We start from the raw sequence: 57,671 nt of genomic DNA, 5'->3' as shown, positions 1-57,671 counted from the left end.
ACATGGGTCGTTGAAATGGCAAGACAAATGGGATCAGTCCCAGGAGCTGGACCATATGAAGTTAACTTAACTCCTGGTTCGACATATGATGTTGCATTTGCAGTTTGGCAGGGGTATCTTGGAGAAAATGCATTTATTAAATCAATATCAACATTTGTTCCTTTAGTAATAAGCAATTCATCTCCTACATCATCTACAACTTCTCCAACAACAACTCCAGTTAATACCACATTACTATATACAGAAGTTTCGGCTATAGTGATAATAGTTGTAGCTTCAGCAATCTTATACTTTGCACTCAAAAAGGGGTGAATTAAAATAAGACTAGACTTTTATTTATTACCCCTAAAAAATTATAATTCAAGAATAAGAGGTGAATTATATGGTAAAAAAGGATGATGAAAAAATAGATATAGGCAAAAGGAACTTTTTAAAATTCTTGCTTGCAGCAGGCACAGTAGTAGCAGTAGGTGGCGCATTAGAACCTGTTTTCAAATATGCTCTAAGTTATGAGCAAGAAGGCCTCACAAGTTTTCCAAAGATTAAAGTAGCAAATATTAACGATTTACAAGTTAATTCACCTATAACTTTTAATTATCCACTAGAAAATGAACCAAATTATTTGGTTAAGCTTGGTCAACCAGCTCAAGGAGGAATAGGACCAAACAGCGATATAGTTGCTTTCAGTGCTATATGCGAACACATGGGTTGTATTTATCATTTCGAAACATCCCTTTCACCTTATGGCGGTCCAAATGTACCTGGAGGACATTGTCCATGCCATGGAAGTCTTTATGATTATCTAGAAAAGGCAAAGGTTGTAGGTGGACCGGCACCATGCCCAGTCCCAATGGTCCAACTTGTTTTGGACAGTTCGACTGGAGATATTTATGCAGTAGGCATGAACCCCCCAACAATTTACGATCATGGCACACCTTGTGGAACTGATGTTAGTGCAGACTTAACTGGAGGAACTCCAGTTAGTGGGTGAAAGAGAAAATGCAAAAAGATAAACAAGGATTTTGGGATAAAGTGTTTGAGAGGTTTGGAATAAAAAATATAGACGAAATACTTAGGCCAATACCAGAATTCTCTTTTAGACCTGATTATTGGTTAGGCGCTCTCTTAGTTGTAGGATTTGTAATGCAAGGCATTACGGGATTTTTATTGCTACTAAATTATGTACCTACAACAGCAAACGCTTATAGCTCAACATTTGATATAATCAATAAATTACCTTTTGGAAGCCTTTTGCTAAATTTCCATTTATATGATGCATATGCAATAATATTTTTGGCATTTGTCCATATGTTCAGAAACTTTTGGCAAGGAACATATAAAAAACCAAGAGAAGGAATGTGGATTGTAGGAGTTATATTAGGCCTTATAACTCTAGGTTTTGGCTTTACAGGCTATTTATTACCATGGACTGTTCTTTCTAAATCCGCAACAGATGTAGGTATAGGACTTTTAAGTTATTTACCATCATGGATGACTTCATGGCTACATACTTTATTGGTGGGAAATGGAACTGATGCAGAAGAGTTGCAAAGATTTTTTGACATACACGTAATACTTCTTCCAATCCTTCTAGTAGTATTCTTAGGACTTAAATTGTTCATGTTTGAAGCTCACGGAATGAGCAAACCCCCAAAAAAAGGTGCAGTCACCGAAGAAAAAAATGATAGAAGCGGAATATCATGGTGGCCAAGGGGAGTTGAATATTTACTAGCTTTATCATTATTTTATATATCTGTAATAGTTATAATAGCAAGCGTTTTCCCGATACCTTTAGGACCTCAATATTCTCCGCAAGCTGCTGCCCAATATACTCCAGAACCGGATTGGTATTTCTTGTGGATGTATCAAATAATAAAACAATCCATATTTGGAGGAAGTAATATTGTTTACGGAATCTATTTGATAGGTTTATTATTTTTGATCTTATTAATAGTACCATTTATTGATAGAAGCCCTATGAGACATCCGTCTGACAGGCCAATTATATTTACACTTGGAATGATGGTTGTATCTACATTAGCTTTCTTTACAATATGGGCATACTTAACTCCTGGTTTAACAATTCCGTTTATACAAACAGTTGAATTTCTATTGCCAATGTATGCTATAGAGGCATTGGTAGCCTATTTCGCGACAAAATCTAAAAAGACAAAAATTTTAGGTAAAAATGTAACACAGCCAAATAAGCCTAATTCCACAGTAGCGATAATTGCATTATTCTTGACAATAGCCGGCGGAGCCTTATCAATAAGTTTAATATTTGAAAGGAACGTTATGTGGGGAGCTACGCTTTTACTTGGTTTCACTTTTATGATAATAGAAATAATGAGAAGGAGCCGTATGGAGGTGCAATAAATGAAAACTAATACTAGGATTGCATTAATATACATAGGATTTTTATTATTAATTGTATCTATAGCAGTAAGCATCTTTGGCATAGTTATTTCTCCATCAGTCCCTACAAGCAGCGATCCTTATGGATACAGATTTGATGGAATATTTTTAGGAATGATCCTATTAACTCTTGCAATAATGTTTGCATTTTATTACAAATATGAGGAAATAGCTCATGAAACCTTATCTAAATAAGATCAATATAATATTTTTTTCTATTATAATTGTAGCTTATTTATTACAATTAATATCAATACAAATTTTTGTAAGACTTGAGCCTTACTTTATGGGAGCATTTAAAGTGCCATATATTATTAATGAAGCATTAGCAAAGATTGCTTACATATCTAGGGTTTTAATTGAACTGATAGTGGTATTGGCTGCTATCTACTTCATATTTATGAAAGAAAAACTGATATCTATTTTTTCAATATTTTATGTACTTTTTATGATAATACCTGCAATCATTATATCGTTTTCACAAAGTATTTATTTAAGTTATATAACAAGCCCTTTGGGATTATTATTTATTTCTATATCAGTTCTAATTCCTCCATTAATGATGCTACTTTCCATTTATAACTACAGAAACTACGTTCAACTATTATTAAAAACTTTATTTGGTTTATCCATGTTACTATCTTCTTTGTTTTTTGTATTAACCTTTTTATCTAATATGCTGTTTATATATCCGCCAATAAATTTATACCCATTATCTCTATACCTTTTTTCTATAGGATTTTTTGTACTTGCTTACTTCGAAATTAAAAACTCTGGTAAATATAAAATTTTAATAGCATCTATAATATCTATTTTGATTGTGTTTCCCTTAACATATTATTCTTTAACTAATACCTTATTTAAATATGTATTCAATATGTCAATGCAAACATCTTTATGAATAGCTGTTCCATTACCTTGGTTTAGTCCATTATCTTTTATAATAATTTTATCCCTTTTCTTAGGACTTTTCAACATCAAGAAAGACATTAATTTGTTTTTTATACCAATATCTCTTTTAGGCGTATTTACAAGCGCTTATCTAATGACAGACACCATGTATATAATGTTAATTTATTTATTTACAACAATGTTTCTAATATCTTCATTAAACGAAAAATAAGATAAAAAAGAAGGATCGCTATGTACACGCTCTAACATTTTTTAACATTTTATCAGCATCTTCACCAATTATTTCTTTAATTTCTTTTATTTTTTCATTTGCCTTTTCTTTGTTTTCAATCAAAAAATAATATTCTGCTTGAGTTGCTATAACTGCTGCAGCCTGATCTTTAAATCCATACTTTAAAAATATACTTTTTGCTTCCTCTAAATACTTTAAAACGTCATTAGTATTATTACTTTCTATCAATATTTTAGATCTAAACAATAATGCATATGCTTTAGATTCTTCATCTATATTTTCAAGTTTTTTAATAAAACTGTTTGCCTCATTAAATCTTTTTGTTGCTATAAATGCATTGATTAAATTAATGTAAGTTGCTTTTAATAACATAGGATTATCTCCATTCTTTAATATCTGCCAAGATTTGAGAAGAGAATTTATGGCTAATGCAAATTTACCTAAATTTATCATTATTGCTCCTTGATTAATTAATGATTTAACAAGCAACAATCTTGATTCTTCATTTACTTCCTTCATATTTAAAATATAATTAGATGCCTCAATAAATTTATTTGCAGCTTGAATTAACAGACCTCGATTCATAAGTGAAATGCCGTCTTCAAATAATTTTTTGCTTAAATCTAATTCACTACTCATGAATTTTCCTCCGTTTTTTTATCTTTTTCTGTTTTTAATCCTTCTTTTAGTTCCTTTTCAACTTCCATTTGACCTTTCTTAAATTCGCCAACAGCTCTTCCAAGAGCTCTGGCAATTTCTGGTATTTTAGTGGCACCCCCAAATAATATAGCTATAACAACTATAACTATTATCCAATTTATCAAGCTATCTAACATGTTTTACACCTTCCTAGACTATATCTACATTTAGAAGAGTTAAATGTTTATAAATTTTTGTAAAAGGAATTCCATTTCAATTTATAACTTACTTTATTACATCTGAAAAGTTAGGTTTTTATTATTTGTAAGCATTGTTTATTAATTAGCTTTAAAGCATAGAAAAGGAGTATAAAATAGTAACAAGTTAAATTGTACAGCAGTATTATTAAACTTAAGAACTTAGATAATCCTGGGAGATCTATGCAAAACAATCAATCAAGTTCAATATTAAAAGAATACTCAAAATATGTAAATGAATTAATAAGAAGGCTTTTAATCCCTTTTATATTATTTATAGTTCTGCTATTATTTATAATGTTTTTTAAATTTAATCGTATAGATTTCAAAGGATTATATATTTATTATCCTTATCCTTCATTAGTAAATAGCACAAGCGTTTATATTTTTAAAAAAATTAGAGAATTCATGCTGCCAAAAGGTATGATTTTAATATCTATAAACGCTTTTGATCCTTTAATAAGTAGTTTATATACTTCTTCTCTAATATCTTCAATTTTAAGCTCACCATTATGGATATATGAAATATATGCATTTCTTTTTCCAGCACTGACTCCAAAAGAAAGAAGTGCAATAAAGAAGTTTATTGTTCCATCAATTATTCTATTTCTAACAGGGGCATTGTTTGCTTATTTCATTGTATTGCCAGCTTTATTCAAATTCATGTATTACCTTAACCTGGGTGAAGGCGTAGTACCTAGCTTAAGCATAAGAGCTTTTATGTCGACAGTTTTATCATTCGTTATTATGCTAGGCTTATCATTCGAATACCCTATAGTTATTGTTGCCCTAACATATATCGGGTTTGCTGATTATAAAACGTGGTTAAAATATTGGAGATACGCGGTTGCTCTATCTTTTATAATAGCGTTAATTATATCACCTGGAGCGACAGGAGGCATAATAGAAACTATAATAGGACTTACGTTAAGTGGATTATATTTTCTAGGAGTATTAATCTCCAAATATATTAAAAGATAGTTTTTTATTAAATCAAAACATTATAAAAAGCTTTACCTATAAAAAATCCTGAGTTATCTAATTACGAGAGTACTCTTAGCAAGTTCTTCTGCAGCTTTTTCATTTAAACCGCTATCGCCCAAAATCGTATATCTCTCAGGTCTAATACTCACGGCTTTTGTTAGTGCTTTTAATATTTCATCTTCTGTTACACCTAATTCTTTAGCATTAGTAGGAGCTCCAACAGTTTTTAATAACTCCCTAATTTTTTTCCAATCTTTTCCATACAAATATGACATCATTATTGTACCGACGCCAACGGCTTCTCCATGTAATGGTGGATTCTTACTTACCATTTCTAATGCATGCGCGAAAAGATGTTCTGACCCACTAGCAGGTCTAGAGCTTCCTGCAATACACATAGCAACTCCACTGCTAACCAATGCTTCAGATAGAACTCTTATTCCCTCCTTATTCCCGAGACCTATTTCTTTGGAATATATGCTCACATGTTTAGCACTCATTAATGCTAAGCTTGCTGCGTATTCTCCATAATATTCCCCTTTTAATTTGTGGGCTAAACGCCAATCTAATACGGACGTATATTTTCCTATCAAATCACCGAATCCTGCAGCATTATGCCTTTTTGGGGCATCCATTATAACATTTATATCTATTAATATTAACTTTGGCGGTTTAGCTGGTTTAGAATGGAATCTGTCAAAACCTCTTAAAGTGACAAAAGGACTAGTTATACCATCGTGACTCGCTGCTGTTGGAACGCTTATAAAGTTTTTATCAAGGCTCATGGCAACATATTTTGTTAAATCTATACTTCTCCCACCACCTAAACCTAATAATATGTCAAAATTATCCTTCGAGACCTCATCAGATAACGATTTAGCATAATCAACGGTTGGTGCACTAGTTATCATATATGATACTGAAAATCCTTTATCTTCAAGACTTTCCTTAACTTTGCTATAATATTTTCTATAAACGTTTGGCCCTGTGAAAATTAAAACAGATTTTCCTTTATTAAATAGCTCAAATACTTGGTTTCCAATATTATCTAAAACATTTTCTCCGATAATAATTCTTTGAGGCAAATCTATTGGATGACCACTAATCATTCCTTTAACCCAAAGAATAAATATAGCACAGAAATAAAAAATAGATTAGAAAATTAGGTCTAATCGCTGCTAGATTCTTTACCAGATTCTTCTTCTGATGATTTACCGCTGGGTCCTTTTCCTCCAGCTCCCCCGCTCTTTTTAGCTGCAATCATGTCGTCTATCCTCAATATCAGGCTTGCAGCATCCGTTCCTGCCTTTAATGCATTAGCCTTAACTCTCATTGGTTCAATAACTCCTTTATTCCACATATCTACTATGTTTCCTGTTTCTATATCAATTCCATACCATTTCTTTGAATCATCTGAATGAGCGCTTCTTAATTTCATTAATATATCTATTGGATCATGACCGGCATTAAATGCTATAGTTTGTGGTAATGCTTCTAATGACTTTATAAATGATTCAACAGCTATTTGTGTTTTACCTGGTACGCCTTTAGACCATTCTCTTAACTCTTTTGCTATTTCTTCTTCAACAGCTCCTCCTCCAGCAACTATTTTATTATCAACTACAGCATCAGCTACAGCACTTAATGCATCATGAATTGCTCTATCAGCTTCTTCAACTAATCTTTCAAATCCACCGCGTATTAATATTGTTACGCTCTTTGGATTCTTTGCACCCTCTACAAATATCATCTTGTCTTCTCCTATTTTCTTCTCTTCAACATTTTCTGCAAACCCTAAATCTTCTGGCTTTAAATCATCTAGGTTAGTAACTATTCTTGCACCAGTTGCTTTAGCAAGCTTTTCTATGTCACTTCTCTTTACTCTCCTAGCTGCTAATATCCCTTTCTTTGCCAAGAAATGTTGAGCAACATCATCAATACCTTTTTGTGTTATTACAACGTTAGCTCCAGTTGCAGCTATTTTCTCAACTTTTTCTGATAACATTTTTTCTTGTTTATCCAATAGTTTCTTCATCGATTCAGGCGATGATAAGCTAATTTCCATATCTAATTCAGGTTTCTCAATTTCCAATGATGCATCTAATAACGCTATTTTTGCATTTTTAACACGCTTTGGCATATCTGGATGAACGACTTCTTTATCAATAACTATACCATAAATTAATTGTGTATCTAGTAAACTACCTCCATATTTTTTAACTATTTGTATGTTGTTTATATCTGCAACATACTTGTTTCCTCTTTGTTCTGTAATTGCCCTAACAGCTTCTACCGCTATGTTAGCAAAGTGCTCTCTGGCTTCAGAAACCGCTTTACTGTTTAAACTTGTCTTAGCAACTAACAACAATTTTTCTTTATCATCTAAGCTAACAGGTTCAGATATCTTTTCTAATATTTCAATAGCTTTTTGTAATGCCTGCTTATAACCATTAATAATTATTGTTGGATGTATATTCTTTTCTAATAGGTTTTCTGCTTCCTTTAAAAGTTCTCCTGCAAAAATAACAGAAGTTTTAGTTCCATCTCCAGCTTCTTCATCTTGACCTTTGGCTACTTGAACTAGCATTTTACCAGCTGGGTGCTGTAAATCCATCTTATCTAAAATTGTAGCACCGTCATTTGTAATTGTTACATCTCCTAGACTATCAACAAGCATTTTATCCATTCCTTTAGGACCATAAGTTGTCTTTAAAATTTCTGAAATAGCCCTTGCTGCCATTAAGTTATTTCTAACAGCTTCCTTACCATAAGATCTCTCAGTACCTTCTTTTAATATTATAACAGGTACTCCCATGTTTTCAATAGGCATCGACATATACTTTCACCCTATCTAATCAACTGCCGAGATTCTTATGTGAGCGAGCTTCTATATAAACTTTTCTATAGTAGGTAACATAAAAAGTATTGTAAATGCTATTTTCTTTTAAGTTTTCATAATTAAAAAAGTTATTTTAAAAATTTAACAATAAATTAATAAATTAAAAACAAATAATAATAAACTTTACTTTTGTGTCTTAATAAATAAGAAATAAAATTGGTTTAAGAAATGAGGCATATTTTATTGAGAAAAATTACTAATTGTTAACCCCCCAGTTAACAATTAATTTATTATTAAAACAAAATATATTTTATTTATAGATCTTATCACATATTTATATACAAAAGATATAAATTATTTATACTTAAGGTGTCTTTTCCTGATATTCCAGAAAAACTTACCATCCTTTTTATTAACACTTTTTTATAAAGTCTCTTTTTTTATGATAAGTACGAGATCAAATTGAAAAAAGATTTTATTAGCAAACTAAAAGAAGGATTTAAAATTGAGGATTATGAGATAAGATCAGGCAAAATTTTGAATGGTAGATTTAAAGAGGAAAAGAATCTATTATTGATATTTAAATATAATAAAGAAGAAATTAGTTTACTAAAAATGAAAATATTTCTAGGAAGGCCACCTTACTATAAACCTTGGGTGAAAGTTTTTGATATACCAAATAAAATAAAAGTTGAAGGACTCTATATAGATTTTTATGATAGCAAAATGGAAAGTAAAATATTAGAATTTCTATCTGAAAATTTAGAGCCTGGCGATAAGCTGTTCGTTGAATATACAAATGATGAAAAAACTTTAAAAGAATTAAGCTTAGGTATAATACCTGTTTTAACGCGGCTTGGTTTTAAGTTATTTAATTTAGGATTTTTTTGGTTAAAGGATTGGTATTATCCAGAGGGATTTATGGAAGGCGGACCAAAAATACAGGCAGAAAAAGTTGATTCAAGCACAGAAATAAATAAACAACTAAATTCTATATACAATGAAATTATTAGTTTCAAATACAAACAAATCAATAAAGAATTGCAATGCAGAATCGAGTTAATTCTAAAATATATAGAGAAAAACCTCCATTAGTTTTTAAATTACAGGCCTTTAGCTAATATTAAAAGATTAGATTTTACTCCAGAAATTTACCTCAAGCCTTTCCATAAAAGTATTTTCCTCAATTAATTTTATCCTATTATAATTGAACTTTTTAAGGCATTTATTTTGATCGAACCTTGATAAACTAGATCTTAAAATCAGTATGTTTTCTGATATTGTTGATGCGATACAAACTTTTTTATGATTTCTACCTTCTTGCCAAGTCTTTATAATCCAACTATCTCTTTTTATTTTGTCATTTGATGGTAAGTAAGGAGGATTTACAATAGATAGATCATATTTTCCTTTCAAACAAGAAGTTCCATTACATCTAATAACAAGAGAACTTACCCCCTCTTCTTCCATTGTTTTTTTGGCATCAACAACTGCATATGGAGATATATCTGTTGAAATCAATATCCTAGGATTAAATATTCTTTGTGCTGCTACAGATAGGATTCCAGACCCTGTTCCAATATCTATGATTCTGTTAAACGAATATCCTTTATCCTTAAGTATAAGCATTGCTTTTATAATCAAAAAGCTATCATCTGATGGTATATAAACTCTTTTATCGCCAACAATTTTTATATTGCCAATATCTGTTGAAATGATTAATAATTTTTTATTATTTATCATGATAGTTCATCATTTTTATTTCTATTATATTTAATAAAGATCCGCCTTTTAAACTTATAAAAATCTTTTAAATCACCTCTAAAAAGCTTTTTCTTGAAAAATTTGATAAAAATTTACGCGATTAACAGCATTAAAGCAGATATTATAGTAGTTATTATAGGTATTGTAATAAAAACTTCTTTCCCTAAAGTAAAAGCTATTCCTACCAATAAAGAGCCGGTTAATGTACCTAATTCCCTAAGAGTATAGTAAATATGAGATCCGTAACCACTTGAGTTTTCTGAAAATATATTATACAAAGCAATATCAATTACGCTAAATAAAACGGAAGATATTGCTATATATGCTATTAAGTTTAAAGTATTATTTACAAAGGACAATATTGAGACAAGCCAAATACCTCTAGCAATTATCGAAAACAATGCTACCTTTTTATTGTTCGTATTTGAAAACATTGAAAATAGAATTAACGATAAGCTTATTATTATAGCTGTTATTCCATAAGATAACCATAATAAACTTAAGCTTACATCTGATTTTATAAGTAACGGAAGTATAGTAAAAATATAGTCTCCTGTAAAGGTAGCGAAGAACATAGATAACGAAATCATTTTTGTTGACACTCTCTTATATGATATAAAGCCTTGTTTTACAGCGTTTGGTAAGGAATTTATGCTATCATATGCCAAATATGAAAGTATTTTTATATGATCTGTTATCGAATTGAAATCTTGAGAAAACGAATGCAAAATCCTTTCTACTTTGAGGTTTACCTTTGGTAATGATAGAAATGTGAGTAAACCTACTGCTACTGAAAAATATATAATATAATCAAATGGAATAACATCATATATAAAATAAAAAGATAATAGACCAAGACCTCTAATTAAATAGAAGGAAAATTTTTGAAGTTCTATGTAATATTTCCACTTATCGCTGCTTTTTATTTCAAAAATTGTTGTTGAAATGGCTAAATTTGATGATGCGACACCTAATGCATGAAACATATAAGCAATAGCTAAAAACGTAAGATTATGAAAAGAAAAGAGAATGCCCGTTACCATAATAGAAAGGAATGATATCACAATTAAAAACTTATTGTTACCTTTATCAGATACTTTACCCAAGAATAGGTTTGATATAATAAATACCGCACTCCACATAGCACTTATTAATCCATATTGAAAAGGAGTTACATTGGTCTTATAACCAATATATGAGTATATTCCTATGTCTAGAGACGATAGTAAAGCCATGAATAGCATCGCTATTGCGAACCACATTATTTTTCCCTTTATAGGCTAATAGGTTCAAAATAGATAAGGGGAAAAACTCTAGTTAACCACAAAAATCTTAAATGCTATAAAAACTTCTAGATTATGTTTAATTTATGTTATATTTTCTGCACTAATTTAACTAAATTATTACGTAATGTTTGTGTTTAGAACTAGCGAATTTTAACTTGTGATAAAAAACTAAACGGCACATAGTTATCTTTTCTATTATGATTAAAACTATAGTAACTTAATTGATCTCTTAATTTTCCAATCTGGATATAATTTATATTTATAATATTCGTTTATTCGAATCAAATAGTTTTATGCCGCGGCCGGGATTTGAACCCGGGTCACGGGCTCGAGAGGCCCGCATACTGGACCGGACTATACTACCGCGGCACCAAAATCATATATAAAATTAGGTTTTATAAAGTTGTGCTTAAGAATAGTTGAAATATTACTTTTGCCAATACAGCAGAGAGCTTTATAGCTATTACTGATCCCAGTATTTTTTATATGATATATATTCTTCTTTTGCTTTAAGCAAGGCCTTATAGAACTCTTTATCTCCTCCTTTCATATATGCCTCTATAACCCTTCTCGCGGCTCTAGGTCCCACACCTTGAGTCATTAAAGCTTCTATAATATATCTTCCCAAATTTTGCGATGCATAATTTATATAAAGAGCCGCCCTGTCTTTAATCTCATCTATAATTTTCTTTTGATCTTTGTTTAATTTCTTTATTTCCCCCTTCTTCCACTGCCTAAAAATACTTATTGCATTTTTACCCCAGTCAGTGCTTGGCATAGGTGCTACCATCATGCTTTTACATTTAGGGCATCTAATAACATCGCCTAGGTCTTTTACCTTGCTTTCCCAAGTTTCACTGCAAGTAATGCAAACAAATAATGCTTCCCTGTTTAAAGCATTTTTTCTAAGTCCTTGAATAATATAATCTATTGCGAGGGATTTTAGATTTGTAGCCAAGTCCTTTCTTAAATATGGGTTAGACAAAACTTCCTTAGCTAATGGGCTTGGTTCTTTAAGTTTTACAACATTTACATCTCTATAGTCATCTTTAAATTTCATCAAAGAATCTATATCAAACTTATCGTAAATAATCTCTCTAATAGTTTCCTCATCCACAACAGTGTTTCTATAAGCCTCTATCATTTTTTTACCTAATTCTAAAGGTATTTTTATATCAGTATCTACCACTCCAAGCCTTTTAGCTACTTGCAAAAATCTTGATATGTAAACTATAGAGCTTTTAACAGCATCTTGAGACAAAATCATTATTTCTGGAGCATCCATTTTTTTGAGCTCATATAATGCCTCCTTTACCAAATTCCCAGAAACACCAGTTGGAGAGGTAAAGATAATTGCATATGGTATATAATCTATCTGGACTTTAATATACTTTTCAATAATCTTTGATAAAATTAATGCTAATAAAAAATTTCCCTTACTTCCTAAACACGTATATAAAATAGAACTTCCATTTACTTCCTCAACAACTAAGTTTTGAGGAGTTAATTCAGCATTCCAAACATTTCTTGTATTGTTTAAAACATTGATCAACCTAAAAATAGCATCTTCAGGTACTTTCCTCTTTTTTAATAAAGATTCTAATTCTTTCCCATCTATCATTCCTAGGCTAATTAAAGAGCAGACTTCTCTAGAAACGCTGTAAGAGACTGGTATTAATTCTCCTTCCCATACTGGTATTGCACCCTCATTTATTGCAACCGGTTTTGCCTCTACTTTCTCTTCTTCATAATCTATTGTAACTACTTCCCATACTTTACCAGCTAATGTAAACCTGAAGTTTTCTTTCCCTTCTTCTAAAACAGCTGTTTCTATAAACCTCTCACTTATTTCTCCAACTCTTGAGTTTGATGATATATCATATACCTTAAAGCTTACTTCATCAGGTATCATGGAAACGCTATATAAATACTTCCTTGTTCTTTTAGATTGATAAATTGTTCCAGTTTCTTCATCGAATTTTATTATTCTAACATTATTTAAATGATTAAGCACTCTTTGCACATCTTCATATGTTATTTTTGAAAAGGGATAGGCCCTTTTAGCTATTTCTAAAGACGTATTTATATTATCAGAAGTCCCCTCAACAGCCATTGCCACTAATTGATGTGCTAAGGCATCAATTGAATTTTTTGGTGGAATCAAATCCTCAAGTTCACCTTTTTCAGACCTTAATGCTATTACACCTGATTCAAGTATTTCAAATAGGTTATCCATAGTAATTATAATCCCTTTACTTATATCGCCTATTCTATGACCAGATCTACCAGTTCTTTGAAGCATAACTATTACTTGTCTGGGTGACATAAATTGTATAACCGTATCTATTTTACCTATATCTATTCCTAATTCCATTGATGCAGTTGAGACTAAAGCCTTTATTTCACCTTCTCTAAACATCTTTTCTGCCCTTTCCCTAACATCTCTAGAAAGACTTCCATGGTGAACTCCAACATTTCCTAAGGTTTTTGATAATTCTGTTGAGAGCTTTTCTGCAACAGACCTTGTATTTGTAAAAACTAAGACAGACCCTTTATTATCCTTTATTATTTTTGATATGCTCTTAACTATGTTATCCCATTGATCTTCACTACCATTAACCCTTATTGATATATCATATTTCTTTGTAGAATAGTCTTCAACAATTTCTACTTTTCTATTATAAGCCAATAAATTAGCCGCCTCCTTTTTTGATTTTTCAGACAAGGTTGCTGACAGTCCTATCCTTTGTATTCTGTTTTTAGAGATTTCATCAAGTCTTTCCAGAATTAATGATAATTCAACCCCCCTTTTATTATCTAATAACTCTTGGAGTTCATCAACAATAACATAAGAAATATTTTCCCATATACTTCTCTTATTTTTTATAGTTAAAAGCAAGTTTAAACTCTCAGGTGTAGTTACCATTAAATCTGGAGGACTTTCTAAAAACTTTTTTCTTTGAGATTGCGTAGTATCTCCATGCCTTAAAAATACTGTCAAACCTACTCCAGAAACTATTTTTTCTATTCTATAAGATATATCTCTATTCAAAGCCCTTAAAGGAGTTATATATATTGCTTTTATTCCATCTTCTTTTTTCTTGCTTAAAATTGAAGAAATTACAGGCAAAAATGCTGCCTCAGTTTTTCCGGAACCAGTTGGAGATATTATTAATGCATGACTACCACTTAAAACAACAGGTATAGCTTTTTCCTGTATCGGTAAAAGCTTTTTATAACCCAAGCTGTTTATAACGTCTTTAAGCATTGGGTTTAGCAGTTCAATAGACATTATTTGTTCTAACCCCTTATCCTAGTTTATCGCTCAAACAAATACAATACAACCAAAAAATAATTAAGCTTTGTAAAGTTTATTAAAAGATAAAGCAAAAATATTTTTATAAAAATAAAAAATTAGATTACATACCCATGCCGCCAGGCATTCCAGAGGGCATGCCTGAAGATCCTTCTCCTCCTTGACCAGGTTTAGATTCTGATTTTGGTGCTGAAGCGGCAATTAAGTCGTCTATCTTCATTAAAGATATTGCAGCCTCTGATGCACTCTTTATTACTTGTTTCTTAACTAGTATTGGTTCATATATGTTATACTTTGTTACATCGTCAACAACTTTTCCATCAACCGCATTTATGCCAGCAAACTTCAAGTTCTTATCATGATGAGACCTTAGCTCCATTAATGCATCTAATGGATCCATTCCACTGCTTTCAGCAAGCACTGTAGGTATGACTTCTAGCGCGTCTGCAAATGCCTCAATAGCTAGTTGCTCTTTACCTCCAATAGTTCTTGCATAACTCCTTACAGCCATTGCTATTTCTGTCTCAGTAGCTCCTCCTCCTCCAACTATCTTTGGTTCCCTTAGTATGTTCCTAAGAGAATGCAATGCATCGTTTAAGTTCCTCTCAGCCTCGTCTAATAGCATATCATTAGCTCCTCTTAATAATATTGTAACGCTCTTTGGATTCTTTGCACCTTCTATGAATATCATCTTATCGTTCCCTACTTTTCTTTCCTCAACTAATGCTGCATAGCCTAAGCTCTCAGGCTTTAGGTCTTTAATGCTTGTTACAATCTTTGCACCTGTTGCTTTAGCGATTTTTTCTATGTCACTTCTCTTTACTCTCCTAGCTGCTAATATCCCTTTCTTTGCCAAGAAATGTTGAGCAACATCATCAATACCTTTTTGTGTTATGATAACATTTGCTCCAGTTGCAGCTATTTGATCTACCATTTCTCTTAATATTTTTGTTTCTTCTTCTAAGAAATTATCAAGCTGGTCAACATCTGTTACCCTTATCTTTGTTGATATATCTGGTTTCTGTATTTCTAATGCTGCATCTAATACTGCTATCTTAGCATCTTCTATCCTCTTTGGCATGCCAGGATGAACAACTTCTTTATCTATAACAATTCCTTTAATAAGAGAAGTGTCCATTAAGCTTTCTCCTTTCTTCTTCTCTATCTTAACGTTATCTAAATCAACGTAATATGATCCATCTTCTCTTTTTTCAGCAACTGTCTTAATTGCATCCACAACTATGTTTATTATTTTGTCTTTTTCAGGCCCTTGACCTGTGTATTTGCTAGATATTGTAGTATCAACTATTTTCCTTAGAGTGCTCTCATCCTCAACGTCTATATTTCTACCTATAGTGTTTAAAACCTCTAATGCCTTGTTCATAGCCTTTGTATAACCATCAATAATTATTGATGGATGTATATTATCATCTAATAGTTTTTCTGCCTTCTCTAACAAGCTACCAGCTAATACAACAACGCTTGTAGTTCCATCTCCTACTTCACTGTCTTGGGCTTTTGCTATTTCCACTAATAGCTTTGCTGCTGGGTGCTGTATTTCCATTTCTTTTACTATTGTAGCACCATCATTTGTAATAGTTATATCTCCAAAAGAATCGATCAACATCTTATCTAGTCCGCGAGGACCTAGGCTTGTCTTTAATAGTTCCGATAAAACCTTAGCCGCTAATATATTGTTTTTTAATGCTTCCCTACCATAAGATCTTTGAGTACCTTCTTTAAGTATTAATACAGGTATATTGCTTCCTGAACCACTTGCCATATTTATCACCTATTCCCTAACTAATTTTAGCTCCAGTAGAGTATTCGTGAGATCGCTTCTATATAAGCTTTTCTCTAGTATTTCTCATGAATTATCTTCTTGCAATGATTGTATAGATGCCTTCCTCAATGCTTCCTCTAAATTCCTAATGGTTACTTCAGGTTTGACCTTAGCCACAGCTATATTTCCATGGCCTCCAACATCTTCTGTTATACCCATAGAGAACAAATTCTTCATTATCTTTAATGCTTCCCCCTTACCGCTCCTTATTATTAAAAGCCTAACATTATCTTCTTTCTTCTCAGCTAGTAGAGCGGTTGTTACCTTTAATATTTTAAAAATAGCTGAAGTTAAAGCGGATGCTCCACTCTTATTCCATTTATCCCTTGCATCTATAAACTTTATATAACCTAAATTTTTTGCTGACATAGCTAGTTCCATAGCTTTTTCTTTAATTTCTCTATCACTCTCTTTAGATACCTCAAACCCTAACTCTATAACATTTTTGAAATCATCTTCACTACTTTGTTTTAATAAAGACTGTTCAAAGGGTAATGGATTTGAAGCCCATTCAACGTATTTTTCCCATATGCTCTTATCCTTGCTTTGGTTCAAAGCCTTTGATATGGATGCTGCGAGCTTTACTATACCTTCAGGAACTTGTTGTTTATTCCTAAGCCAACCCCCTCCTTCCAATGTACCTATAGCATCTACCAAATTTGATAGTCTAGGTGTAAGCTTAACATTAAGCCCATCTAAGAACCTCCTAACCAATATAGCTGTTGGGCTCTTACCTAATATGGCTAATGCATTGTATTTTGTCTCTATATTGTTCATATTTTCAAGAGTTACTGGATGGTGGTCAAAGTAGTATATCTTCGGCTTACATCCCCTAGAATATAAATCGTCTAGGGCCTTGCTTACTTCTTGAGAAAATGGTATGTCTAGTATGATTAAAATATCCCAACACTTTTCCTTAAAGGCATGCTCTAGCTCTCTAGGCCCTGATGGTATTAACTCTACCTTCCTTTTTCCTTTAACTGGAAAAATACCAAGTTTTTCTTGAGAATATACTATGGCAGCAGCAGCTATTACTCCATCAGCATCCCAGTCTGCTATTACTGCTATCTTTTCGTTTCCTTCCATTACTTCCACAACCTTTTTTTGAATTTATAATTTTTTAATTAACACTACCGGTATAATAGTTGAGGCAAGCAATATATATAAAGATAACTTTAGATTTATAGACATGGCTAATGAAAATATTGGAGAAACCCATACCCCTATAACCATGTTTATCAAGTTTATTATTGATAATGATAATGACTCGTTTATTGAATTTAATTCATCAATTGCTAACGCATAATAAATGCTTGTCGTAACATTAACAAAAATGCCATTTAAAAGTGATGCAAAAGCCATAAAATATATTCCTAGTATGCCATATAGAGGATAAGTAATACCTGTTAAAGCAGCCATTAATAAAATTGAATTAAACTTATTCCTCTTCTCAAATAATGAAGTTAAAGAACCTCCTATAATGTTCCCAAGGAAATATAAGGAAACTAATGGGCTTACTCTATATGAGCTAATCTTATATAATTCTGACGCAAAAGAAGGAATTAATGTACCAACAGCATAGCTACTTCCCCAAATACCTGATGTGGCTATTCCTAAAATTATTAGCTTTTTATCAAAAACCATTTTGTTTTTAGATGAAAGCTTAATATCTTTAACAAAAAACAAGTTTTCTAAAAAGGCTACTAGCCCTATTAGACCTCCTATAAATGTTGCCTCCCTCCAACCTAAAAGAGCATCTACCAAACCCCAAGATAACCCTATTAGACCTCCTATACTAAAAGCTGCATTATATAAGCCCATTAAGGTTGCTGACCTTTCTTTATTTGAATATACTAAAACAGCTGCTGCAGGGGAAAAATATAGGCCTGCTCCTAGACCTGCCAAGATTCTTAATAATATTGCATAAATAAACTTGTTTGTAAACGGCACTAAAATGTCAGATAATGACAATATAAATAAACCTATTAAAAATGTCTTTTTAGGTGAAATTTTAGATGAAAGATATGCAGCAGGTATTTGGGTTATTGCTGCACCTATTATAAATGCAAATGGTAGAAAGCCTATTAATCCCTTGCTTACATTTTCAGCTTCTGCTATGGCTAATGTTGCAGGAGCTAATATATACCATTGAGCAGCATAGATAGTCCTAGAAAAATATATTGATAGCTCTTGTCTCAATTTATCACCTTCTTTTTAAATATTTTATTATTTGATATATTATTTCAGCAAAAACTATGATTTGGACAAAATCTATATCTATTGATATATGTCCATTACCTCTTTCTATTATCAAAAAAGGTAAAACTAAGGGATGAGAAAATAAAGTTATTATAGACCCTATATCTCCTCCTACCATTAATCCTAAGAAAATAAACCTTGAATTGGGGTATATTAAAGCTGAGATGATATAAAGAAGGAAGCCTATTGTTATTGTTAATCCAATTATCATAGGTATACCTGATATTCCTAAAATTAACCCTGTAATCAAACCCAACGCAACTAATATTATCATCATTAACCTTAATTCTTTTTGCAACTCTAGCTCCAAGGAGTTCAGAATTAAATGAAAATAAAAATTTATACTTTAAGAGATTTTTCTAATGTTTCCTCATTAGATAGATACCATGATGCCAATTGATCTAATATTTTATATAGTTCTTCTCCTTTTTGAGTTAATCTATATAATACCTTTGGAGGTTTACTAGGGATTACTTCCCTTTTTATTATGCCCATTCCTTCAAGCTCTGTAAGCCTTTCAACTAGGCTAGAAGGGCTAATACTCCCTATTCTATTTCTTAGTTCATTAAAACCGCTACCTTTAGAAACACCTAAATTGTAAACAACTGCTAGAGTCCACTTCTTAGCAAGTCTTTCCCATAAATTCTGTGTTAGCTCGCATTTCTCTTGCCCCATTTTTATCACTTCGCTTCAGAAAAGCTACTACATACAGTAATAGTTGCTAGTATATATTTAGTATTTTGAATATAAAATAATAAAAAGAGCTAGGTGATAGAAATGAATTACTTATTTGGCGCATCCCTTGGAATATTTATCATTAGATTACTCATGGGTATAAATATGATTGGACACTCGCTTCCCAAGCTTAAAGATCTGAAAGGGGTAGCAAAGTTCATGAAAGGTGCTGGAGTTCCTGAAGGTTTAACCTACGCAACGGCTTTGCTAGAATTGGTGGGAGGAATAGCATTAATATTCGGTTTTCTAACTAGGATAGCTGCTATATTGTTTTTATTACAGTTTTTATCTATAGTTTTATATGTTAAAGGAATAAAAATGAAATCTCCGTATCTAATGATAAATAACCCGGCTGCATCGGAAATTGACGTTATATATTTAATTATATCATTAGTGCTAATAATAACAGGCCCCGGAATATATTCAATAGATTATATACTAAAAATACCATTTTATTTATAATATTAACTCTTCCTCATCAGGGAAGTTAGTTAGCAATTCATTGCCATTTTTTGTTACTAAAACTGTATCGCTGTGCCTAAATCCTCCGTAATTATTGTATATCCCAGGCTCTATGCTTACCACCATACCTGGCTTTAATTCTACATTATAGCCGATATCTAAAAATGGAGGTTCATGACCTTCTAAACCCAAACCATGACCTGTATGATGTCTTAAAAATTCTTCTACTTTTAGCTTTTTAGCTTTTTCCATAACTGCTTTATCAACTTCAGACGCACTTATATTAGGTCTCAATGCGTTAAAGGCTTCCTCTCTTAACTCAAGCATTTTATTAAAATAATTTAGAATTCTTTCATTTGGTTTTCCAAATATTAAGGTTCTTTCAAGCTCAGAGTAATACCCTCCTATTTCCGGTCCTGCACCTATTCCTAGAATATCACCTTTTCTTATAGATCTTTCACTTACTAATGCGTGAGGATAAGAGGAGAACTCTCCTACTTGCCCTCTAAAACCAACAACCATTCCAACAGATTCTCTTAAAGGTAAATAAGGGGAATATTGTTTATTCATTTCATGAAGTACCTTCATACTGGCATCGAGAGCTATTTCCCAATCCCATTTATTTTCTTCTATTAAATCCATAGCAATCTTTATTGATCTTGCGGCCCATTTTCCACTTTCTTTTATTAGTTCTATCTCTTCATTTGATTTAATTAGTCTCATTTCATTTATTATTTCCCCTAAATTATCTACTTTAATACCTTCTTTCTGCAATAAATCAGAAAGCTTTGGTCCTTTATAGCCCCATATCGGATTTGCTCCTATTGAATTATCAGTTGCAAGACTTTTTATTTTGAATTCCTTTATTATATCAACTACTTTATTCAATGGATGAACTTCACCAGGATAATCAAAATAATAATAAATTTGATTTATTATATTTCCTGCAATTGAATTCCTGTATTCTAAATGATTTTTTTCTACAGATGGAGAAAAAGCTATTGGAGATCCATCAACCGGAATTATTAGAGCGAATGGCCTTTCTGTTGATATTATTGAAATATTTGTTAAATAAAAAATGTTAGTTGGGTTAGTTAGATAGATAGCATCATAATTGCTTTCCTTTATTTTATCTAATACAGAATTTATCCTTTTCATTAACTCTCCTTTACTAATTTTAAAAATCTCTACCACCTATTAAATTAAATTCTTTTAGGCATTTATATCCTTGCCTCCATTAAATAATGATATTTGCCTATTTCTCCCAAATATTTTGCTGAAAAACCATTTTTATTTAAAATATTAATTAACTCATCATGCGAAATTCTCATAAAAATTGGTGGACCTGGAGGACCTCTTATCTTTTTAAACTCCAAAATTATTAACCTACCATTATTTTTTAAAATCCTCTTTATTTCACTTAATACAATTGATTCATTACCCTCATAAAGGATATCATGAAAAACGTTTGCCATAAAAGCCACATCGATAGAATTATCGTCAAGAGGTATCTTTTTTGAAATATCTCCATATACAATTTCAATATTATTTAATTTTTCTCTATCAGCATTTTCTTTCAATATCGTTAATGATTCCTTTGATATATCAACCGCAAAAACCTTTCCATTTTCCCCTATTTCTTTTGCTAAGGGTATAGTAAACCTACCTGTGCCTGAGCCTAAATCCGCAACATAAAATCCTTTTGCTAGGTTTATTTTATTTAAGACTTCTTTAACTATTTCATCACTATCAAATAAATTATGTCTTCCCCAAAATTCTTCTCTCCATGAGTGCACCTAAACCACCTATAAATAATTTATATATAGAAAATAAAAACTTTTGTAAATATTTATTTAGATCTTCTCAATAATAATAAAACTGCTATTGCTATTATAACTACTACAATGCCAATAACCCCATATAATATTATGCCTTTTGTTGTAGGCGATATTGAGGTTGAGGGAGGCGTTGTAGAGGAGGTCGATGTAGAAGAATTTGAGGTAATAGTAGATGTTGAGGTAATAGTTGTAGTAGAAGTAGTTGTGATATTTTGAATTGAATATTCTATTTCAATGTTTCCAGGATATAGACTTATTGTATTTCCATTAATGCCCTGTATTGTTGCATTTGTGTAAATTATAACAGCGTTGCTAGGTAAAATTAGATTTGTGTATGAAGGCAAGTCTATGTCTAGGAAAAATGTCTCACCTTTTTGTATTGCAGCGTTAAAAGAAATAAATGACAAGTTTACTATACTATTATTTTCGACCAAAACGCTAACATTATTTCTATTAATTGTAACTGGTAAGCTTGTATTGCCGCTAACAGCTTCATACGCAGATATATTTCCAGGTATGTTTATAGTCACAACTGTTGGGGCATTAGTAACATTTACTATAAAATAGCCGCTTAGATCACCATACTCATCAATGTACAGTTGGCTATATTGGTAGGATTGATAAGCATGTCCAACTAAAGGCATTAAAAAGATAATAAAAATTAATGAAAGCAGTATTGGTACTTTAATATTCATTATTAACACCGTTATGAATTAACTGTATTTGTTGAATTGCTTAAAACAGTTATTTGGGTTGCATTTACCTCATATATAGCATAGTATTTTCCAGTTATAATACCGTTTATTTTAACGACTTCATTTGGATATATGGTTCCATTTATTTGCGTTGACTTGGAAACATTTATTATCATCAATTGCCACATGTGCTCGGTTACAGGCATAAACATCATATTATTTCCTATTGATATTATATGACCAACTATTAAATAGCTGTTTGATGATAGGTTCCAAATAACAAAGCCTTCTATTTCAACGCTTTTACCAATTATTATAGTGTTGTTTATTAATTTAAGCACCATATAGTCCAGTTTATATATTCTATTTGAAATTGGTATGAGCATGTTTGCCATACCTGATGTATTAGATAAGTATTGTTGAGCCTGTATATCATTTTGAATTGATTCGTTTATGAGTTTTAATGCTCCAGTATCATTACCTATATACCATTCCTTAATGGAGAATTTGGTCTCGTTTATTGACTCTTCCATAAGACTTATTGCATTATTTATATTTTGGTTATTTGTCCTAGCAGATACCATATTTAAAGACCTGTTTATAGCCTCTAGATTGATTAAAATTCCCCATAGCTCTTTATTTCTGCCAGACAAATTGAAAACAAACGAAATCTTTTGATTTACTATGAAGTTTTCCAAATTGTTTAAAGCAATTAGTATGTGGGCGTATGTGTTAACGCTTATATTAGTTGAATTAATTTCTTTTTCAACAAGACTTAAAACTGGTGTTACATTAACGTTATAACTGAACTCTGATGTAACATTCCCCATCTCTGACTCAAACATTTTATTCATATTATTAATTTCGTTTTTAATTTTGTTCTTTATAAAGTGGGAAACTCTTTGTTTGGCTACATCTGATATCTTTACTGATGCCTGCATAAGTTCTTGCTTTATCTCTGAAAGAGTTTTAGCCGCTTGGCTTACATTTCCTTCATTTAAATATAATAAAGATTGATTTATTTGAGATAATATCATGTTTTTATATGTTTCATTAAATAATTTGCTCTTGCTAACAAAGTTCTCTATTAGCTTTAATTGTACCTTAATACCTTCAGCCTGTAAAACAGGCGTTACCGTTTCTTTTTTACTTTCCATTTGCTTTGCCAATACCTTCATAGCTAAATGTAAATATATTTGTGCTTGTGTATAGTTGCCTTCATTATATGATGATAGAGCTAATTGATAGTATTTTTGAGCCAATGTAACATTTATACCATTATTTTTAGCAAAGTTAATTGCTTTACTAGTTATATTTAATAGAATTAATGTTGAGTTTTGGTTTTCTGCATTTCCATTATTACTTGAAGGCTGAGCATTTACAAAGGGAAAGATTATAGCCCCTATTACCATCAAAGTCAATAGCAAAGAGGCAATCTTTATGCCAAATCCTTTCACTTTTTATCACCCATCTTAGATTATGTAATTTAAGCTATATTAGGGAACCTCTGGGAAGTGTAGGGAAAGTGTAGGGAATAAATTGCTTAAGTTTTTAAATTTAGATTTAAATAATAAATATGGTGGAAAAAATGAGCAAAAAGAGATCAATATCTGAAATAGTTGCTGTCGTTATGCTAATAATAGTAGCTATCTCAGCCTCTTTACTGTTATATGTTTGGCTAAATGGTTTAATAGGGTCAATGCACTATAATGATCCAGCACTATATGTAAAAATTGAAATTAGTTCAGCTAACATAACGTATAGAAACAATAATTATATAGCTTACGCTTATGTGCAAAATCTAGGATCTCAAACGTCTATAAGCAGCGTTGCAGTTTTATACTACAATAACTCATTAATATTCTTTAATAACACACCATCTGGGAACTTAAATATAAATCCTAAAAGCGTTGGGCTTGTATATGCATCAAACAATACTAAAGTTCATGTTAATCCAGGCACTCCTGTGATTATAGAGGTTATAACTACTAACGGAGTTAAGGCAACTTACCAAACAAATTGGCCGTAAATAGTAAATTACCCCGCCCTTGCAAGCAGGGTCTCTGGTGCTATTAAATGAAATCTTTAAGGAAAACTTATGTTATTTCTATTTAAGCTAAGAATTTTGAATACGCATAAAGCAAGAGGGCAGCTTCGGCAACACTACCAATCTTACCTTTAACCCCTTTTATATAATACGGCTCTCCAAGAGAAATTTCAGAAGGAGAAAATGATGAATCCGATCCATTAAATACAAGCATTAGATCATTGTTAACCGGGGGGTTAACAATATCTATCTCGTCTTTTGAATTCTCTTTATCTATTAATATTACCTTTTTTGGATTGTAGAGATCTATTACATCTTTTAAATCAGGTAAAACAACAACCCCTTTGTTTTCTTTTAAGGATATCTTAAATACCTCAGCAACACCGTTTTGAGCTGCACCTCCGTATGCTTTTGTTATGATTATGTTTTTGTAACCAAAACCAAAGCTAAGCCTAGCCATATCTATAAGTTTTTGCACACTGCTAATATTATGGATTACCGGAATTATTTTTACCTCCATTTCTTCTCCCAAATATAAAAAATCGTTTCAAAATAAAAGCTCATAATTAATAAATAACTCATAGACAATAATGAAAGATTTAAATTTTAATCTAATAAAAATTTAAGAGGTGTAAAATTATGAGCGAAAAAGCTGAAAAAAACCACATGGATTATGCATATGACCTAGACATAGCAATAAAGCCTGAAACCAATGTGCCCAAATTGGAGAGAGAATTTGGCTATTATATAGGCATTGGCATACCTCTGTTTAGTTTAGGGGGCGGTTATTTAAGGTCTTCATTATATCAAATACTAACTAATTTCCATGCAAGGAGGGGTTATTATATTGCTGAAACCCCATTAATAAGCAGCACTTCGCTTTTTGAAGTATCAGGCCATATGGGGTATTATAAGCAAAACATGTATGTCTTTCATCTAGAAGATAAAGATTATGCTGTCAAACCAATGAATTGTCCTTTCCATTTAATGATATTCTTGAATGAACTTGGCAAATATAGGGGTAAAATACAGCTACCTTTTAAGGTATTTGAGTTAGGAAGGGTTCATAGGCTAGAGCCAAGTGGGAGCGTTTTCGGTTTATTAAGGGCAAGGGCTTTTACCCAAGATGATGCCCATATAATAACCCCTGAAAAAGATGCTGTAAAAGTCGTTACTGATGTATTTGATGAAATGATAACCATATATTCCAAACTTTTTAAGATAAAAGTTTCACCAGAGACCATAAAAATAAGATTAAGCGTATCTGATAGAAGCAAAATAGGAACTGAATTTATGGGAAGTCTAGATGAATGGGAAAAGGCTGAGGAATTTTTGGAAAAGGCTGCAGAAAAAATAGGGAAAGATTATGGGATCTCATTTATAAAAGGTATTGGGGAAGCAGCATTTTATGGACCTAAAATTGATGTTATAGTTAAGATGGAAGATAACAAGGAGTGGCAACTAGGAACTATACAGTTTGATTTTAACTTAGCAAGGAGATTTAAGATTTATGATATGGTAAAAGAAGTTTTCGGTGATATAAACGTTTATGTTATACATAGAGCTTTACTTGGATCTATTGAGAGGTTTTTGGGTGTTTATTTAGATAACTATAAAGGTAGGTTGCCATTTTCCATATCACCTCTACAATTCGCAGTATTGGCAATAAAAGCTGGAGATGAGAGTGATGAAAAAGTTGAAGATGTAGCTAAAGGTATACATAAAGAGCTTATTAAAAATGGATTTAGGTCTGGATATAAAGAGACTAGCAGGACCAGCTTATCAGGAGATGTTAGACAAATAGAGACTACTGCAAAGCCTCCAATAATAATTTATGTTGGTAAAAAAGAAGTTGAAAGCAAAAAGATAACTGTATCTGTTTATGATGGGAAAAGGGTTGAAAAGAAAGTTGAAATTGATAAAATAGATGAAAATATTGATAAAATAGTTAATGATTTAGAAAAAGATGTATTAAATATATCTGGTAATATACCTAAAATACCTGGTGATTTAAGCTATTTAATATAAAAAAGAAAATAAAAATAAAGTAATTATTTAGGTTTAAGGCCATGTTAGTTGATAAGTTGCCTGAACCCCATTTGTTGTTGTTACCTCAACAATAATTGGAGTACCCGCTGACGGTACTTGAGAAGAGCTTGCCCTATAAACCACTGGTTCTACTGTGTTAGCTGGTATAGAAATAGACGATGTTTGCGTGCCGCCGTTAACACTGCTATATAACGTTGAACCACCAAATAATGTTGCCCCATTGCTAGCATTTAAAACATATAAGGCATTTATTGTTACGGGGCTAGAACCAGAATTTAATACATAAGCAGTTACGTACCAAGTGCTGCTACTGAAATTTATAACAACAGCATTTATGCTAATTCTTTCAGTTAGGGCAGGATTTGATGAATGTACTGAACCAACTAATCCGCTTAGCCACAAATAAATCAATACTGCTGCAGCTATAGCAATTAAAATAAGCATGACAACCGCTACTATATCAGATATTGCCTTATTATTTTTTCTCATACTTAAACCTTTAATCGTATATTTCATGATATACGAACACCTCTTTTATTCGCTATTCTTTAATTTTTCTGTAACATATTTAAACTTAACTCCGTAATAATACAAAAAATATGAGAATAACTTAATAATTGTTAAGAGGTTTTAAAATTAAATTTTAGGCAAGAAAATAATAGATTGCTATAGCAATTACTAATAAATTAAAATACCTATCAGTGTTTTATAATCCTATTATTTTTTCTAAACAATACTGTTCTTTGACTTTTTACATTTTTTATATTAATTTTTAATTTAGGTAGAACTCTGACTTAAATAAATTTTTAATTTAATGATTTCCTAGTAATCCAGGTAACTGAGATGGAAGAGAATAAGGCTAAAATTAATGAAACAAAGTGGGATCCGTCTTTAGAACTATTAATATTAAATGAGTGGGAGAAAAAGAAAAAAGATAATAAAATTGATGAAGCATCAAACAAAATAATAGTTATAGATACACCTCCTCCATATGCAAGTGGAAAATGGCATGTTGGAGGAGCTGCTCATTACTCTCAAATAGACATGATTTCAAGATATTATAGGTTAAAAGGATTCCAAGTAATTTCTCCTTTTTATGCTGATAGAAATGGTTTACCTGTTGAAGTTCAAGTGGAAAAAATTTATAACATAAGAGCAAGAGATATGGCATCTACTCCTGAAGGGAGGAAAAAATTTTTGGATTTATGTAAAGGCTATTTAGATAATGCAGAAAAAGACATAGTTAACGTTTGGAAGAGGCTTGGATGTAGTTTCGACTATTGGAAAGATGGAACTGATAGCGAAAAATACAGAAAGATGACCCAAAAGACCTTTATAGAATTGTTTAAAAAAGGTTTAATTTATGAAGATGAAAGACCTGTAAGATGGTGCCCTAGATGTGGGACTACATTAGCTGAGGCTGAAATTGAATATCAGGAAGAAGAAGGTTACCTTTATTATATAAACTTTAAAATAAAGGGAGAAGAAAAATATGTTACAGTTGCAACAACAAGGCCCGAACTTTTAGCATCTTGCGCTGCATTAATTTATAACCCAAAGGATGAAAGGTATAAAGAGTTAAGAGGAAAGAAAGCCATATCACCATTATATGATGTAGAAATGGAAATAATTGAGCATCCAAGCGTTGATATGGATTTTGGAACTGGATTAATGATGGTCTGTTCTTATGGTGATGAAAATGATATAAGGCTTTTCAAAGAGCTTAACTTAAAGCCTAAGGTATTAATAAGCCCTATAGGAACTATGCTAGAAAATTCAGCTTTCTTATCAGGTCTAACCGTTATGGATGCAAGAAAGAAAATAGTAGAAGAACTTGAAAAGAAAAAAGTTTTAGTTAAAAAGGAAAAAATTAAACATACTATACCAGTTTGTTGGAGATGTAAAACGCCATTGCAGATAATAAACAGAAAAGAATTCTTCTTAAAACAACTTCCATTTAAAGGAGAACTTAAAGAAATTATAAACAAAATTGATATAAGACCTGAAATGCATAAGAAAAAGCTTTTTGATTGGATAGACAGCATATCTATGGACTGGCCTATATCAAGGGATAGATACTATGGAACAGAAATACCTGCTTGGAGATGCACGAATTGTAACTCAATTCTAACACCTGAGCCAGGTAAATACTATAGGCCATGGTTAGATGATGTTCCATTTGATAGATGCCCAGTTTGTAATGCTCCCAAAGAAAAAATAGTTGGAGAAAAAAGAGTTTTTGATACTTGGTTTGACTCAAGCATATCAGTATTATATGTAACAAAATGGGATGAAAACAAAGAATTTTTTGAAAAGGCCATAGAAAACACACTAAGACCACAAGGAGAAGATATAATAAGATCTTGGTTATACTATTCATTATTAAGAGTTTATCAACTAACTAAGAAACCTGCCTTCAAGTACATAAGGATAACTGGAATGGGATTAGATCCTAAAGGAAGACCGATGCATAAATCATTAGGCAATGTCATTGATCCCGATCCCATAGTAAGCAAATATGGAGCTGATGCTTTTAGGTATTGGGCTGCAATATCTGCAAGACTTGGCTATGACTATAGATTTGATGAGAAAAAAGTTATAACTGGGAGAAATTTTGCAACGAAAATATGGAATTTATCTAGATTTATTTCTTCATTCCCATATGAAGATTCTAATTATACTAATTATACAGAAACTGAAAGAGCTTTCTTAGCTCTAACCCAAGATTATATAGAAAGAATTGATAAAGGTTACCAATCCTTAGACATGTTTGAACCTATTAGTCTATTGTATGAATTAATTTGGGATGTGTTTGCATCAAATTATGTTGAATTAGTTAAGAACAGAGCATATAATAGAGAGAAAGAATTTAATGAAGAAGAGCAGAAATCATCTTGGAAAGGCTTACATGAAATCTTTAGATCGTCATTAATTATGCTATCCCCTATAATGCCATTTGTTACATATTACTCTTACAAAATGCTTTATAATAAAGATATAATGGAAGAAAGAGTTCCTGAACCTATGTTTAATAAAGAAGAAAAAGAAAAATTAATGAAAAAAGCTTTAGATATAATAGAAATAAACAAGGAAGTTTGGACCTATAAGAAATCCCATAATATAAGCCTTAACAAACCAATTGAAGGTAAATTAATTATTGCCGATGAAAGCTTATCAGATTTCATAAACGATTTAAAGGCATTACACAAAACAGATTTTATTATAAATAAAAATCCAGAAGGAGAAAAAATTGGAGAAAAGCTATATTTGTTAACAAGATAAATTCATTGCTAAAGATAGCTCAAATTCATTAGACAATATAAAATACTAACAAGCTATTTTTACATGGATAAGAATTAATAGGGATTTAGGTGAAGTAAATGGAGCTCTACGATTTAATAGTTGTTGGGGGAGGCCCTGGAGGTTATCCTGCAGCTATAAGAGCTTCACAATTAGGTTTAAGGGTAGCCTTAATAGAAAAGAACAAGCTTGGAGGGGAATGCACAAATTATGGATGTATACCTACAAAGGCATTAATAAAATCATCTCTTGAAGGTAAGAGCTTTTCATCAGCTATTGAAGAAGCTATAAATGCCTCTGATAAGGTAAGAGAAGGCATTTCATATCTTTTAAAAAACAATAAAATAGATGTTTTTTATTCAAATGCAAACATTAAAGAAAGTGATGATAACTTTATTGAGGAAAACAACGGATTAAGGTCGAAAAAATTAATAATAGCAACGGGCTCAGAGCCTTCAGATCTACCTAATATAAAAGCTGATGGCCAAATAATTCATAATAATAGAACAATTCTTAGCCTAAAAGAATTACCTTCCCGCATTTTAATAGTTGGAGCAGGCTATGTTGGAGTAGAGTATGCAAATGCTTTTTCTTCACTAGGCTCTCAAGTAACTCTAATAGAAGTTATGCCTAAAATACTTCCTAATATAGATGCTGATATATCAAGACTTGCTGAAAGGGCTTTAAAGAGTAAAGGGGTTAAGATATTAAAAAACACAACAATAAAAGAAATTAAAGAAAAAAGAGAAAAATATGTTATAGTAAATATAAATAATGAAAACATGGAATTCGATTCTGTTTTCATATCAGTAGGAAGGAAAACTTTACTACCAAACATAAAAGTTGAAACTGATGAAAAGGGTTTTGTAAAAGTTGATAAATATTTGAGAACTTCCAACCCAAATATTTTCTCTTCAGGAGATGTAACTGGGAATCCAATGCTTGCCCACAAAGCATTTGCTCAAGGAGTTGCTGCCGCGGAGGGCGTTTCAGGAAACCTTAAAGAAATAGACTATAGCATTATACCTAGCGTTATTTTCTCAAAGCCTGAAATATTTTCAGTTGGTTATACATTAACTCAGGCTAATTCTTTGGGGATTCAAGCCAAAGAAACTAAATTACCATTAGGTGGGCTTGCAAGGTCTGTTATAGAAAAAGAAGAGATAGGCTTAATAAAAATAGTCTATGATTCTTCTAATAGAATAATAGGTGTTCATGCAATATCAACATTTGCATCTGAGCTAGCTCTTTCAGCAACTCTTGCAGTTAAGTTAAAAGCAACTCTTGAGGATCTGTCATTTAGCATGCCTCCTCACCCTACTATGTCTGAAGCATTAAAAGAAGTTGCAGAACTCGCATTGAATAGACCAATACACTACGTTAAAGTTTAAAAAGGGATTTAGTAAAAATTCAATACGTCTCATTTATATAAACCTAATTACAGGTTCTAACAATTATAAAATTAGTAGAGGTTGGGAGAATTGATTACAGTAGTAGGTGGAGCAGGAAAGGTTGGGGCAACAACTGGTGCTTTTCTTTTAATGAGAGATGTTGATGATGTAGTATTAATTGATATTTTAAAGGATAAGCCTCAAGGCGAAGCATTGGATTTAGGCCACATGGCTGCAGCCATAGGGTCTAGCAGGAAAGTTATAGGATCAAATGATTATAAAGACATGGCAGGTTCAGATATTGTTATAATTACAGCAGGCTTCCCAAGAAAAGCTGGACAGACGAGAGAAGAGCTGTTAGCAATAAATGCAAAAGTAATGGCAGAAGTATCTGATGCTATTAAAGAATATTCGCCGAAAGCAAAGGTTTTAGTTTTAACAAACCCAAGCGATGCAATGACATACGTAGTTTATAAGAGGCTAAAAGCCCCAAGAAACCAAGTTATTGGTTTTAGTGGATTATTAGATGCTCCAAGATTATCTTATTATGCATCCCAAAAATTAGGTATTAGTCCAGCTTCAATTTTGCCAATTGTTTTAGGTATGCATGGAGAAAACATGTTCCCAGTACCAAGACTATCTATGGTTGGAGGAGTTCCATTAAGCGAACTAATGACAAAGGATCAAATTGATGAAATAGTTAAGAAGACAGTTGGAGCAGGTGCTGAAGTAATTAAATTAAGAGGCTATAGTAGCAACTGGGCTCCAGCAGCTGGGTTAACACTAATGGCAGAAGCAATTAAAAACGATCAGAAGAGAGCAATAATTGCAAGCGTTATTTTACAAGGAGAATATGGAGTTAACGATGTTGTTGCAGAAGTCCCAGTTATATTAGGGAAGAACGGAGTTGAGAAAGTATTAGAAGTCCCACTCAATAACGAAGAACGCCAAGGATTTATGAAGAGTATTGAAGCCGTTAAAAACTTGTTAAGCGCTTTGCCTCCTGAATATAAATAAAACACAATAATAACTACTATTTTTTATTATAAAGAAACTATTTTTTATAAGAAAAAGTTAAAAACTTTCTATGCATAATACTTATGGATGATTAAAATGAAAGAACAAGATATAGACGACCGAATGAAAGACGTGCTAGAAAAACTTAGCGAAAAAGAACTTAGAATGACACCTCAAAGAATACTTATATCAAAAACTATATTAGCTATGGTTAAAAATCATTCATCATTAAAGGAAATATATGATGAAACACAAAAAGTTTTACCTAGGGTGGGTATGTCAACAGTTTATAATACAATAAAGATGTTAGAGTCTTTAAAAATAATAGATACATTTGATATAGACGGGAAAATGAGGATAGACCAAACATTCCCTCATATAAATATTTATTGCAGGAATGAAGATAGTATTATAGATGTTGATGGTCAAGCTATTGAAGAAATTAAACAGGTTTTGTCTAAATATGGAATTAATGTTGATGTAAAAAAGATATTAATAGATGGTAAATGCAACAATTATTAGCAATAAATATATTTAATTTTTATTGCAACTATTCCTATGGGGAAAGTAATGCCATGTAAAAGAAAACTAAGCCCATTTGAAACTAAGTTAACTACATTATTTCAAGTAATGCCTATGCATGCAAACCCATTAGGCATGTTATTTGGAGGAGTTATAGAAGATTGGATGATACAAGTATCAAACATGGAAGCAACTAGGATAGCTAAGAGACCAACCTTATTAGCTGGTATGGATAGCATATTTTTCATATCTCCCGTATTAGTTGGGGAAAATGCAAACATAACTGCTTGGGTTGATTATATAGGAAATACAAGTATAGATGTTAGCTTATTGGTTGAAGCGGAAAATCCTATACTTAATGAAAAGAGGCTAACTACTTTAGCCCACATGACGTATGTAGCTGTAGGTAAAGATTTAAGGCCTGTAATGCTAGATGCTTGCATTGAAGCAAAAACAAAGGAAGAGGAAGAAATATATCAAGATGCTTTAAAGAGGAGAAAAAACAGGGAAAACAGGATAAAGGATAGAAAAGAAAGGGCTTTAGACTCTTCTCCTCCAAGAGGTCTAGATGATAGGTTTACTATAACGAACTATAAAGTTGTTATGCCAGAAGACGCTATGGCATTAAACACTTTATTTGCTGGCAAGCTTATGAGATTATTGGATGAATCAACTGCTTTAGTTGGAACAAGGTACGCTAGAGGCCCTGTTGTTACAGCATCTGTAGACACAACAGATTTTTATTCTCCAGTAATGGTTGGAGAGACTTTAATCATTTACAGCACATTAACAAACATAGGGAAGAGCAGCATGGAAGTTATTGCAAAAGTGGTTAAAAGAGATGAAATTACTGGAGAAGAAAAACACACAACAACAAGCTATTTCACATTAGTTCATGTAGGACCAACGGGTAGGAGCGAACCAATACCAGAATTTAAAGTTACAGAGGATTGGCAGAAAGAAATTATTGCTGAGTCTGAAAAAAGAAGAAATGAAAGGCTTGAAATGCTATCATCATTCAAATCTAATGCAGAAAAGTTCAGACAGCTCATGCAAAAAATCTAACTCCATAAAACCTCTACACCTAATTTTTCAGCTTCAATTCCTACACTATAACTAAATAAAATATTCTTATCTGCAAATACCTTTATTATTTTATTTTGCCTATTCTTTATAATAAACGCTCTAATAGTATTAACTAGTTCATTTTCAACTTCTTTTGGAATTGGATTAACGTAATGAAATTGAGCCGTTGGATATAGACCACAAATTTCATAAGGTATTAAACCTAAGTAAGGAGCGTAATATATTAAATTCATATTTTTTATATCTTCTTTTTTGCAACCTCTATAAGGTTTCATTATAATTCCGTCTTTTCCTTTTATTTCATATTTTGTTAAAACCCATGATTTATAGTTAATAATTCTTGGATTCCAAGTGTTTTCTATTCCATAAAACTTAAGCCCTCTAGGATTTCCCTTATACTTAGGATTAAATCTATCCATATACTTTATATGTTTGCTTAATGATCTTAAGGCGCTTTGCGCTTCTGGTCTATACCTAGAGATCTCAACTAAAAATTCCCAAAGCCTCCCTTCTCTTATTGCTTGTTTAGTTCTATTTATTGATTTTTTAATTGCATATAAGTTATGTATTGATAAAAGCTTCCTTCTCTCTTTTACATCCATTTCCATTAAATCCTTAGGGGTATATTTAGAACAAACTGGACAATTGCAAGGAAAATACTCTAAATCCTCTAACTTTTCAGTTCCATAATCCGTTATATATCTATCATCTTTTGCATATAATTCATATGAAGCGGAATCAAATGTATCTACACCCATTGCTATGGCAAATGGAAAAATTAATGGATGACCTCCTCCAAAAAGGTGTAAAGGTTTTTCTGGAGGTAAGTATTTCTTTGCAGTCGCTATCATATCTATTATAAGATTATAACCATACTTTTCAAGAAAAACTGTTGGGCTACCAATAGCAAACATCTCAAATGGGAGATTTGATGATTCTCTGGCACTTTTTTCAACTAAATTTAAATATTTTCCTCCTTGTATAGGAAGGACCCAAATAGTTTTATCATCTTTTAATTTAACTGCATCGTAAGCATTTTTTAATGTTTCTTCAACACTCTCTTCAGCTTCCTTTAAATCAGTGTCTCCTGTTGGCTTATCTAAAATAACAGCAATATCACTTCCAATAGCTTTTTCAAAGTTCATAACTGTTTCCTGGTTGACATCAATACTCCCATATTTTAATACCTGATATGCCCCCGAATCAGTCATTATTACTTTATCAAATCCTAATACCTTATGAATTCCTTCACTAATTACTTTTTCCCCAAATCTCTTATATGATAAATAAGCATTTGTTATAATTTGATTAAATCCCATCTCTTCGATTTCCTTTATTCCAACATCTTGCTTCAAAGGATCTATAACTGGGAAAAATGCAGGAGTTTCTATAATCCCCCTATTTGTTTTTAAAATTCCTATTCTACCAGCTAATTCAAAATCCTTTATAATAAACATTAATTAAAACACCGTTGTTATTGATTAATTCCTTTCGTCCTCAAATATTCTCTAAATATGCTGTATATCTTTTGGGCCAAAGGACCTGAACCTTCAACACCATCTTTAGAAACCTTTATGTTTTTACCAATTTCAACCACATTTATATCATCATAAACTTTTATTAAATGCTTTTCAATATTACCAAACCTAGTTAAAAACTCTGAAAACTCCTTTGCATTAAAAATCTCACTTTCCCCAATTAAAATCTCACTTATACTTCCCCCATAAATTATAGAAACAGGCCATAAATTTCCTTCATTATCTTTAGCTGATTCTAGCATAACGCTGTAAGTTGCAGGATCATAACCTGTTAGCTTTCCTACATAATATCTACCATTGGTTAGCTTTATTGTAACGCTCCTGTCTAGCAATGAATTTAAACGTGAAACGAATCTCCTTGCTGGCTCTGGCGACGCTGACATTTCTTGCACCTATCTTTTTCTATATTTCTCTAAATATTAGGTTTTTCTATCTAATAGAAAACTTTTAATTCCCTTAATTTTTTTCAAAATTGGTGATAAATGTGAAGCCTATATTTTCAGCGAAATACAGAGTTTATTGGAGTGAGACGGATGCAGCTATAATGATGCACTTTTCTAATTTCTTTAGAGTATGTGAAAGAACTGAAGAAGACTTCTTTGCATCATTAAATATTTCACAAAAAGGAGAAGTTGGTAAAAGATTACTAATGCCGAGAGTTCATGCTGAGTGTGATTACAAAAACCCATTAAGGCCAGGAGACTTATATAGCGTTAATATAACTGAAATTTTGTTGGGAAAAAGTAGTATAAGGTATACATACGAGATACATAATGAAAGCAGCAATCAATTATCGGCAATATGTAAAATTGTTGCAGTAGTATATGATGAAATAAATAACAAATCAATGGAAATACCTCAAGAATTGAGGAAAAAACTTATTGAGATGGGAGCCAAGGAATAGATAACAATTCGTCTTAATTATGATGTTTGATAACAATTATATGTTATGCTTATGTTAGTGTTTTGATTAACAAATATTATACCATTAGATGGATTAGCGTAACATGTAAAATTATAATATTTGTTTTTATTAATAGTGATCCAAAAATATAGGTTAGATACATTATAGTAATAATAGTATCCTGAGGGAATCTTAATAAACGTAACATTATTTCCATTAGAAAAACTTATAATGGTATAGAATGTAACAGTTTTATGAGTTACTGTCGCAGGTACTGATGTACCTGTACCAGTAATACCTGAGTTTGCTTTTGTATTTAAATCAAAAGATACACTCCATGTATAGTTATAGGGGGAATTTGCAGGAGTAAATACTGTTTTATTAAGTATATTGACTTCTGTTATTAAGAAACTAACATTAAAGTATTTATTGGTTATTATTTTACTTACTGGCGGAACAACATATATAACACCAGTTCCTCTTAATGCTGAAAGAATTTGCTGTACATTCTCAACAGGTATCGAAGCTATGGCTTTCCCATTAACAACGCTTACAGAAATACCTATAGGATCACTTTTAACATTGCTTATAATTATTAAAGCCGATGAATTTGGAGCAAGAGAAACTGGTAACGAATTATACGTTGTTATCTTATTATTACTTCCTTTAACTATTATTTGTAAAGAATTGCTACCTCCAGAATATGAATCAAAAGTTATATAACTACCATTTTTTAATATAACTGAAATACCTGATATGTAATAGCTATAAGGATATACCATACCTGAAACATTTATATAAATATTGTTATTTGTATAATTATAATAAGCAAATATATCCTTTTCCATTAAGCTTGCCATTTGTTGTACCTGTATAGAATTCTTTTGAGTAGTTAAAACATTTTGATTGTAATTTATAAGACTAAACATAACTCCTGCTATAATAAATGCTGCTATAATAAATATTATAGTTCCAACTATTGCAGACTGAGATTTTTTACGATGGATTTGCCATTGCATATACCTCTCCTCCGCTATATGATACTGTAACTAATGAAGTCACTGATTTAACGTTTGTACATTTGATAACAGCAACTGCGTCTGGAGGTATGTAATGAGATAAACTATATGAAGTTTTATTAAATAAAATGGAACAGGTATTGATCAATGTGCTATTAATATAAACGCTATTAATCTGTGCCCCCATAGGACCACTATTAAATATAAAGTATAAGTTTCCATTACTTATATAGGAACCCATGGGGACAATGTATTGCTGTAATGCAAGCTGGGCTTGATTATTATTGCTATTGGTTAAGCTAACGAATCCTCCAGCAGCAGATGATAAATAAACTATCAATGTAAATCCAACAGCCAAAGTTATTAGTATCATCATTATTTCTGCAACTATATTGCTAACAGACCTTTTATTTCTCAATGTCTGACCCGATATTTTTTATTTTTATTTAAAGTTTATTAACGTATAACCCAATTTAAATCACAACATGTGATGCTAAACTTAAAGCAACTATCATAGTGAATGTGCCTATTAATATTAAATAAATGAAGTATTCGCTTGTTCTTGGTGCAAAGTCTGATATAACCTTCGCTATAATATAACCTGATGTAGCAGAAACTATTAAAAGTGAATAGAAAAATATTCCTAAAATACCTGGTATATTTATGGTTGCTGTCATAACTCCTGTTAATCCAAATGTTGCATTTTTCTTCAATACCTCAAGCATAACTATGGTCATACCTACTGCGAAGCCATAAACAGCTATGCCTAAAATTATTACTGAAGAATACGATTGCAATCTGTTTTTCAAATAAAATTCCATCCTTTGAAGCTCTGCAGCATACCTGCTTGTGACATTTAAAATATCACTAGCTCTACCTCCACTTCTCGCAGTTGTTAATATAGACGTTAGCAATAACCTTACATCTCTTGGTGAAGAAGAAAAGATTTTCAAAAAAGATCCTTCAAGATCACCTGTCATTTTATACAGAGAGCCAAAAGCAGCTAAATAATCTTTTAAAGGTGGCTCAACCAGCTCTACAGAAGCTAGTATAGCTTGGGAAACTGAAGGTAATGAAGCAGCTACGCTTGGATAAATTTCTAAAAATGATCTTGCCTGCCTTTTTAACTCTAGCATATAATTGCTATACTTCCTTGAATATATTGCGTATGGTAACAATAAAAAAACAAAAAATAAATCCACATATATTATTGTTATCATGGTAGATGGAACAGGTATATTAGAAAAACTTGTAAATACAGGGAATTGAGTTGGAAATAATTTTTTAAATATATAATAGAAAATAAACAAAGATAAAATTCCAGACACGGGAATAAAAATTAAATATTTTAAAGGTCTTGGGGGGCCAACAGTTCTCATCTTCCTCACCTAAAGCTTTAATTTTGATGTTTGATTATCAGCTAGAACAGCTGTTATCAGAGACACTATAGGTATTAGTATAAATATAACTAATATAATTAATGATGTAAAACTTATCGTGCTAACCGGATAAACAGTAAATAACATTCCCATGACTCCTATTAAGACCGGACCCACAATACCAACAACTAAAAAAGATTCCAATAGAGTTCCAATAGACGAGGATATTCTTTCAACCAAAGAATAATAATAATTCAGATAGGAAGATATAGAATCCTGAGCTATTTGAACCAAATCTGCCCCAGCAACAGCTCCTCTTGCAAGGGATTGAGCCAAAAGCTTAAGGCTTGGGGAAGGGGTTATTTTAGATAACCCTTCTAATATTTTAGCAGGATTTTCATTTAAGGTTACATATGTCTTTATATAGTTCATTTCTACGTTAAATTCTTTTAATTCATCAGAATATTTATTAACAAATGTTAAAAGAGCTTGAGAAAGACCTTCTCCACCTGCAAGCAAAGAAGTTAGAGTTGAGGCAAATATATGAAACTTTGCCTCTAAGTCATCTTTTCTTGATGAGTATTTGAAAGATGGAATTAAAATACTTAAGCCAAGAGACAATAAATAACCTAAAACAACTGCTAGAATCGAAATTATTATAATTTTTTCAATGCCGTATTTTCCCGATAGGCCTGAATAAATATAAACAACTTCCCATAATAATGTAGGTAAAAAAAGAAAAATTAAGGTAACTTCTCTTTTACAATAATTATAAAATCCTTTACTTATTCCGGAACCCAAAATCATGTAATCTATCTCAGGGCTTAGTTTTTTTATGAGATTGCATGGTTTTAAATTATAAAATAAATTATAGAAAAAATGGTTCAAATTTATTAAAATTTTATAAAAAATATTTTTATATGATTTAATCTTAATCACCCCTTATATCTATGTTAAATTCTCCTGTTTCTGCCTTAGCCTTATTATATAAATCTATAGGATTTCTTCTATATAATCTAAGAACCTCATTAAGCATTGCATTATCAGCATTTTTATTCATAAGCCAATTTAATATTGTTGCTCTCATTTTTAAATCATTAAATGCTTCCTCATAGCTTATTAAATTGAGAGAAGCAACTGATTTTAACAAATAGCTTTCCTTCCCTTTCATATACCAAGAATTTTTATATCTATCCCATAATATTTTTTCTTTTAACAACACACTATTAGTTTCAACATCATATCCCCAAGACTCATCTATTCTCATAACTTTTCTAAACACATTGCCTCCTTCTTCTATTCTCAAAATATTAACAAACAGCCTGGCCGCCGATATAAGGCTAGCAGGCACGTTCATTGGAGGTGAAACAAGCCTCTTGATTAAAACATCAGCAGACTCTGCGTGAACTGTTGTTAAACCTCCATGGCCAGTTGCTAATGCTTGGAAAAATGCATATGCCTCTCTAGATCTTATTTCTCCAACTATTATAACATCAGGTCTCTGCCTCAATGCAGCCTCTATTTGGGACTGCATTGTTACATTTTCAACTCTTGGATCCGTTGATAATCTAGTCATCATTGCGCCCCAGTTTTCATGAAATGGTAAATAAACTTCAGGAGTATCTTCCACAGTTACTATTTTATATTCAGTTGGCAAAAGAGTTGTAGATGCATTTAATAGAGTCGTTTTACCGCTTCCAGTAGGACCATAAAATATTATTCCTTGTTTGTTTTCTACAGAAAGCCAAATAAATGCTGCAACAAGTGGATCTAAAGTCTTAGACCTCATAAGTTCTATTAATGTAAATGGTTCTGCCCTAAACTTCCTTATAGTAAAGCTATGTCCTCTTCTAGATACTGTATCCAAAACAATGTTTACCCTATACCCTTCAGGCTTTAATAGGCCTTCTATTATTGGGGTAGCAATAGAAGGCTCCCTGCTACTTCTAACCCCTAGCTTAGCTATAATAGAATCAAGCTCTTCTTGGGTATTAAAGACAACGTTTGTAGTAAGCCATTCGTATTTTGTGTGATAAACAAATACTGGTATGTGAAGACCGTTGCATGATATGTCTTCTATATATGGATCTCTTATTAGCGGCTCAATCTTTCCATAGCCTATTAAATCTCTTGAAACATAATAAGAAGAAACAAGAGCAATATCATCTATTCTTTTTTGCAGCTCCTTAAATTTTCCATCTCTTCTTATATGAAAACCTTTTATTAATTTTTTAGATGCTAAATTTTTTGCTATTGGAATTAAAATATCTATACCCTCTTCCAAAATCTTTTTTTCTGCTAGTTTTTTAGATAAATCTATATCTTTTGATACAATATCCATTAATTCTTTATAAACTTTTATGGAAATATCATCTAATATCGGTTCTTTTATATCGTAAAGCCTTCTTTTTTCCTGATCTTCATAAATCCTTATCAATACTTTGGGGTAGCCTACAACACCATATTCTTCTAACACATTAATTTTCTTGCTTTCTTCTTTGTTGTTTATTTCCAAAGAGGCTACCCCACTTTCTCTATATTTTATACTATAAAGTAAAGCTTTAAAATATTTAAAGCCCATAAAATTGAAAGTTTTGAAAATTAATTAAAGGTTACTTTATGATTTAACATTTAAAAATTCTAATTTTATTTAACTGCAAATCATTTTATATTTTAAAATATAAAATTATTTAGAAATATATGCTTTTGCTTAATAATTTTATATGAGTTAATTAAATGGTGGAATAATGCAAAGGAGAATTTTTAAGATAATTAAAGGAAAATATACTATTGATGGTGCTGGAGTTAAGCTATATAGAGTCTTTGGTTCTCAATATACAGCTCCTTTAACAGATCCATTTCTTCTATTAGATTTCTTTGGTTCTGATAAAATAGAAGATTATATAGCAGGATTTCCCTGGCATCCTCATAGAGGTATTGAAACTATAACTTATCTAATTAATGGAAAAGTAGAGCATGAAGATAGTGAAGGGAATAAAGGAGTCTTATATCCTAATGATATACAATGGATGACAGCTGGTAGTGGAATTTTCCACCAGGAAATGCCAAAACCATTAGAATATAAGGATCAATTAGACAAAAAATTTTCCTTAACTGAAGTTAAAGGATTTCAATTATGGATAAACTTACCAAGCCATTTAAAGATGTCAATGCCTTTATACAGAAATATTAAAGGAAATAGATCTCCAACAGTTGAAATAGATAAAGGCAAAGTAAAGGTAGTTTCTGGGATTTATAATAGGGTTCAGGGCCCGGTAAATGCCAACAATTATGTAGATCCGTCGTATTTTGATGTTAAACTAGAGGAAGAGGGAGAATTTGAATACAAAACTAAGAGAGGATACAACGTATTAGCTTTGGTTTTGGAAGGAAATGGTATTTTTGAACCCAATGGAAATATTATAAAACCGGGAGAGCTTGCTATTTTCAGCGATGGTGATTTCTTAAAAGTTTATTCAGAAAACGGTATAAGGTTTATCTTGCTTTCCGGCAGACCTCTAAAAGAGCAAATAGCATGGTATGGACCTATAGTTATGAACACATGGGATCAGATAAATGAAGCATTGTTAGATTTAAGAAACGGTAATTTTATCAAAAACAAGGCCCAAGAAATTGATTAGCTGTTTGATATTTAAACAATTTCAATAGCTAAAGCTGATGCCCCTCCTAATCCATGACAAATTGATGCGACCCCTCTTTTTCCTCCATGCTTCTTAAGCACATTAATTAATTCCAAAGTAATTCTGGCACCGCTCATTCCTAATGGATGACCTATAGCTATTGCACCTCCATGAACGTTAAGCTTTTCATATGGAATACCTAATTCTTTATTCAATATAAAGCTGTTTACAGCAAATGCTTCATTATTTTCAAAATAATCAACATCTTTAATACTCCATCCTATAGAGTCTAACAATTTACTTATTGCTCCTACGGGCGCTGCTGGGAACTTCCACGTTTCAACTCCATGAAAGGCGAAACCAACAATCTTAGCTATTGGCTTCAATCCCATTTCCTTAACTTTTTCCTCGCTTGCTATTAATAAAGATGCTGCACCATCACTTATTTGACTGCTACTGCCTGCAGTATGAAATCCTCCACTAAATGCTGGCTTTAATTTTCTCAATTTATCAATGCTCGTATCCCTTCTTATCCCCTCATCTTGATCTAAAATTATTTTTCCATTTTGTTCAAAAGGTATAACGAAGTCTTTCATTAAGCCTGAGTCCCATGCTTTTGCGGCTCTCATATGAGACTCATATGATATTTTATCTAAAGAATCCCTGTCAGCATTGTACTCCTTTGCTGTCATATCAGCTTCTTCTCCCATAATTTTGTTTTGAAATACGTCCCATAATCCATCATAAACCATAGCATCCAATAAATTCATTTGACTTCCAATCAAATGCTTTACTCCCCACCTTATGTTTTGCCCCAATAAGAATGGAGAATAACTCATTGATTCCATACCTCCAGCTGCAATTAAATTAAACGAACCTGCCTGAATATAATTGGCAGCAGTTATTATCGCATTCATACCGCTTGCGCAAACCATATCAACAGTCATAGAGTCTATATATTCAGGAACACCAGACTTTAAGGCAACCTGTCTTGCTGTATCCATACCAGTTCCTGCCCTAATAACATGACCATAAATAAGCATGTCTAAATCTTTTGGAGAAATACCTGCTCTGTTTATTAATGAAGTCAAAGTATATGCTGCTAAATCAGCTGGATGAAAATCCTTTAGGCTTCCACCAAATTTTCCTACTGGTGTTCTTAGGCCGTCTACAATATATACATTTCCTTTAATTTTAGGCACTTTTTTCACCATATTAATTATTTTAATTAGACTTTAAAACACTTGCAAAATGACCTATTAATAAAATCCTATACAATTCTTTAAAATTTATTTCTTTGCACTTTTTAAAGAGCATAGGTGAAAAATGTGGTCAAACTATGGGGGGCAGTTTTAGGAGGGTATCCAAGATCAATGCATGCAAGACATGAAATGAGAGACCTAGAAAAAGGAGAATCAACTTATCTAAGCCATGAAATAAATATAGCTTTAATTTCAAGTGCTGTTATAGGCTCCCAAGTTGCATCTGGTTTGAGGTATGTAACTGATGGAATGCTTGACTTTCACGATATTTTTAGACCATTCCTTGAGTCATGGAGGAACGTCTCTATAACAGGCCTTTTAAGGTATTTTGATAACAATTTCTTTTATAGAATACCCGTATTTACTGCAGAGCCAGATATAGAGAGCTTTGTTTGGCCCCAAAGAATAAGGGCATATAGTAAAGTAGCTTATCCCTCTTTAATTAAAGCAGTCATTCCAGGACCTTTGAGTTTGGTATTAATGGGTAAAAACCAAAGCGGTTTGTCTAAAGAAGACTTAGCATATAGCATCTCATCGATATTAGCTATGGAGGCTGAAAAGGCTGAAAAAGCTGGAGCAGGTATGATACAAATAGATGAACCCATATTATCAGATAATGAAATAACTAAAGAAGATGCTGATTTAGCTAAAGACCTTATTTCAAATATAGCTAAGAGAGTTAATATACCAACTACTTTATCTGTTTATTTTGATATACCTAAAAAGGAAGTTTATGAAAAGTTAATAGATACAAAAGTTAAATATATAAGCATTGACGCTATGGATTCCCCTTCTAGGTTTTTAGATTTAATTAAAAGCCAAGGATTTTCTGATAAAAAACCTATTTTAGGTTTAATAGATGCTAGGAGAATTCACGACGATGACTACAATAAAATAAAAGAGATTTTAATAAATATAACAAAAATAGAAAATGAAGAAATAGGGGTTACAACTACAACATGGTTTGATGTGATTCCCTATAATTTTGCTATAAGGAAAACGTATTTATTGGGATCTTATTTAGAAAAGATAGCTAGCGAATTAAATGCAGAATTTATAAATCCTATAAAGGAGGTTGAAAAGCAATGAGCTATGAAGTCCCGAAAAAGTTTCCTACAACAGTTGTTGGAAGTTATCCAAAGCTAGGTGAGGCAAGCGAAATAATAAAGAAAAGGGACAGAAATGAGATTAGCGAGGAAGAATTCCATGAAAAGATAAGGGGTCCAATTAATGAAGTAGTAAAGGATTACCTAGATGCAGGAATTGATATAATAAGTGATGGCGAACAATCAAGAGAAGACATGGTAGTCTATTTTGCCCAAAGACTTAAGGGTTATAATGAAGGAGATTGGGTTAGGATATTTGATAATGTTTACTTTAGGAAGCCTATTATAGTTAACAAACTTGAAAGAGTTAGAGAGATGATAATAACAGATTGGTTATATACAAATAAAATAAGCAACGGCAGGCCTGTTAAAGCAATAATAACTGGTCCATACACTATGCTTGAATGGAGTTTTGATCTGTTTTACGGAGATAGAAAAGAAATCATAATGGATTTTGCAAAAATAATAAGAGAAGAGCTAATGGAGGCAATAAGAAATGGGGCCAAATATGTGCAAGTTGATGAACCTGCATTATCAACAAGACCTTGGAAAGAAGAGGCGGACCTATTAAAGGAAGCTTTAGATTACATATTTAAAGGAATGGATGCAAAGAGGATTGTACATATATGCTATGGAAGGCTTGAAAGGCTACTACCTTATATACTAGATTATCCAGTAGACCAATTTGATCTAGAATTTAAGAACAGCGATTTCAGGCTATTGCCCTATTTAAAGGAATATGGATATAATAAAGAACTTGGCTATGGTGTAGTCGACGTACATACTCTGCAAATAGAGAGCGTTAATGAAATCAAGGAAGCTATAGATAAACTTATGAAACTAGGCATTCTAGGGCCAGAAAAAGTCTATATAGACCCTGATTGCGGCTTAAAGCTTTTACCAAGGGAGATAGCTAAAGGAAAGCTAATAAACATGGTTAATGCCACGAAAATTGCAAGGAAAGAATATTAGAGGGTTAAGTTTTGCCTAGTTGGGTCGGAAAGCTACCTTCAGATATATTAAAAGAAATAGTATTAGATAATGTAAATTCATTCAAAAAAGCCTCAACTTTAATAGGAGCAGAAATAGGAGAAGATTCTGCTATAATAGACCTAGGATTTTGCACCTTATCAATACACTCCGACCCAATTACTGAAGCAAGATATCATGCAGGTTCTCTAGCAATTGATGTAGTCACAAATGATTTAGCAGTAACAGGGGTTAGACCTAAATGGCTTATACTTGATATATTAATGCCCGAAAATTCATTATATTCTTCTTTAAACAGCATCATAGAAGGGGCTGTAAAAGAAGCTAAAAAATTAAATGTAGAAATTGTAGGGGGTCATACTGAATCTACTCCAGGCCTAATTTCTCCAATAATTATTGGAACAGCTATAGGCTGTTCTTGTAAAGAATGCTATATACCAACAAGGAATGCAAAAGAAGGAGATCTAATATTTCAAATAAACCCAGCTGGTCTAGAGGGAAGTGCAATCATTGCAACGGATTTTAGAGAACACGCATTAAAATCAGGAGTTCCATCAGATATACTAGAAAATGCTTCAGAATTCATAAATAGAATAAGCATAATGAATCAGGCTTTAGAACTTTCAGATAAGAGACTTGTAAATAGCATGCATGACCCTACTGAAGGAGGTATGTTAGGGGGTCTATATGAAATAGCGTATTCATCTGGCCATGATATAGAAATTGATCAAAAGAAAATTTTTGTTGAAGAGGAAACTAAAATTATATCAGAGAAATTAAAAATTGACTACACTAAATTAATAAGCAGTGGATCAATATTAGCAACCATACCTTTAAATAAAAAAGAAGAAGCGGAAAAAACACTAACCAATATAAATACAAGGTATTCGATAATTGGAAGGGTTTTAAATCCAAGTGACAATCCAAAAGTTATAGTAAAAAACTCTAATAAAATAACTTTTATAGATTCTCCACCACAAGATGAAATATCAAGGCTCTGGGCTAGCAAAAATGAATGAAGATAATAAAGAATTTATAATAATATCAGGCACTCCTGGAACAGGGAAAAGTAGCATAGGGAAAATTCTTTCTGAAGAAATCAATTGCAAATATATAGAAGTTTCCGAATTTGCAATTAAGAAAGGGTTAGTCGTGCCTGATGAAACAGGAAGGAATACTTATGTAATAAAGGAAGAAGAGTTAAAAGAAGAAATACTTAAAGAAAGCAATGGATTAACTATTCTTATTACTCATTACCCAGACGTTTTTCTTGATGATGATAGATTTTATTTTAATACAGCATTTGTATTATTACTAAGAACAAATCCATTAATTTTAATGAAAAGACTAGAAAATAAAGGTTGGGATCATAAAAAAATTTCTGAAAATGTTTTAGCTGAAGCATTTAATACTATTGCTGAGGATATTTATGATTATAATGATATGATTATTGAAATTGATACTACAAACTTAAAGCCAGAGGATTCATTAGGCATTATCTTTGATAAAATTTCTTCTCTCGATTTTGGAATCAAAATCAATTGGCTTATTGATGAAAGTCTTGTTAATTTTATTTCTTCTCTCGTTGATCGGATCAACCTTAATTATAATAGGGTTGGGGATTGAAGAAGATTGTAATAAAGCCTCACCAATTTCAAATTTGTCGAGTTGGCTATTTAATTCATGATTTAAACTCATAGTCATGTATATTACTTCCTTATCTTTTGCACTTCTCAATGCATGTATAATCTTTGTGTTCGCATTAAGCAAGACACTATTAGGTATTAATGAGGGTGATTGTGTTGATATAACAATACTTAAACCATATTTTCTTGATTGAGCCATCATTTGTTCTATTAAACTACCTCCCTCGCTATCAAAATAGTTTTGAGCCTCATCTATAATTATTAACAATTTCTTATCGTTCCTTTTTCTTTTAAGATATATCATTGCTAAAAAGAGTAACGCATATGATTTCCTTGCATTTAAACTATCTATTTCGTCTAATTTTAAAATATTTATCCCTTTATTTAAGCTAAGATTTTGTTTTATATTGCTTTTCCTCATAACATTTTTTAGTATTTCTATTTTTCTTAGAAGACCCCTTTTTACATCCCTATCCCACCTAGCTTCTTCACTATACCTTTCTATTTTTTCTATTAAGTCCCCAATAGACAATGGATTTTCATCTTGGATTACTTTCATTAAAAGGTATTGCTGAGGTTCCGTTAATCCTAAACCACTGCTTAAAGAATCTATTAATATATCACGCCTCTCATTAAATTCATCAATTTTAAATGGATCTATATTAAATTCCATAGGATAAATAATGTTTGCGCTCTCCATCATATCTGAAAACTCTCCAGTCCAATCCATTATTAAAACATCAAAAATGCCTGATGCCCTATAAGCAAGAGTAGCAGCTGTTGTTGATTTACCTGTTCCTGTTGAGCCAAATATTGCTATATGGGATTCTATATCATTTTCGTTCAAATAGACATCCTTATTATATGCATTATCAAATGTTTTTCCTATATAAATTCCTTCACTTAGTGATATCCCTTTATCTGAAGGAGCTATTAATATTTCTCCTTTACCAATTGGGCTTATATTATCAATTGCTTTTATTAAACCCCCTTTTTCTTCATCATTGATTTCTTTAATCCTTACATTTTTAAATGAGGTTGAAATCAAAGTTTTAAACACTTCTCTTTCAATTTCTACATCATTCTTGTTCTTAGAACCTATAGCCACAAAGGTTCTTGTATATCCTCCTGATGATATTGAAATAGATCCATATTTTACTGCATTGCTTTTAGACCTATCCTTTATTATGCTAGAAATAACCTTACCTGTTTCTTCTTTTTCTTCTTTGCTACCATTTATCTCTAATTCTATAGCATCATAACTTCCCCTCACTTTTTTTATATTTTTAATTTTGTTAAACCTTATAATTAAAGGTATTGCTATTAAAATGGGTAGAAAATACATTATATAATTATAATAATAAAATTCTATTTTAAATTCCCATATAACAATTAATATAGCCGCTAAACCTATTAAAGGTCTAAAATACCTAGGTACTCTATCTAATATCATAGTCTCCCTCTTCTATCTAAAAAATATAAAGGAGAGAGGTGGAGAAAACTAATATATGTTAAAGCTAAAAAGAACTAACTTTAATAAAATATCTTGAGTGAAAATTATGGAAATAAGCGGCTGCAAGTCATATTATAACAATTTGCTTGAGGGCTTAAACATACCTATAGTGTTTGAATGCGGAGGGTCAATAAAAATAAAAGATTTTAACGATATAAAAAGTATAGCTTTAGAATCAATTAAAGAACTAAATGAATTGTTCGGTTATAATTTTAAACTTGGGAGCTATATTGAAAAAGAGTTTATAGGAAGAAGCTTTAATCTACATAAATTTAAAATAAATGAATTTGACGGAATATTGAGGATTGTAGAAAGAAACGGGTATTTTTTAAACACAAGTGGAGTAATGTTTTCTTCAATATTAAGCAAATTAGATGAAAATATAAAAAATGAACTAATTAAAGGAAAGGTTTTAGAAAAAGGGGAAAAGATGGAGCCGATTTTTTTAGATAAAAACTGTTCTACTTTTGAAAAACCTATAGGCCAAAAAGAAATACCAAAATTTGTTATTTATGTTGCTGAAGAAGAAATACCAAAAGTTGAACTAAATAAATATAGGCTAAGCATAAAAGGAGATGTTGTTAAAGAAGTTGAGCTAACATATAGCCAATTAGAAGAGCTTTCAAGAGATATTGGAGAAAAGGACTTCCATTGCGTAACAGGTTGGAGCGTTAAGGGAAAAAGATGGAAAGGAATTAACTTATTAGACTTAATAAATTTATCAGGATTAAAGAGCGAATCAAAGTGGATTATTGCTATAAGTATGTCTGGCTATTCATCAACAATACCTATTGAAAAAGATATATTGGAAAACACTTATGTTGTTATAGAAATGGATGGGAACAAATTAAATCCAGAAGCAGGTTTTCCAGCAAGGATTTATTCTCCAGACCTTTTCGGATGGAAAGGATCAAAATGGCTATCTTCTCTTTACATATCGGAAAGATACATAGATGGTTACTGGGAAGCACTATCATACCATGAGAGAGGGAAGGTTTTACCTAATGAAAGATTTAAAATAAGAAACCCTGATGTAAAGGATCTTTGTTAAAATTGTTAACCCCCCGGTTAACAATAATTTTGCAAAGTCTAATAATTGTTTTATACAGCAAAAATCGTTAATAAAGATATTTTATTAATTTCTAAAATCTTCTGCTAGCAAAATCATATTCTTAAAACTAAGAATCCATTATCGCAAGATGGGTATACAAGGGCATTTTGCTTAAGTATTTCAGCAAGTTCGTAAGGATACCTAAAAAACACCTTTGCTATATTTAAAGATTTTTCAGGATCTTCTACGCAGCAAAAAACTACACCTGATGATGCAGCATTGAATTTCTGCATAAAATCTTTATCAATAAAGTCTTTCATCTCAATAACTAAGCTAATTCTTTTTGATAACTTTTTTAACACATTTATTAGATCAGCATTGCTTAACATCTCCATGTTTAATTTTATTAATAAATCCTTTTCACCTCTTAATTCATTACTTAAATTATTTAAGAAATTTATGCTATGATATAAATCTTTGTCGCTTAAATCTATACAATTTGATTCTTTGCAACTTGGTTTTTCACTAATCCCTATTTCAATATAATTTTTCAATTTAACAGGGTTGTATTTACCATATATCCATAAAATAAAAGGCCTTTCAAGCTTTATTTTTGCTTTTCCTTCAGCGCATGCAAGATCTCTATTACCTATAGATGACATTAATATTTTATTGCTCAATTCTAAACCATTGCAATCTCTAATATAAATAGGCCTTTCAACCAAATACCATGAAATAATAAAGAAACCTATTGGCCCTAAAGAGGATAATATGCCTAATAAGGAAGATCTAAAAAATTTTTGTTCTGTAGAAGATAAAAAACTGCTTATTAAAGAGATTAAAAAATATGCTAAAAGAAACCTATAATTGAAATAATTAACTATTAATATTAAAGATAATGCAACTGCTGCTATAGCTAAAGGTATTGGATTTTCAAATTTTCCTAGAAAAATTTTGTTCTTAGATTTTATAAAAAAGTAAAATATAAATGAAGAAAAAATTCCAAATATAGAATATAATATTAAAAAACTATCCGAAATAGAATTTGATATAAATAGTAAAGGTATCGTTGATGATGCTATGCCTGTTAAATAACTTTTGCTTAAAAGAGTTGATATAATTGAAAATATGGCTATTAATATAGGTAATAAGGTTAAATACATAATGAAATTTACATTAAAAAACGAGAAACTATTTGATAAATTTAAAAATTTTAACAAGAGGATATATATAGCTAACATTACAACTCCTATGATTATGCTATATTTATTACAACCCTTGATCGTTTTTTGCACCATTTAATTTTAATTTGAAAATTTATTTAAATATTTCCACGAAATCAAATTAAAAAATTTTATATATAATCCCAAACCCCTTTACCTTTATAATTGTAAACTATCGATTTCATAGCAGTTACCTGCTCAATGCTATACCCAATACCCTCTCTTCCTATGCCAGAATCTTTCCTACCTCCAAATGGGTAGTAATTAATTCCATGCTTTGGCATATCATTTATATATATAGCTCCAACTTCAAGTAATCTAACTAATTTTCTTATTTTATTAACATCATTACCAAAAATTGATGCATCTAAGCCGTATCTCCTATCGTTTGAAAGCTCTATTGCCTGATTTAAATCACTAAACTTTGTTATTATTGCTATAGATGAAAATATTTCCTCTTTATATGCAACTAATTCTTTAACTTTATCTTTATCGCATTCTATTAATGCTGGTTCAATAAAAGTATCGTTTATTCTCTTACCTCCAAATAATATTTTACACCCTTTAGCTATAGCGTCCTTCACTCCTTCTTCCCATTGATCTGCACTCGATTTATCAATTAAGGGTCCCATATCAACACCTTTATCTCTTGGATCTCCTACCTTTACCTTAGAGAGCTCATTAACAATTTCATTTTTAAGCTGTTCATAAATTTTATCTTCAGCTAATATTAATTTAATAGAATCACATCTTTGTCCACTATAACTTGTTATAGCCAATGAAATCCTTTTCGCAGCCCAACTTATGTCTGCATCTCCCAATACAATAGCAGGATCTCCACCTCCAAGTTCCATTATAAATTGTTTAATTCCAGCCTCTTTCATTACCTCTATACCAGTCTCAGTACTGCCCGTTAAGTTAATTATACCTATTTTGCTATTAGAAACAACCTTAGACATATGTTTCCCAGGCAAAGTAATTAAAGCTATGCTTTCTTTTGGAAGTCCTGCTTCTATCGCCATCTTTAATAAAAATAGAGAAGGAATCGGATCTGAACTTGGAGGCTTTAAAATTATTGCATTCCCTGGTAATATTGTATAGGTTATCTTATTAGCACTATCAAACAAAGGGTAGTTGAAAGGAATTATTATAAGAGATATACCATAAGGCTCTCTTCTAATTAGGGCCTCTGTTTCTAATGCTTCTGAGCTCCAGTCCCCTGGTATTAGATCTCCAACAATTTTCCTAAGATCTAATGGGGACTTTCTTAGCCTTTCTATAGTAGCTAGAACTTCTCCTTTAGCTGAATTATATGTTTTGCCCGCATTTATTACTAATGAATCTATTACAACATCTTGGTGTTTTTCTAAAATATCAGCAATCTTTTCAATTATTTTTAATCTAATGTCTCCTGGCATATCTCTAATTTTCCACTTACCTTTTGAATACATGTTTTCTATTGCCTTTTCCACTTCACTTAATTCAGGCCTCGATATATAGGCTATTACATTGTTATCTATTGGTGAAACTATTTTGCTTCTATCATTGCTTTTCTTCCACTCTCCATTAAGAAAATATTTAAATACAGGAATTCCTTCTTCTACGTCATATATATCATTAAAGAATGGATCATCTAAGCTGAGCTTAGTCTTTCCCATTATATTAAGCTGATTCATTTTATTCCCCTCTATATAGTATCTAATAACATTATTAAGCTCTAATATATTGATCCAAAATATATTAAATACAGAGCTTTAATTACAAATTTAAATAAAAAATATATTAACTTAAATTAACAATCAATTATGGGGATGAATTTGTTATCAAAAAATCCACTAGATCCTTTTGTTAAAGTAGAAGGTGATAGAGTTGCAGAAATTGTTAGGCTAGGTGCTATAGCTGAACTTGATGCTATAAACCTATACATGCAGCTTGCCAGTTATACTAATGATGAATCTGTTAAGAAGGTTTTAGTTGATATAGCTAATGAAGAAAAAACGCATCTAGGCGAATTCCTTGAATTGCTTAAAAGACTTGATCCTAAGCAAGCTATAGAGCTTGAAAAAGGAGGTAAGGAAGTTTCTTCTCTTTTAGAAAATTCTGAGCAAAAAAATTCTAAAGACAATAAGGCTCTTGATCCATTAGGCCCACTTAATGATACTGAAGTTAATGAAATTAAGTCTGCAATAAATGAAACTTTATTAAAAAATGCAAAGCTTAGATCATTTATGACCTCATTAACCCTTGGTGATGGTACATTAGCAGTACCATCAGAAAAGCTTTTGGAAGGAGAAATAATTAAATCTTCTTCCGATATAATTCCTTTGCAAAAACTGAGCACATATTTTAGCATAGAACAAGAAATTCTCGATTACTATAGAAGAATGTTATCTAAACCTCCTATTTCTTCTGTAATTTGGGCATCCACATTATTAGCAAAACAAGAAGATACTTTAATATTTAATACTCTATCTTCTCAAGCTAAAGTTAAAATTCAAGGTAACTGGTCATCTCCAGGATCTTTTACCGCTCTAATGTCAAAAGCCGTAAACAATATTGCATCAAAATCTCAATTAAGCCTAGTTATTTCACCTTCTGATAGAGCATATTTATCATCTGTGGTCGATCCTTCAGGAATTGATGAGCTAACAAGGGTTAGCAAGGTAGTAGATAAAATAGTAGTTTCTGAAGGTATTAAATATGGAGAAGCTTTACTTATACCTTCCAACAGGAATAGCAAATATAGTTTTTGGAGCAAGCAATAAACTTGATTACATAGGACTACAGGGCTCGTCCCATATATTTGAAATTTGGGAAACCTTATCTATTAGAGTAAAAATGTCCGAATCCATAGCATTAATAAGCAAACAAGATTAATTATTGTTAACCGGGGAGTTAACAAAAATTACATATAAATATTAGAAGGTCCTTCTTTTTGAGTCTCGGATTGAAGCATCTTTACTATCTTATCAATTTCTTCTCTTTGTTTAACAGCTAGTTGTTCAAGTTCTGGAACAGCAGCTTCCATTTTTAGCAAGCTCTTTAATATTGCCTTCACCCCAACAAAAGCTGCATCGTAATCTACACCTTCGACTATTGAATATGGTAAAACCATGGCCGTTGGTATTTTCAATTTTTCCAAATAAATGTAAAACAACGCAAGAGGACCCACAACGCCTAGACCTTTTTCCATTTTAGGGGCTTCTAAGGAAGGTCCATTATAAGAAGTATTGCTAATCCACCTATATCCGTAAGTTTCATTTTCGTTCATAAACTCCCTGCTAAGCCCTCCAACCAATACAGCATATTTAAATCCCATTTGCTTGATCCAACTCGAAATTTTTTCACTAAACGCATTTTGATCTATTATTTCAGGAACGGCCCTGTTCATTAAAACTGTTATATTGTTGTTTTGGTATATTTCAAAAGGAAGTCCTATACCATCGTCTTCAACTAAAATAACCGAAGGCATTCTTTCGGTCATAATATATCCTACTTTTTTCATTTGCAAAGCAACTGATAGATATTTTGGTACAGTATACCCTACTCTTCCAAATCCAGGAAAGCCAGTTATTATTACGTTATCTCTAAAAACATCTTCTCCTACATTTAAAATTATTTCAACCTTTCTGCCCATTTTTTAACACCTTTCTTATTCTAACAGCTTCTCCTTTTCCTATAGACTTCATCATAAACCCAGGCACCCTAGCCTTTCCTATACCTACTATTTCCCCCTTATTATTTATTATCACAACCTCATCTCCAGGCTTTATTGATGGATCAGCATCTATTACATCTATTCCCATAACATCTCCTAAATAATTTACTCCTTCTTTTACAACTACTCTATATTTAGGATATTCTGAGTTTTCCAATACTATTTTTCCTGATTCTATATCTAATGTAAAACCGAAATCAGTAGGCCGTAAAGTCATTATTCTTTTTTCCTCTAAATAAACATACCTTATCTTACCTAATCTCATGGAAATCTTTAAGGGCTTTTTTATAAAAGCATCGGCAACTCTAGAATCAAATTGATAAGATAATATTGCTTTAATAGTTTCTAATTGAGATTCGCTTGGCTCAACTATTTTCATCATTTCTCCACCATATTAAACAAAACCCTTTTTATCTCTTCTTCTTTGACAGCGCCTTCTCTTAAGATTTTTAGATTGCCATTTACAATACTTACAACTGTGCTAGATAAACCTATCCTAGCCTGTCCTCCATCAATATAAAGATCAACTCTGTCCTTTAGCATGTTATAAGCTTCTTCTACATTTACTGGAGATTTCATGTGAGATATGTTAGCGCTTGTTCCAATTATAGCTCCTCCTACTTCTCTTGCAAGAGCCCTACAGAAGTAACAATTTGGTAGCCTAACTCCTATACTACCCCAAATAGATAAATGTGAAGGTGCTGTATCAGATAGGTTTTCAACTATAGTTAAGCTTCCTGGCCAAAATGCTTTAGCTAGCTTCCAAAACATCTCACTTGGCTTAACTAATGAAATTGCATCATGACTTTCCCCTAAAAGTATTGGTAATGGTTTACCTTCTTCCCTACCTTTTACTTCATATACTCTTCTCATAGCTTTTTCGTTAAACGGATCCGCAGTTAAACCATAAACAGTATCTGTTGGTATAACTACTACTCCTCCATTTTTTATAACTTCAGCAACTTCTTTTATAACTTCTTTATTAGGGCAATCAATATCTACCTTGATAACTTTCATTTTGCTTCCCTATTTTTTCTTAAAGTTAATCTTTTTATACCTTTTTGATGATTAATTTTATGGTGATGACGATGTCAATAAAGGAGCTTAAAGGAAAAGACATGCTATGTCTTAAAGAATTTACACCTGAGCAAGTTAAGTATTTGATTGAATTAGGATTAGACCTAAAACGCAGATATCATGCTGGAGAAAGAATTTTAAATACTTTAAACGGAAAAAGCATTGCAATGATATTTGAAAAACCTTCTACAAGGACTAGGGTTAGCTTAGAAGTAGCTGCATATCAATTGGGAGCTCAGCCAATAACATTAGGATGGAATGAGTTACAATTAGGAAGAGGAGAACCAATAAAAGATACAGCTAGAGTTCTTTCAAGGTTTGTTAATGGTATAACAGCTAGAGTAAAAAATCACAACGATTTGATTGAATTAGCCAATTATGCAGATATACCAGTAATAAATGCTTTAAGCGATCTGTCACATCCAATGCAAGTTATAGCTGATTATATGACCGTATATGAAAAGAAAGGGAAGTTTAAGGGATTAAAGCTTGCTTTTATCGGGGATGGAAGTGATAATATGGTTCATAGCCTAATGATAGCTGCTTCTCAACTAGGCATTGACTTTTATCTTGGTTCTCCAAAAGATTTAAAGCCGAATAATGAAATATTTAAAGCTGCAAAAAGCTTTGCAGAAATTAGTGGTTCTAATATAGTTATTACTGAAGATCCCTTAGAGGCTGTAGATAAAGCAGATGTTGTTTATACAGACGTTTTTGTTAGCATGGGCCAAGAAGACATAGCTGAAGCAAAGAAAAAGCTATTAAAACCTTATCAAGTTAATGTAAAACTTATGGAAAGGGCCAACAATAATGCTATATTTTTACATTGCCTACCGGCCCATAGAGGAGAAGAAGTTACAGATGATGTTATAGAAGGTCCATGGTCAGCAGTGTGGGATGAGGCTGAAAATAGATTACATAGCGAAAAAGCAATACTAACTTCTCTCATACCATAAAACATGATTCAACGTTCCTTGCATCTATTTCTATTGGATCTAACGGAACAACTTTTAAGTGATTCCTTATTGATTTCAGGAGTAGGTTTTTATTTTTAATAGTTAAATAAAAGATGCTATCATAAACGCTTATTAAAGGTATTTTCATCATATTTTCTTCAAGTTCATGTATAAAGTAAAAACCCGTTATATTATTACCAGCCCTTCTAATTAAATTATTATAATGCTCTTCTTTATAAGTTTCAGCATCAGAAACCAAATCTATATAAGTTCCAAGACCTTCAACAATTACTATATCAGGTTTTTCGTATCTTTCTATATTTTCAGCTATTAATTCAAGATCTATTATAGATTTGGATGAAGGATTTAAATTCCTTATACTTAAATTATTAATTAATTCATGATAGCTTCTAGGATAATATTCAAGACATTTTGCTATTCTATCCCTTATAGTTTTTTCACCATGAAAATAACTTCTATAAACAATCTTATACCCCTTTGCCAGTAAGGTCGGTATCATTAATGATGATATAAAAGGTAAAGGATCTACGCTCGGATTAGTTACAAATATATTTTGAGTTCCTGGAACAAAGGGTATCTTATTTGTACCAATTTTTATCTCTACATATTCTTTTGTGGGACTTATACCAGAAGGTATAACACTTAAATTTGGAGGAACTCTAAAAGAAATTATATCTGGAGAACCTATTATAAATGGTACCTCTCCTACGCTTATTTCATTCCCCCTCATTTTTCTTAT

Annotated in this window: 55 protein-coding genes, 1 tRNA gene and 2 pseudogenes (1 of these 58 running past the window's edge); 24 read left to right on the top strand and 34 right to left on the bottom strand. The window is 31.6% G+C overall.

Going from position 1 to position 57,671, the window contains the following annotated elements; translation table 11 throughout:
• From Q0C16_RS02685 to Q0C16_RS02665, 5 genes are all read left to right on the top strand, one after another.
• Positions 1-312, top strand: partial view of an ethylbenzene dehydrogenase-related protein gene (locus Q0C16_RS02685; RefSeq protein ID WP_292319499.1) — the end only. It extends 891 nt beyond the left edge of the window; the window shows 312 of its 1,203 coding nt (coding positions 892-1,203); its start codon lies beyond the left edge, outside the window; its stop codon occupies positions 310-312.
• 70 nt (positions 313-382) lie between these two features.
• Positions 383-991: an arsenate reductase (azurin) small subunit gene (locus Q0C16_RS02680; protein ID WP_292319498.1), complete on the top strand. Its 609-nt coding sequence runs from the start codon at positions 383-385 to the stop codon at positions 989-991.
• An 8-nt stretch (positions 992-999) separates the two neighbouring features.
• Positions 1,000-2,376, top strand: coding sequence for a cytochrome bc complex cytochrome b subunit (locus tag Q0C16_RS02675; protein ID WP_292319497.1), 1,377 nt, complete (start codon positions 1,000-1,002; stop codon positions 2,374-2,376).
• Entirely contained in the window at positions 2,377-2,610 is a 234-nt protein-coding gene (locus Q0C16_RS02670; protein WP_292319496.1) for a hypothetical protein, read from the top strand.
• On the top strand, positions 2,591-3,316 hold the full coding sequence (locus Q0C16_RS02665; protein ID WP_292319495.1) for a hypothetical protein: 726 nt from the start codon (positions 2,591-2,593) through the stop codon (positions 3,314-3,316). The genes Q0C16_RS02670 and Q0C16_RS02665 overlap by 20 nt, the downstream gene beginning before the upstream one ends.
• 240 nt (positions 3,317-3,556) lie before the next feature.
• Here Q0C16_RS02665 and Q0C16_RS02660 read toward each other — a convergent pair whose 3' ends face one another.
• Positions 3,557-4,198: a hypothetical protein gene (locus Q0C16_RS02660; protein ID WP_292319494.1), complete on the bottom strand. Its 642-nt coding sequence runs from the start codon at positions 4,196-4,198 to the stop codon at positions 3,557-3,559.
• A complete protein-coding gene (locus Q0C16_RS02655) occupies positions 4,195-4,395 on the bottom strand; it encodes a twin-arginine translocase TatA/TatE family subunit (RefSeq protein ID WP_292319493.1) in 201 nt (66 codons plus the stop codon). The genes Q0C16_RS02660 and Q0C16_RS02655 overlap by 4 nt, the downstream gene beginning before the upstream one ends.
• A gap of 243 nt (positions 4,396-4,638) precedes the next feature.
• Between Q0C16_RS02655 and Q0C16_RS02650 the strand changes: the two genes are divergently transcribed.
• A complete protein-coding gene (locus Q0C16_RS02650) occupies positions 4,639-5,436 on the top strand; it encodes a twin-arginine translocase subunit TatC (protein WP_292319492.1) in 798 nt (265 codons plus the stop codon).
• A 53-nt stretch (positions 5,437-5,489) separates the two neighbouring features.
• Here Q0C16_RS02650 and Q0C16_RS02645 read toward each other — a convergent pair whose 3' ends face one another.
• Positions 5,490-6,548, bottom strand: coding sequence for an NAD(P)-dependent glycerol-1-phosphate dehydrogenase (locus Q0C16_RS02645; protein ID WP_292319491.1), 1,059 nt, complete (start codon positions 6,546-6,548; stop codon positions 5,490-5,492).
• Between the two features lie 59 nt (positions 6,549-6,607).
• Positions 6,608-8,275 carry a thermosome subunit beta gene (gene thsB, locus Q0C16_RS02640; RefSeq protein WP_292319490.1) on the bottom strand — a complete coding sequence of 556 codons (1,668 nt, stop codon included), beginning with the start codon at positions 8,273-8,275 and terminating at the stop codon, positions 6,608-6,610.
• 465 nt (positions 8,276-8,740) lie between these two features.
• Between thsB and Q0C16_RS02635 the strand changes: the two genes are divergently transcribed.
• Complete coding sequence (locus Q0C16_RS02635; protein ID WP_292319489.1) at positions 8,741-9,373, top strand: DUF1122 family protein; 633 nt, start codon at positions 8,741-8,743, stop codon at positions 9,371-9,373.
• Between the two features lie 36 nt (positions 9,374-9,409).
• Here Q0C16_RS02635 and Q0C16_RS02630 read toward each other — a convergent pair whose 3' ends face one another.
• The 9 genes from Q0C16_RS02630 to Q0C16_RS02590 all read right to left on the bottom strand — a co-directional run bounded on the left by Q0C16_RS02630 (position 9,410) and on the right by Q0C16_RS02590 (position 19,421).
• The gene (locus tag Q0C16_RS02630; RefSeq protein ID WP_292319488.1) at positions 9,410-10,021 is read right to left on the bottom strand and encodes a methyltransferase; all 612 of its coding nucleotides are present in this window, start codon (positions 10,019-10,021) and stop codon (positions 9,410-9,412) included.
• 113 nt (positions 10,022-10,134) lie between these two features.
• On the bottom strand, positions 10,135-11,304 hold the full coding sequence (locus tag Q0C16_RS02625) for an MFS transporter (RefSeq protein WP_292319487.1): 1,170 nt from the start codon (positions 11,302-11,304) through the stop codon (positions 10,135-10,137).
• Between the two features lie 318 nt (positions 11,305-11,622).
• Positions 11,623-11,697: transfer RNA gene (locus tag Q0C16_RS02620), tRNA-Glu, on the bottom strand.
• Between the two features lie 94 nt (positions 11,698-11,791).
• A complete protein-coding gene (locus tag Q0C16_RS02615) occupies positions 11,792-14,620 on the bottom strand; it encodes a DEAD/DEAH box helicase (RefSeq protein ID WP_292319486.1) in 2,829 nt (942 codons plus the stop codon).
• A 127-nt stretch (positions 14,621-14,747) separates the two neighbouring features.
• Positions 14,748-16,427: a thermosome subunit alpha gene (thsA, locus tag Q0C16_RS02610; protein WP_292319485.1), complete on the bottom strand. Its 1,680-nt coding sequence runs from the start codon at positions 16,425-16,427 to the stop codon at positions 14,748-14,750.
• An 84-nt stretch (positions 16,428-16,511) separates the two neighbouring features.
• Positions 16,512-17,573, bottom strand: a complete 1,062-nt coding sequence (locus Q0C16_RS02605) for a phosphoesterase (protein WP_292319484.1) — start codon at positions 17,571-17,573, stop codon at positions 16,512-16,514.
• Between the two features lie 24 nt (positions 17,574-17,597).
• Positions 17,598-18,686: an MFS transporter gene (locus Q0C16_RS02600; RefSeq protein ID WP_292319483.1), complete on the bottom strand. Its 1,089-nt coding sequence runs from the start codon at positions 18,684-18,686 to the stop codon at positions 17,598-17,600.
• 4 nt (positions 18,687-18,690) lie between these two features.
• Complete coding sequence (locus Q0C16_RS02595) at positions 18,691-19,056, bottom strand: hypothetical protein (protein ID WP_292319482.1); 366 nt, start codon at positions 19,054-19,056, stop codon at positions 18,691-18,693.
• Between the two features lie 29 nt (positions 19,057-19,085).
• On the bottom strand, positions 19,086-19,421 hold the full coding sequence (locus Q0C16_RS02590) for a helix-turn-helix domain-containing protein (protein WP_292319481.1): 336 nt from the start codon (positions 19,419-19,421) through the stop codon (positions 19,086-19,088).
• A gap of 102 nt (positions 19,422-19,523) precedes the next feature.
• Between Q0C16_RS02590 and Q0C16_RS02585 the strand changes: the two genes are divergently transcribed.
• The gene (locus Q0C16_RS02585; protein WP_292319480.1) at positions 19,524-19,943 is read left to right on the top strand and encodes a DoxX family protein; all 420 of its coding nucleotides are present in this window, start codon (positions 19,524-19,526) and stop codon (positions 19,941-19,943) included.
• On the opposite strand, the gene Q0C16_RS02580 is transcribed toward Q0C16_RS02585, so the two are convergent.
• The 4 genes from Q0C16_RS02580 to Q0C16_RS02565 are packed head-to-tail and all read right to left on the bottom strand — an operon-like array spanning position 19,938 to position 23,933.
• Positions 19,938-21,137: a Xaa-Pro peptidase family protein gene (locus tag Q0C16_RS02580; protein ID WP_292319479.1), complete on the bottom strand. Its 1,200-nt coding sequence runs from the start codon at positions 21,135-21,137 to the stop codon at positions 19,938-19,940. The genes Q0C16_RS02585 and Q0C16_RS02580 overlap by 6 nt on opposite strands.
• Before the next feature lie 26 nt (positions 21,138-21,163).
• Positions 21,164-21,739 (bottom strand): class I SAM-dependent methyltransferase, encoded by a 576-nt coding sequence (locus Q0C16_RS02575; protein ID WP_292319478.1) that lies wholly within the window; start codon positions 21,737-21,739, stop codon positions 21,164-21,166.
• 53 nt (positions 21,740-21,792) lie between these two features.
• The gene (locus Q0C16_RS02570) at positions 21,793-22,476 is read right to left on the bottom strand and encodes a hypothetical protein (RefSeq protein ID WP_292319477.1); all 684 of its coding nucleotides are present in this window, start codon (positions 22,474-22,476) and stop codon (positions 21,793-21,795) included.
• 11 nt (positions 22,477-22,487) lie between these two features.
• Positions 22,488-23,933: a hypothetical protein gene (locus tag Q0C16_RS02565; protein WP_292319476.1), complete on the bottom strand. Its 1,446-nt coding sequence runs from the start codon at positions 23,931-23,933 to the stop codon at positions 22,488-22,490.
• 131 nt (positions 23,934-24,064) lie between these two features.
• Between Q0C16_RS02565 and Q0C16_RS02560 the strand changes: the two genes are divergently transcribed.
• Positions 24,065-24,505, top strand: coding sequence for a hypothetical protein (locus Q0C16_RS02560; protein WP_292319475.1), 441 nt, complete (start codon positions 24,065-24,067; stop codon positions 24,503-24,505).
• 82 nt (positions 24,506-24,587) lie between these two features.
• On the opposite strand, the gene Q0C16_RS02555 is transcribed toward Q0C16_RS02560, so the two are convergent.
• Positions 24,588-25,055, bottom strand: a complete 468-nt coding sequence (locus Q0C16_RS02555) for a RecB-family nuclease (RefSeq protein WP_292319474.1) — start codon at positions 25,053-25,055, stop codon at positions 24,588-24,590.
• 107 nt (positions 25,056-25,162) lie between these two features.
• Between Q0C16_RS02555 and Q0C16_RS02550 the strand changes: the two genes are divergently transcribed.
• Positions 25,163-26,551, top strand: a complete 1,389-nt coding sequence (locus tag Q0C16_RS02550; RefSeq protein ID WP_292319473.1) for an aminoacyl--tRNA ligase-related protein — start codon at positions 25,163-25,165, stop codon at positions 26,549-26,551.
• A gap of 33 nt (positions 26,552-26,584) precedes the next feature.
• Here the strand turns inward: Q0C16_RS02550 and Q0C16_RS02545 are convergent, their stop codons facing one another.
• Positions 26,585-27,088 (bottom strand): archaellin/type IV pilin N-terminal domain-containing protein, encoded by a 504-nt coding sequence (locus tag Q0C16_RS02545; protein ID WP_292319472.1) that lies wholly within the window; start codon positions 27,086-27,088, stop codon positions 26,585-26,587.
• A gap of 327 nt (positions 27,089-27,415) precedes the next feature.
• Here Q0C16_RS02545 and Q0C16_RS02540 point away from each other — a divergent pair, with 327 nt between their 5' ends.
• From Q0C16_RS02540 to Q0C16_RS02520, 5 genes are all read left to right on the top strand, one after another.
• A complete protein-coding gene (locus Q0C16_RS02540; RefSeq protein WP_292319471.1) occupies positions 27,416-29,854 on the top strand; it encodes a valine--tRNA ligase in 2,439 nt (812 codons plus the stop codon).
• Positions 29,855-29,952: 98 nt separating this feature from the next.
• Positions 29,953-31,263 (top strand): dihydrolipoyl dehydrogenase, encoded by a 1,311-nt coding sequence (gene lpdA, locus Q0C16_RS02535; RefSeq protein WP_292319470.1) that lies wholly within the window; start codon positions 29,953-29,955, stop codon positions 31,261-31,263.
• 90 nt (positions 31,264-31,353) lie between these two features.
• On the top strand, positions 31,354-32,280 hold the full coding sequence (locus Q0C16_RS02530; protein WP_292319469.1) for a malate dehydrogenase: 927 nt from the start codon (positions 31,354-31,356) through the stop codon (positions 32,278-32,280).
• A 96-nt stretch (positions 32,281-32,376) separates the two neighbouring features.
• The gene (locus tag Q0C16_RS02525; protein WP_292319468.1) at positions 32,377-32,802 is read left to right on the top strand and encodes a Fur family transcriptional regulator; all 426 of its coding nucleotides are present in this window, start codon (positions 32,377-32,379) and stop codon (positions 32,800-32,802) included.
• 48 nt (positions 32,803-32,850) lie between these two features.
• The gene (locus Q0C16_RS02520; protein ID WP_292319467.1) at positions 32,851-33,867 is read left to right on the top strand and encodes an acyl-CoA thioesterase; all 1,017 of its coding nucleotides are present in this window, start codon (positions 32,851-32,853) and stop codon (positions 33,865-33,867) included.
• Here the strand turns inward: Q0C16_RS02520 and tgtA are convergent.
• Complete coding sequence (tgtA, locus tag Q0C16_RS02515) at positions 33,864-35,345, bottom strand: tRNA guanosine(15) transglycosylase TgtA (protein ID WP_292319466.1); 1,482 nt, start codon at positions 35,343-35,345, stop codon at positions 33,864-33,866. The two genes, Q0C16_RS02520 and tgtA, sit on opposite strands and share 4 nt — an antisense overlap.
• 17 nt (positions 35,346-35,362) lie before the next feature.
• Positions 35,363-35,809: an Lsm family RNA-binding protein gene (locus Q0C16_RS02510; RefSeq protein ID WP_292319465.1), complete on the bottom strand. Its 447-nt coding sequence runs from the start codon at positions 35,807-35,809 to the stop codon at positions 35,363-35,365.
• 92 nt (positions 35,810-35,901) lie between these two features.
• On the opposite strand from Q0C16_RS02510, the gene Q0C16_RS02505 reads away from it, so the two are divergent.
• Entirely contained in the window at positions 35,902-36,330 is a 429-nt protein-coding gene (locus Q0C16_RS02505; protein WP_292319464.1) for a thioesterase family protein, read from the top strand.
• Positions 36,331-36,347: 17 nt separating this feature from the next.
• Here the strand turns inward: Q0C16_RS02505 and Q0C16_RS02500 are convergent, their stop codons facing one another.
• The 5 genes from Q0C16_RS02500 to Q0C16_RS02480 all read right to left on the bottom strand — a co-directional run bounded on the left by Q0C16_RS02500 (position 36,348) and on the right by Q0C16_RS02480 (position 41,243).
• Complete coding sequence (locus Q0C16_RS02500) at positions 36,348-37,349, bottom strand: hypothetical protein (protein WP_292319463.1); 1,002 nt, start codon at positions 37,347-37,349, stop codon at positions 36,348-36,350.
• Complete coding sequence (locus Q0C16_RS02495) at positions 37,327-37,767, bottom strand: hypothetical protein (RefSeq protein WP_292319462.1); 441 nt, start codon at positions 37,765-37,767, stop codon at positions 37,327-37,329. The genes Q0C16_RS02500 and Q0C16_RS02495 overlap by 23 nt, the downstream gene beginning before the upstream one ends.
• 55 nt (positions 37,768-37,822) lie before the next feature.
• Entirely contained in the window at positions 37,823-38,728 is a 906-nt protein-coding gene (locus Q0C16_RS02490) for a hypothetical protein (protein ID WP_292319461.1), read from the bottom strand.
• 9 nt (positions 38,729-38,737) lie between these two features.
• On the bottom strand, positions 38,738-39,535 hold the full coding sequence (locus Q0C16_RS02485; RefSeq protein WP_292319460.1) for a type II secretion system F family protein: 798 nt from the start codon (positions 39,533-39,535) through the stop codon (positions 38,738-38,740).
• A gap of 124 nt (positions 39,536-39,659) precedes the next feature.
• A complete protein-coding gene (locus Q0C16_RS02480) occupies positions 39,660-41,243 on the bottom strand; it encodes a type II/IV secretion system ATPase subunit (protein ID WP_292319459.1) in 1,584 nt (527 codons plus the stop codon).
• Between the two features lie 232 nt (positions 41,244-41,475).
• On the opposite strand from Q0C16_RS02480, the gene Q0C16_RS02475 reads away from it, so the two are divergent.
• The gene (locus Q0C16_RS02475) at positions 41,476-42,369 is read left to right on the top strand and encodes a pirin family protein (protein ID WP_292319458.1); all 894 of its coding nucleotides are present in this window, start codon (positions 41,476-41,478) and stop codon (positions 42,367-42,369) included.
• 11 nt (positions 42,370-42,380) lie between these two features.
• Here the strand turns inward: Q0C16_RS02475 and Q0C16_RS02470 are convergent, their stop codons facing one another.
• The gene (locus Q0C16_RS02470; protein ID WP_367117886.1) at positions 42,381-43,583 is read right to left on the bottom strand and encodes an acetyl-CoA C-acyltransferase; all 1,203 of its coding nucleotides are present in this window, start codon (positions 43,581-43,583) and stop codon (positions 42,381-42,383) included.
• 114 nt (positions 43,584-43,697) lie between these two features.
• On the opposite strand from Q0C16_RS02470, the gene Q0C16_RS02465 reads away from it, so the two are divergent.
• From Q0C16_RS02465 to Q0C16_RS02450, 4 genes and pseudogenes are all read left to right on the top strand, one after another.
• Positions 43,698-44,720, top strand: coding sequence for a methylcobalamin--homocysteine methyltransferase (locus Q0C16_RS02465; RefSeq protein WP_292319456.1), 1,023 nt, complete (start codon positions 43,698-43,700; stop codon positions 44,718-44,720).
• Complete coding sequence (locus Q0C16_RS02460; protein ID WP_292319455.1) at positions 44,717-45,709, top strand: methionine synthase; 993 nt, start codon at positions 44,717-44,719, stop codon at positions 45,707-45,709. Before Q0C16_RS02465 ends, Q0C16_RS02460 begins: the two co-directional genes overlap by 4 nt.
• A gap of 11 nt (positions 45,710-45,720) precedes the next feature.
• A complete protein-coding gene (locus Q0C16_RS02455; protein ID WP_292319454.1) occupies positions 45,721-46,746 on the top strand; it encodes an AIR synthase related protein in 1,026 nt (341 codons plus the stop codon).
• A pseudogene (locus Q0C16_RS02450) lies at positions 46,709-47,176 on the top strand (AAA family ATPase); the annotation flags it as partial. The gene Q0C16_RS02455 and the pseudogene Q0C16_RS02450, both read left to right, overlap by 38 nt.
• Before the next feature lie 39 nt (positions 47,177-47,215).
• On the opposite strand, the gene Q0C16_RS02445 reads toward Q0C16_RS02450, so the two are convergent.
• Positions 47,216-48,826 (bottom strand): ATP-binding protein, encoded by a 1,611-nt coding sequence (locus Q0C16_RS02445; protein ID WP_367117885.1) that lies wholly within the window; start codon positions 48,824-48,826, stop codon positions 47,216-47,218.
• Between the two features lie 106 nt (positions 48,827-48,932).
• Between Q0C16_RS02445 and Q0C16_RS02440 the strand changes: the two genes are divergently transcribed.
• Positions 48,933-49,937, top strand: coding sequence for a molybdopterin-dependent oxidoreductase (locus Q0C16_RS02440; RefSeq protein WP_292319452.1), 1,005 nt, complete (start codon positions 48,933-48,935; stop codon positions 49,935-49,937).
• 113 nt (positions 49,938-50,050) lie between these two features.
• On the opposite strand, the gene Q0C16_RS02435 is transcribed toward Q0C16_RS02440, so the two are convergent.
• Complete coding sequence (locus Q0C16_RS02435) at positions 50,051-51,100, bottom strand: hypothetical protein (protein WP_292319451.1); 1,050 nt, start codon at positions 51,098-51,100, stop codon at positions 50,051-50,053.
• Positions 51,101-51,291: 191 nt separating this feature from the next.
• On the bottom strand, positions 51,292-52,818 hold the full coding sequence (gapN, locus tag Q0C16_RS02430; protein ID WP_367117892.1) for an NADP-dependent glyceraldehyde-3-phosphate dehydrogenase: 1,527 nt from the start codon (positions 52,816-52,818) through the stop codon (positions 51,292-51,294).
• 147 nt (positions 52,819-52,965) lie between these two features.
• Here gapN and Q0C16_RS02425 point away from each other — a divergent pair, with 147 nt between their 5' ends.
• Positions 52,966-53,925, top strand: coding sequence for an encapsulin (locus tag Q0C16_RS02425; RefSeq protein ID WP_292319449.1), 960 nt, complete (start codon positions 52,966-52,968; stop codon positions 53,923-53,925).
• Positions 53,926-54,065: 140 nt separating this feature from the next.
• On the opposite strand, the gene Q0C16_RS02420 is transcribed toward Q0C16_RS02425, so the two are convergent.
• The 3 genes from Q0C16_RS02420 to Q0C16_RS02410 are packed head-to-tail and all read right to left on the bottom strand — an operon-like array spanning position 54,066 to position 55,895.
• The gene (locus Q0C16_RS02420) at positions 54,066-54,797 is read right to left on the bottom strand and encodes a PAC2 family protein (protein ID WP_292319448.1); all 732 of its coding nucleotides are present in this window, start codon (positions 54,795-54,797) and stop codon (positions 54,066-54,068) included.
• Positions 54,781-55,260, bottom strand: coding sequence for a PUA domain-containing protein (locus Q0C16_RS02415; RefSeq protein ID WP_292319447.1), 480 nt, complete (start codon positions 55,258-55,260; stop codon positions 54,781-54,783). The genes Q0C16_RS02420 and Q0C16_RS02415 overlap by 17 nt, the downstream gene beginning before the upstream one ends.
• On the bottom strand, positions 55,257-55,895 hold the full coding sequence (locus Q0C16_RS02410) for an L-threonylcarbamoyladenylate synthase (protein ID WP_292319446.1): 639 nt from the start codon (positions 55,893-55,895) through the stop codon (positions 55,257-55,259). Before Q0C16_RS02410 ends, Q0C16_RS02415 begins: the two co-directional genes overlap by 4 nt.
• 65 nt (positions 55,896-55,960) lie before the next feature.
• Between Q0C16_RS02410 and argF the strand changes: the two genes are divergently transcribed.
• Complete coding sequence (argF, locus tag Q0C16_RS02405; protein ID WP_367117891.1) at positions 55,961-56,911, top strand: ornithine carbamoyltransferase; 951 nt, start codon at positions 55,961-55,963, stop codon at positions 56,909-56,911.
• Here argF and Q0C16_RS02400 read toward each other — a convergent pair.
• Positions 56,901-57,671 (bottom strand): annotated as a pseudogene (locus Q0C16_RS02400) (recombinase A); the annotation flags it as partial. The gene argF and the pseudogene Q0C16_RS02400 overlap by 11 nt on opposite strands.

Origin of the sequence: Caldisphaera sp. (assembly GCF_023256325.1) — an archaeon.
GTDB lineage: Archaea > Thermoproteota > Thermoprotei_A > Sulfolobales > Acidilobaceae > Caldisphaera.
This window is presented reverse-complemented; position numbering and strand designations above follow the sequence as displayed.

Bases quoted from the DNA above. Each gene is read 5' to 3' on its own strand.
- Q0C16_RS02625 (WP_292319487.1), bottom strand. From the start codon at position 11,304: ATGTGGTTCGCAATAGCGATGCTATTCATGGCTTTACTATCGTCTCTA.
- Q0C16_RS02585 (WP_292319480.1), top strand. From the start codon at position 19,524: ATGAATTACTTATTTGGCGCATCCCTTGGAATATTTATCATTAGATTA.
- Q0C16_RS02680 (WP_292319498.1), top strand. From the start codon at position 383: ATGGTAAAAAAGGATGATGAAAAAATAGATATAGGCAAAAGGAACTTT.
- Q0C16_RS02570 (WP_292319477.1), bottom strand. From the start codon at position 22,476: ATGAATATTAAAGTACCAATACTGCTTTCATTAATTTTTATTATCTTT.
- Q0C16_RS02420 (WP_292319448.1), bottom strand. From the start codon at position 54,797: ATGGGCAGAAAGGTTGAAATAATTTTAAATGTAGGAGAAGATGTTTTT.
- thsB (WP_292319490.1), bottom strand. From the start codon at position 8,275: ATGTCGATGCCTATTGAAAACATGGGAGTACCTGTTATAATATTAAAA.
- Q0C16_RS02560 (WP_292319475.1), top strand. From the start codon at position 24,065: ATGAGCAAAAAGAGATCAATATCTGAAATAGTTGCTGTCGTTATGCTA.
- Q0C16_RS02665 (WP_292319495.1), top strand. From the start codon at position 2,591: ATGAAACCTTATCTAAATAAGATCAATATAATATTTTTTTCTATTATA.
- Q0C16_RS02490 (WP_292319461.1), bottom strand. From the start codon at position 38,728: ATGAGAACTGTTGGCCCCCCAAGACCTTTAAAATATTTAATTTTTATT.
- Q0C16_RS02500 (WP_292319463.1), bottom strand. From the start codon at position 37,349: ATGCAATGGCAAATCCATCGTAAAAAATCTCAGTCTGCAATAGTTGGA.
- Q0C16_RS02510 (WP_292319465.1), bottom strand. From the start codon at position 35,809: ATGTCAGCGTCGCCAGAGCCAGCAAGGAGATTCGTTTCACGTTTAAAT.
- Q0C16_RS02425 (WP_292319449.1), top strand. From the start codon at position 52,966: ATGGGGATGAATTTGTTATCAAAAAATCCACTAGATCCTTTTGTTAAA.
- Q0C16_RS02605 (WP_292319484.1), bottom strand. From the start codon at position 17,573: ATGGAAGGAAACGAAAAGATAGCAGTAATAGCAGACTGGGATGCTGAT.
- Q0C16_RS02630 (WP_292319488.1), bottom strand. From the start codon at position 10,021: ATGATAAATAATAAAAAATTATTAATCATTTCAACAGATATTGGCAAT.
- Q0C16_RS02550 (WP_292319473.1), top strand. From the start codon at position 25,163: ATGAGCGAAAAAGCTGAAAAAAACCACATGGATTATGCATATGACCTA.
- Q0C16_RS02675 (WP_292319497.1), top strand. From the start codon at position 1,000: ATGCAAAAAGATAAACAAGGATTTTGGGATAAAGTGTTTGAGAGGTTT.
- Q0C16_RS02545 (WP_292319472.1), bottom strand. From the start codon at position 27,088: ATGAAATATACGATTAAAGGTTTAAGTATGAGAAAAAATAATAAGGCA.
- Q0C16_RS02435 (WP_292319451.1), bottom strand. From the start codon at position 51,100: ATGTATTTAACCTTATTACCTATATTAATAGCCATATTTTCAATTATA.
- argF (WP_367117891.1), top strand. From the start codon at position 55,961: ATGACGATGTCAATAAAGGAGCTTAAAGGAAAAGACATGCTATGTCTT.
- Q0C16_RS02655 (WP_292319493.1), bottom strand. From the start codon at position 4,395: ATGTTAGATAGCTTGATAAATTGGATAATAGTTATAGTTGTTATAGCT.
- Q0C16_RS02445 (WP_367117885.1), bottom strand. From the start codon at position 48,826: ATGATATTAGATAGAGTACCTAGGTATTTTAGACCTTTAATAGGTTTA.
- Q0C16_RS02525 (WP_292319468.1), top strand. From the start codon at position 32,377: ATGAAAGAACAAGATATAGACGACCGAATGAAAGACGTGCTAGAAAAA.
- Q0C16_RS02475 (WP_292319458.1), top strand. From the start codon at position 41,476: ATGCAAAGGAGAATTTTTAAGATAATTAAAGGAAAATATACTATTGAT.
- Q0C16_RS02410 (WP_292319446.1), bottom strand. From the start codon at position 55,895: ATGAAAGTTATCAAGGTAGATATTGATTGCCCTAATAAAGAAGTTATA.
- tgtA (WP_292319466.1), bottom strand. From the start codon at position 35,345: ATGTTTATTATAAAGGATTTTGAATTAGCTGGTAGAATAGGAATTTTA.
- Q0C16_RS02660 (WP_292319494.1), bottom strand. From the start codon at position 4,198: ATGAGTAGTGAATTAGATTTAAGCAAAAAATTATTTGAAGACGGCATT.
- lpdA (WP_292319470.1), top strand. From the start codon at position 29,953: ATGGAGCTCTACGATTTAATAGTTGTTGGGGGAGGCCCTGGAGGTTAT.
- Q0C16_RS02440 (WP_292319452.1), top strand. From the start codon at position 48,933: ATGGAAATAAGCGGCTGCAAGTCATATTATAACAATTTGCTTGAGGGC.
- Q0C16_RS02650 (WP_292319492.1), top strand. From the start codon at position 4,639: ATGCAAAACAATCAATCAAGTTCAATATTAAAAGAATACTCAAAATAT.
- Q0C16_RS02470 (WP_367117886.1), bottom strand. From the start codon at position 43,583: ATGGTGAAAAAAGTGCCTAAAATTAAAGGAAATGTATATATTGTAGAC.
- thsA (WP_292319485.1), bottom strand. From the start codon at position 16,427: ATGGCAAGTGGTTCAGGAAGCAATATACCTGTATTAATACTTAAAGAA.
- Q0C16_RS02460 (WP_292319455.1), top strand. From the start codon at position 44,717: ATGAGCTATGAAGTCCCGAAAAAGTTTCCTACAACAGTTGTTGGAAGT.
- Q0C16_RS02540 (WP_292319471.1), top strand. From the start codon at position 27,416: ATGGAAGAGAATAAGGCTAAAATTAATGAAACAAAGTGGGATCCGTCT.
- Q0C16_RS02645 (WP_292319491.1), bottom strand. From the start codon at position 6,548: ATGATTAGTGGTCATCCAATAGATTTGCCTCAAAGAATTATTATCGGA.
- Q0C16_RS02615 (WP_292319486.1), bottom strand. From the start codon at position 14,620: ATGTCTATTGAACTGCTAAACCCAATGCTTAAAGACGTTATAAACAGC.
- Q0C16_RS02485 (WP_292319460.1), bottom strand. From the start codon at position 39,535: ATGATTTTGGGTTCCGGAATAAGTAAAGGATTTTATAATTATTGTAAA.
- Q0C16_RS02590 (WP_292319481.1), bottom strand. From the start codon at position 19,421: ATGGGGCAAGAGAAATGCGAGCTAACACAGAATTTATGGGAAAGACTT.
- gapN (WP_367117892.1), bottom strand. From the start codon at position 52,818: ATGGGAAAGACTAAGCTCAGCTTAGATGATCCATTCTTTAATGATATA.
- Q0C16_RS02415 (WP_292319447.1), bottom strand. From the start codon at position 55,260: ATGATGAAAATAGTTGAGCCAAGCGAATCTCAATTAGAAACTATTAAA.
- Q0C16_RS02670 (WP_292319496.1), top strand. From the start codon at position 2,377: ATGAAAACTAATACTAGGATTGCATTAATATACATAGGATTTTTATTA.
- Q0C16_RS02520 (WP_292319467.1), top strand. From the start codon at position 32,851: ATGCCATGTAAAAGAAAACTAAGCCCATTTGAAACTAAGTTAACTACA.